The organism is Bacillus sp. GW821-FHT01G09 (genome assembly GCF_059422205.1).
In genome coordinates, this window is sequence record NZ_JBWKWL010000001.1 from 1 (window position 1) to 57,671 (window position 57,671).

Below are 57,671 nucleotides of genomic sequence, written 5' to 3' on the forward strand. Positions count from 1 at the left end.
CATCTGTCCGCTCGACTTGCATGTATTAGGCACGCCGCCAGCGTTCGTCCTGAGCCAGGATCAAACTCTCCGATAAATGGATCACAGGTTAAGTTCACCGCATCCTGCGGCGACACCTGTGTAACCTGCGTCGTGCAGGCCCTAGTTTGACTGACTACGCACATCGCTGTGCGATTTTTTAAAACTGAATTAACAGGTACGTTTTGTCTTGTTTAGTTTTCAAAGATCATTTCGTTACTTCTCAATGAAGCAGCTTTACTAATATAACATTCAGCTTCTTTTTTGTCAATAACTTTTTCAAGTTGTTTTGAAGCATCTAGTTTGTGTCCGCTGTGCATCAGCGACGTTTAATAATATAACACCTGTATTTATTTATTGCAATAGTTTTTTTAAAAAAATCTATAAAACAAATAAACTATAATCCTCGCCATGATTTCTAAAGCGTGTGTATCATATAACTTTCTTAAAAGAACATATACATCAGTCATGTGATCTTGTTGTTTTTTTCGTTTTCTTGTATAGTAGAAACGAACTAAATACTGATGACCACAAGGGGAGCATTAAAGCTGAGAGTGAGCGGTTTCGTTCTGACCCTTTGAACCTGTTAGTTAACGCTGGCGTAGGGATGTGGCAAAGTCAAATGAATTGCAGATCGTAAAGCAGTGCGTGGAACTTTTCTCATCCTTCCGCGTGCTGCTTTTTTGTTGTCCTTTTGGTTGTCTGTCAATGGAAGGAGATAGATATGAATCAATCTAAGCAACTGGTTCGCCTTATTGAAATTGCCATTATGACAGCGGCAGCCGTTATTTTAGACATTGTCTCAGGAATGTTTCTTAGCATGCCTCAAGGAGGCTCGGTCTCCATCATGATGATTCCGATCTTTTTAATTTCGTTTCGCTGGGGTGTCAAAGCAGGTCTTACTACAGGTTTGTTGACAGGTCTAGTACAAATAGCAATCGGAAACTTGTTTGCTCAACATCCTGTACAGCTATTGTTAGATTACATTGTCGCTTTCGCAGCAATCGGCATAAGCGGCTGTTTCGCTTCTTCAGTCCGTAAAGCCGCTGTATCAAAAACAAAAGGGAAATTGATTGTTTCAGTGGTCAGCGCAGTTTTTATCGGCAGTTTGCTGCGCTATGCCGCGCATGTCATTTCAGGAGCTGTGTTTTTCGGCAGCTTTGCTCCAAAAGGAACACCGGTATGGATTTATTCTTTAACTTATAATGCGACTTACATGGTTCCTTCATTCATTATTTGTGCAATTGTCCTATGTTTATTATTTATGACAGCACCCCGTTTGCTTAAAAGTGACAAAGCGTAAAAATAACAATCCCCCAGCGAATTCCGCTGGGGGATTTTTCGTTATCTGTTAAGAAGCGTTTTTAAAGCTGAAAGATCCGGCCAGCCAAGACCTACTTCTTTCAGCCTTACTCCGGCAATTTCAAAGTTGTCCTCCGCTACTCTTTCAGGTGAATAGGCCTGATAAAATATAATCGAGGGATTCTGCTCAATAACCCAAACAAACATACTTGAAAAACCATGTTGAAGCAAAAACTCCGCTCCTTTTGCTAAGAGCGCCCTGCCTGCACCTTGCCGCTGGCGCTCTTCCAGAAGATAAATAGCGTATAACTCGCCGTCATAGCCTTCTTGTTCAGAGCGAATAGGTCCAAATGAAGCAAAGCCGAATACTGAACCCATTTCGTCCTGAGCAACAAATACTCCCTTTAACGAGCGACTTTTCCATTTGTCTTCAAATTCCTTATAGTTCAGGCTGTTTAAATAATCAATCGGGATAGTTTCGTGGTATGTTGTCCTCCAGCTGTCTACATGCACTTTTGCAATGCCCTTTATATCCTCTAACTTCGCTTCACGTACAGTTACCATACGGTTCTGTCCTTTCCTTACTCTGATTTTTGGACCGTTTTGGCTTCTTTGATTTCATTTGTTAATTCATTGATGCTTTGTTTTACGTTTCCTTTTCCTGAAAAGTTCTCAAGCATTTCTTTTACATCGATTCCCGAGGATGCTTTTAAACTTTCTTGCAGACTTGACATTAAGTTCGTCGCATAGCTGGTTACTTTGTTTGCTCCGCTTGATTCACCGCTTCCTCCTGTATCGACAACGGTGATTTTATCAATATTTGAAAGAGGTGCGGCTGCTTGTTTCGCGTATTCCGGAAGCATTTTGACAATCATATCGAAAATCGCCGCCTGCCCGTACTGTTCAAAGGCAGCCGCAATTTTCTCTTTTGCTTCCGCTTCTGCAAGACCTTTCAGGCGGATAACCTCTGCCTCTGTCTCTCCTTTCGCTTTTTCTGCTTCTGCTTTTGCTAGCCCGTCAATTCTTACTTTTTCCGCCTCAGCCTTTGCCATTGCTTCAATACTGTACTTCTTGGCATCGGCTTCCGCGAGCTGTTTGGCTTTCTCAGCTGCTGCGGACTGCTCAACAGAATAACGGTCTGCATCGGCTTTTTTCTTTACCTCTGAGTCGTATTGACGTTCACGGCGAAGAATTTCTTTTTCTTCTAGCTCTATTTGTTTTTGGCGTTCGATAATTTTAACCTGCATTTCCTGCTCTGTGACTTGCTGGCGCGCTCTGGCAGTCTCTAAATCATATGCTTGGTCGGCATTCGCTTTTGCCGTATCTTGTTCTCTGCGGAATTCAGCCATTTTGAGCTGATTGAGTTTTTCAGCTTCAGCGATTTCCGTCGCCCGTTCAAGTTCTGATTTTTTTGCGTCTTTATCGGCTTCTGCCCGCTTAATTCGGGTTTCTTTATCAGCCTCTGCTGTTGCGATATCAGCATCGCGTTTTACTTGGGCAATTCTCGGTTTCCCTAATGATTCAAGATAACCGTTTTTATCACGAACATCTTTAATGGTAAACGAGACGATTACAAGCCCCATTTTCGCGAGATCCTGTGAAGCGACACGCTGCACCTCTTGAGAGAATTTTTCTCTGTTTTTATAGATTTCTTCTACTGTCATTGAGCCGAGAATGGAACGAAGGTGGCCTTCTAAAACCTCCCGCGCTTCCTGCTCACGGTCGTCTTTTGATTTCCCTAAAAATTGTTCGGCCGCTGTAGCGATTTCTCCTATAGAACCGCCGATTTTAATAATCGCAGTTCCATCGGCCATTACTGGCACTCCTTGTTCTGTATAGACTTCAGGTGTCGAAACATCGAGTTTGCTTGATAATAAGCTTAGCGGCTCTGCCTGCTGGAAGACGGGAAGGACAAAGGTTCCTCCGCCGCGGACGATTTTAATACGGTTGCCGCCTTCATCGACATGAACATTTTTATTGCCCAGATAGCTCCCTGTTACAATTAACGCTTCATCAGGCCCTGCTGTACGATACTTCGTAATAAACACAGCTATTAGTGCAATTAATAAAAAGAATACAACTCCGATGATCATTATAATCGGCATTGTCATATCAAATTCCTCCTTGTATGTTAAATGGGTTCATGCGGAGTAACCGAAAGAACTCCGTTGTTAATATCTACGACTAACACCGTTTTCCCGTAACTGATCTGCTGATTATCAAAACTGACTGCTGACTTTGAAATGGTGCCGCCTATCCCTTCTATGACCACTTCACCAAACCCGTCAACCGGAACAGCTGTAATCACTTTACCGAGTCTTCCTCTGAGATCATCTTCTCTATATGCCAATGATTCTTCTGCAGATGATAATGGCACCAGTACAAAAATGTGAAGCAATACCACCAGCATGATTGAAAGGATGCAAGATAAAAGCGCAATCAGCAAGCTTGACAGAGGCAATACGAGTTCACCTATATATCCGCCCGCTGAAAAACATGTGAAAAATGAGAGCACTAATGTCGGATTAAGAAACGGAATGCCTTCTGGCAGCCCTGCAAATACATCTCCGAAAAACAGGAATAACAGCGTAAGGCTGCCCGCAATAATAAGCGTATAAAGATACATTGTTTGTATAGGTACTCCAAATAACTCCAATTTCCTCATCCTTTCTTCATCAATGCATTGATGAACGGCTGCCGTTACCATTTATACGAGACACCACGGGAAAAGTTTCAAAATTTTAAGACAAATAACCCATTTGAAGTGCTTTATAAATGATAATTGCTTATATATATGGTAATGTCATTTTAGGAGGAGATATGATGAGTATCTTTAATGAAGCCAGATTAGAAACGTGGAACGAATTGAAAGGACTTTCTGACGAAAAGCTGAATCAAAAGCCTTCTGCTGAAGAATGGAGCATACGGGAAGTTCTTGACCATTTGAAAAAAATCGATATGACCGCACAAAAAATGTTGAAGGAACGTGTAAAGGACGCTCCGATTAAAGAAATTGAAGAAAAACCGCTTGAAGTAGCACAGGACAGAAATAATAAACGGAAAGCCCCGAGTCATCTTGAGCCTGCGCATGATTTTATTTCAGGCAGCCAAATGAAACGTGAGCTTGATGTGGTAAGAGAGCAGCTGACTGCTGCGATTGCCTCTCTGAAAGAAGAAGATTTTGAAAGAGTGCTTCCGCATCCTGTGTTTCAAGAGCTGACTGTCAGACAGTGGATCGATTTTATCGGCCATCATGAAAAACGGCACCTCAGCCAAATGAAAGAAATTAAAGAAAAGATAGAAAGGGCCTGATTTAATCAGACCCTTTCTGCTTTTCGTTTAACTTTTCGCTGATAGGAATGAACTTCTATTTCATCACCTGTGTAAACAGCACCAGGTCTCTCCACAATACAGACAATCCCTCTAATGCCCAGTGCGTGGCGGACGAAAGCCGGCGCCAGCTTCGGTTGGTCCGGATAATAAGACTGAATGACTTCTCCCGGCTGGATACACGGATCATTTTCGCCCTCACACAGCAGAGCCGCTCCGCTCGGAAAAATAATCCGGCTTCCTTCTTTTAATGAAGTAAGATCTGGCATACCGCTGACTGCCACATTCGCCCCGAGCCATTCCGGCAAAATCCTCGGCACTCCCATTTTTAAAGCGATTTCGTTGCATTCCTCTATTGAAACAATTGAAATTTGTCTGCGGTTGAAAATTTCAGTCCCTCTTGAAAACATTGGTTCTCTGGCTCCCGCTTTTTTGGTCAGGCCAAAATGCAAGTCGCCGGGGATGCCGCCATAATCAATATCAAGCTTGTCCATTTGCTTTGTTACGAAGCTTTCTGTATCTGCGATATATAAGCCTTCCGCTTTTGCAGTCATACGCTTCCACATCAGCTGGCACCTTCCTTCTTATCTAAAATTTCCACCTATGCTTCATTATCCCAAAAAATCCCGCTCTGTAAAGGAGCGGGATTTTGATTATACCGTTTTAGGCGTAAGGTTAAAGCAGCGTTTGTAGATCCAGTTGTATGCTTTTTCATTTAAATCTCTAGGGTTTCCGAAGGTTTGCGGATCTTTCATTGCTTCTTTAGACAAGCGTTCGATCATATCAGGTGATACTCCCTGCTCTTCTAAAGTCGGCACTTCTAAATCTTCGACCAGATCATACATCCAATTGACAGATGCTTTCGCAGCTTCTTCTGTTGTCATCTTGCTTGTATCAATACCGAACGCTTTCGCAATACGCGCAAACTTCTCAGGATAGCCCTTCCAGTTGTATTCCATGACAGGGCCCATCATCGCCGCTACACATTGGCCGTGAGCGACTGGGATAATACCGCCAAGCGTTTGGCTCATCGCATGAGCAGCGCCCGCTGATTCACTTCCGTAAGAAAGACCGGCAAGCATCGCAGCCTGCGCCATTCCGTACCTTGCTTCCAGATCCTCTCCATCAGCAAATGCCCTCTTGATGTAATGAGCGGCATACTCAATCGCCATTAAGGCAACCGCATCCGTGATTGGCTGTGCAAATTTCATTGTATAGCACTCAATGGCATGGGCGAGCGCATCAATTCCCGTCATAGCTGTTACATGCGGAGGCATTGAAACATGAAGCTCAGGATCAATGATTGTCAAGTGCGCTGCAATCAGCGGACCGCCCGTGTTGAATTTGAATTCTCTTTCTTCATCTGTGATAACCGCCCATTGGGTTACTTCTGATCCTGTTCCAGCTGTAGTGGGAATTGTCGTCAGCGGAGGAATGCGGTTTTCCAGCGGTTTTTTCCCATCTGCCGCTTCATAATCAAGCACGCTTCCTTCGTGAGTCGCTTCTACTCCGATTGCTTTTGCTGTATCCATGGAGCTTCCGCCTCCGACTGCCACCAAACCATTACAGTTCTCTTTTTTGTAAAGCTCAGATCCTTCATTCACCAGACGGACAGGCGGGTTTGGCTCAACTTTATTAAAGAGCACCACTTCAATGCCTGCTTCTTTAAGTGATTCGATTACGGGATCAGCAACACCGGCTTTATAAATCCCAGGGTCTGTGACAAGGAGCGCTTTTGAAACGCCCAGTGCAGCTACTTCCTCACCCGTATGCTTGATGGCTCCGATTCCATGCTTAATCACAGTCGGAATTTCAAATGTGTGGAATTTCTGCATGCTTTCTACCTTCATGTTTAATGTCATCATCAATCTCCCCCTCTTATGAATTGAACCAGTTAACCGCTGCCGGTTTTGTATTACGGTATACATGTTTGACTTCTGTGTATTCTTCAAGGCCTATTTTTCCAAGCTCGCGTCCGAACCCGGATTGCTTATATCCGCCCCATGGCGCTTGTGCAAAGTACGGATGAAAATCGTTGATCCAAACGGTTCCCATTCTCAAGCGGGCTGCTACCCGTTCGCACTTTTCAATATCTTTTGACCATACCGCTCCAGCCAAGCCATAGATGGTATCATTCGCAAGCTCGATTACCTCTTCTTCAGAGCTGAAGGTTTCGACTGTCAATACAGGACCGAAAACCTCTTCCTGAATGATTCTCATGTCAGAATTACAGTTTGAGAAAATAGTAGGCTCATAGAAAAAGCCGTTTTGAAGCGCAGGATCTTCCGGGCGTTTGCCTCCTGTCTCCAGCTTCGCGCCTTCCTCTAATCCGATCTCTACATATTTTTCTACCTTTGCCCTGTGCTCCGCCGAAATAAGCGGACCGCTTTCTGTCTCAGCATGAAAACCGTTTCCGAGTTTTATGCGTTTTGCCCGTTTGACCAGCTCCGCCAAAAATTGATCATGAATGGCGTCCTCAACAAGCAAGCGGGAACCTGCAGAGCATACTTGGCCGGCGTGGAAAAATACAGCGTTTAAGGCCTGATCAACCGCAACTTCTAAATCCGCGTCCTTGAAAACAATATTTGGGTTTTTCCCGCCAAGTTCAAGGGCGATTTTTTTGACGTTTCCGCTTGCCGCCCGCATGATTTTTTTGCCTGTTTCAATTCCGCCCGTAAACGAAATCAAATCGACGTCTTTGTTTACGGCAAGCTCGTCGCCCACTGTGGCTCCCGGTCCAAGAACAAGATTTGCGACACCTTTTGGAACACCGGCTTCTTCCATCAGCTTAAAGACTTTGATTGTCGTCAGCGGCGTAATCTCACTCGGCTTCATGACGATTGTGTTTCCTGCAGCCAGTGCAGGGGCGATTTTCCAGCTCGCTTGAAGGAGCGGATAATTCCATGGAGTGATCTGGCCGCAAACCCCGATTGGCTCCCTAATAATTTTGCTTTCTGAATCAGGAATCGGAGATGAAATGATCTCTCCGCCATCTTTGTCTGCCAAGCCGGCGTAATATTGAAAAACATTGGCGATATCGTCCATATCGGCCTTGCTTTCTTCGAGTGTTTTTCCTGTATCAAGAGATTCAAGCTCAGCCAGCTCCTCAAGATCGCGTCTGATTAATTCCGCAATTTTCAGAACAATTTTCCCACGTTCAAGCCCGGATAGCGATGACCATTCTCCTTTGTCAAATGCTCTGCGCGCGGCTGCGATTGCTTTGATGGCATCCTCTCGCCCTCCCTCGCTTACAGTTGCAATTTCTTCTTGATTAAATGGATTGATAATACTGCGGATCTGTTCTTTTTCGGCACTGATCCATTCTCCGTCAATGAATAATGTTTGACTCATATAAGCCTCCTTGACGTAAATAAAGTTTGTTAAATAAAAATTTAATGTTTTTAACAACCTTAATCTAACATATGGTTTTTAAACTGTCAAAGTCCCATTTTGATTTTTCTTTTTGACTTTTTCTCATGTTTCGTTAAGATAAAGAACATAAAGAAATAACTTAACGAATTTAATTTTCTAAAGGAAAAGAGGGTCAGTATGGATGAAAATCCAGAATTTGCAGCTATAGAACAGGCTCGGGATCTTGTTGTTGACTCCATTGCTGAAACGATGGATCTTTACGGAATTACCCGCAGTGTCGGGATTTTATATGGGACGATGTATATGAGGGATGAGATGACGCTTGACGAAATGCGTGAGGAGTTGCAAATGAGCAAACCAAGCATGAGCACAGGCGTCAAAAAGCTTCAAGACTTAAATGTAGTGAAAAAAACATTTCACCGGGGCATCCGTAAGCATACATTTGTGGCTGAGAAGGATTTCTTTAAATTTTTCACAAATTTCTTTCCACCTAAATGGGAGCGGGAGGTTCAAGTGAATGTAGCAGCGATCGAGGAAGCTCAAGCTGATTTACAAAAGGTTTTATGCAAGGAAGATCTCGATGAGGATATCAAAAATGAAGCACTGCAGTTATATGATCAGCTGGAAAGCTCTAAAGCTTACTATGACTGGCTGAAACGGCTTGCTGAATCGGTGCAGACCGGAGAAATTTTTAAATTTATACCGATCGAAACAAAGTAAAGCAGAAAACGCCTGGGAAAGCAGGCGTTTTTTTGATGTAACTACTACAAATTTGAAAAATACGGGAAAAACACCCCATTTACTTCCAAAATATTTGATGGTAATTTTATGTAGGTAAAATTTGTATTTGGCCTTTCAGAGGAGGTGAAAAGCGGGCAGGCCTGTTTAATTTATCATTTTTTAGGGGGAATTTTGTTATGAAACGCAAATTATTATCTTCTTTGGCAATTAGTGCATTAAGTCTCGGGTTACTCGTTTCTGCACCTACAGCTTCTTTCGCGGCTGAATCTACATCAACTAAAGCTCATACTGAATCTACTATGAGAACACAGTCTACAGCTTCATTGTTCGCAACAATCACTGGCGCCAGCAAAACGGAATGGTCTTTCTCAGATATCGAATTGACTTACCGTCCAAACACGCTTCTCAGCCTTGGCGTTATGGAGTTTACATTGCCAAGCGGATTTACTGCAAACACGAAAGACACATTGAACGGAAATGCCTTGCGTACAACACAGATCCTCAATAACGGGAAAACAGTAAGAGTTCCTTTGGCACTTGATTTGTTAGGAGCTGGCGAATTCAAATTAAAACTGAATAACAAAACACTTCCTGCCGCTGGTACATATACTTTCCGTGCAGAGAATAAATCATTAAGCATCGGAAATAAATTTTACGCAGAAGCCAGCATTGACGTGGCTAAGCGCAGCACTCCTCCGACTCAGCCTTGCGGTTGCAACTAATGTAAAAGACCGGTTAACGCCGGTCTTTTTTTGTGTTTTACCCTCCCCTTTTTCTCTAATCCCCGTTATCTTTTTTCTGGTTTAAAATTTAAATTGACAAACACTAGAAACAGGAGTAAATTCTTGAGTGTTCAATTTCATACAGTCTCTTTTACCGCTTAATCAAACACGAACGGGGGAACCAACGATTGGCTGTTTTATTAACAGCCTTGGGGTGAATCTTACTAAGTAAGAGGGGGTACTCTGAATCCCTAATCCGACAGCTAACCTCGTAGGCGTATACAGAGAGGAGGTCTATTATTTGGCCATTCTTTGCAATGGTCTTTTTTGCTTCAGAAACGTTAATTCACTAAGGGAGATATGAACATTGGGAAGAATTAAAAATAAGCAATTTGCCGTGATCGGTCTGGGCCGGTTTGGCGGCAGCATTTGTAAAGAACTTCATAGAATGGGGCATGAGGTCCTTGCGGTTGATATCAACGAAGAAAAGGTCAATGCATATGCTTCTTACGCCACTCATGCGGTAATTGCCAACGCCACCGAAGAAAACGAATTGCTTTCATTAGGAATACGCAATTTTGAATATGTGATTGTTGCCATCGGAGCAAATATTCAAGCGAGTACGCTGACCACCCTATTATTAAAGGAGCTTGATATTCCAAATATTTGGGTAAAGGCTCAAAACTATTATCATCACAAGGTGCTTGAAAAAATCGGCGCTGACCGCATTATTCATCCTGAAAAAGATATGGGGGTTAAAATCGCACAAAGCCTTTCAGACGAAAATGTTTTGAATTACATTGATCTATCTGATGAATACAGTATTGTCGAGCTGCTGGCTACGCGCAAGCTTGATTCAAAATCGATTATTGACCTGAATGTAAGAGCAAAGTACGGCTGCACGATCCTGGCCATTAAACATCATGGAGATATCTGTCTTTCCCCCGCGCCTGAAGACATCATTCACGAGCAAGATTGCCTGGTGATCATGGGCCACAAAAAGGATATTAAACGTTTTGAAAACGAAGGGATGTAGACAAAGGTGACACTTCAAAAGGATAAAGTGATCAAATGGGTTCGGTTTACACCGCCTCAAGTGCTTGCCATTGGTTTTTTCCTTACCATTATCATCGGGGCTGTCCTATTAATGCTTCCGATTTCCACTACGAAGCCATTGTCATGGATAGATGCTCTTTTTACTGCGGCTTCCGCTACAACTGTTACAGGGCTTGCTGTTGTCGATACCGGTACTCAATTTACGGTATTCGGGCAAACAGTTATTATGGGGCTGATTCAGATTGGCGGGCTTGGATTTATGACATTTGCGGTCTTGATCGTCATGATATTAGGAAAAAAAATCGGCTTAAAAGAACGAATGCTCGTCCAGGAAGCCTTAAACCAGCCGACAATCGGCGGTGTCATTGGCCTTGTCAAAGTCCTGTTTCTGTTTTCAATCAGTATTGAATTGATAGCAGCACTCATTTTATCCATCCGGCTTGTACCTCAGTACGGCTGGTCATCCGGCTTGTTTGCAAGTTTGTTTCACGCAATATCTGCTTTTAACAATGCCGGGTTTTCGTTGTGGCCTGATAATTTGATGAGCTACGTTGGCGATCCTACAGTAAACCTCGTGATTACTTTCTTATTTATTACAGGAGGGATCGGATTTACGGTTCTGTTTGATGTGATGAAAAATCGGCGTTTTAAAGCTTTTTCTTTACATACAAAGCTCATGCTTACAGGAACGCTGATGTTGAATGCGATTGCTATGCTTGCGATCTTTATTTTAGAATACAGCAACCCTGGCACGCTCGGCCACCTGCATATAGTGGATAAACTGTGGGCGTCCTATTTTCAGGCAGTGACGCCGAGAACCGCAGGCTTCAATTCTCTAGATTTTGGAAGCATGAGAGAAGGAACAATTGTATTTACTTTATTATTGATGTTTATCGGAGCAGGAAGCGCATCAACGGCGAGCGGCATTAAGCTGACTACGTTCATCGTGATTTTAACATCTGTTATTGCTTACTTGAAAGGTAAAAAAGAAACGGTTATTTTCCGCCGTTCCATCAAATATCCGATTATCATTAAAGCTTTAGCTGTGAGCGTCACCAGTTTGTTCATCGTATTTTTAGGGATTTTTGCCCTGACGATCACAGAACAAGCGCCATTTCTTCAAATTGTGTTTGAAACCTTTTCCGCATTCGGAACTGTCGGCCTTACGATGGGGCTTACTCCTGAACTGACAACAGCTGGCAAGTGTATCATTATTGTCATCATGTTTATCGGAAGAATTGGTCCTTTAACGTTCGTGTTTTCATTCGCAAAAACAGAGCAATCAAATATCCGTTACCCTGATGGCGAAGTGTTTACAGGGTGATATCAAAAAAATCCGGCGTGCAGTCGCCGGATTTTTTTATGATTCGATATGAGATTGATTTTGTCTTTTTTCCTGTTCCGCGATGATTTCGTTATCCTCCGCATTATCACGGGTCACTTTTTGTGTAAGAATCGCACCAACTGCTACAAGTATCATAACAGCGATGTAATAACCTTTTTCATTGAGTTCCAGGTTATCAGCATTATAGAGTCCGATACTAAACAAAAATACTCCCGCAAAAAAAGTAAAATAAGCTAATACTGTAAAGGCAACCGTGTTTCTGCGTCTATATTTCTGCACCTTTGTTCCCTCCCGAAAGCATAGTTAAAAAGTGATAACTTCCGTGGAATATTATACCTCAAATTCCCCGTAATGGAACAAAGAATTAAAAATACCAGTAAAAAGGGCTTAGGTTGCCTCCTTTATTTCAACAGCTGAATCATCAATCCAGCCGATAAGTTTATCATTGATTTGGAATTGGTACCATACAGACTGGCCTTTCTGTTTTCTAGACACAACCTTTATGTCTTTGCCGACATAAGATTGGGCAGAGGTAAGCCTTATGGACCGATCATCAGTAGAGGGCTTGGACCATACGTCTTGAACGGCACTGTCTTTAATAGAGGCGTTTAAATCCACAGACTTGAGGGATGGATTTACCTCATCGTACTCATCTAAATCGTATTTTTCCACAATAGCGCTGATTTTGTCAGCATAGTCAGGATCTGTAGCATATCCTGATGTTTGCAGGGCGGTTGCCGCTTCCTTATAATTCCCTGCCTCAAGCACCGGTTTATACTTCTTTTTATTCCACGATGTGCCACGGACGAACAATTGGGCGTGATCATCCATAGATTCAAAAAATGTGCTGTATTTTCGAAACTTCGCGCGAATGGTTTTTCTTTTCCCTTTTTCAACTTCGTCCGTTTCCATCGTGACATGATGGCCTTTATAATTCCCTTTTACGCCAAAAAGGTTGTTGGCCTTAGCAGCCAGTTCACTGTTCCCCCAGTCCGATTCGAGAATGGCCTGAGCAATTGTGATGCTGGGGAGAACATGGTATTTTTCATACAAAATTTGGGCATGTCCGGACAGACTGTCTATAAATACTTGCTGTTCATCGATTTCTTCAGTTTCTTTGGATGTTTCAATCGGTTTTGATAAAGTTGTCGCTAAAACAAACAGAGCTAGCGGAATCGATACAATGAAAAATAGTGAAATCAAGAGTTTACGTTTTTTAAGTTTTTTACGGGCCATGAAAACCTTCCTTCGAATTAAAAGATTACGAATGTAAAAGAATCTACCTTTTAGAATTTTACTTGCACTTCTAATATTTTTCAATTCTTTAGGGATAAAGTTGGGAAAAGATTGCAAAATAAAAACCTTTTCGCTCAATGAAAAGGTTTTTACCATGTTTCTATTTTTGTAAATTTCTGAGTGCATTACGATATTCCGTATCATTTATTACTTTATATGATTTGACAGTTGCCTTCGACAAACCTTCTGCTGAAACGGCCGGTTTTTCCGGAGCTGTTTTCGCTTTATCATGTGGTTTATGTGCCAGCTTGTGCCCCATTCCAGTGGCATTCATACAAAATGACAGGCAGACGAGCAGCACGCTAAGGATAAAAGAAATGAAGAAGAGATCATGATAAGCAGTCATCATAGAATCCTGTACCGAACCGCTTTGTCTGGCAGCATCTTTTTTCGTGAAAAAGCCGATGAGAATAGGAACTCCCATATAGACAAACAATCTTAAAAACTGAACAGCTGTCATTCTCTTGACCAAATCAGGCAGCGGGCCTCCCATGGCAGCTCCCATCAGCCCTGCGGCGACTGTCAGGCCTGTTCCCGCTGCAAGCATGATAAACAGTGCCGCGAACATATAAAGAGATGATCGATCCTGCATATGCAGCCATTGAAAATTCACAAAGACGAGAATGAGTCCGCCGATAATACCGAGCATCCCTGGTCCGACTTTATCATAAAACAGAGCGCTCAAAATGGCCGCGATCGCCACTCCGATTAAAAGAGTCAAGTTTAAAAGAATGAGATGCTCCTGAGAAATATCATACATTTGACGGAGCAAGCCTTGAAAAGCAGACAGGCTGACAGCTACCGTTATCGTCCCTGCAGCTATGATCAATAAGCCAAGCACCGGTTTTGGCAGCAGCATCAGTTTAATAGATATGAATGGGTTTTTCACTTTATATTCCACAATCAATAGACCAATGAGCAAACATAACGTCACCCCGAAACCAATCCATACATAACCCGATGACAGCCCCCATTTTTGCAGAAAAATGAATGAAACCGCTGAGGCTGCGGCAAGGAAAACAGATAAAAGAATTCCCGCACGATCAAGCGGCTGTTCTTGATCCGCCGCTCCGTGATGTTCGTCATGGAGAAAGAAATAGCTCACCGCGACACCGATCAGGGACAAGGTGCCAAAGATGAAAAACAGCCATCTCCAATGCCCGCAGCTTGTTGCAATGGTTCCGAGGATTGTGCCGATGATAACAGAACCATAGAATCCCCCGATCAGCACAAACAGTGCATAGTTCCTGCGTTCAATCGGGAATGACAGTACAAGCATTGGAATCATAATCATCAGCATGATGCCTGTTGCCGCCCCCTGTAAAAAGCGCCCTGCCGCCATCCATGCAATATCGCCTGAACATGCGATGAGCAGTGAGCCTAGTATAAAAACAGGTAATGAAGCCAGATAGACGGGACGCGCACCGAATTTTTTCCTCAGAAGCGGTCCTGTCGGAACTAATAAGGCAAAGGCCATATTGCCGATCAATATCGGATTTACTGATGTGAAGACACTTGTTCCAACCGCTTTCTGAACAAGGCCTTGAACTGACGACAATGCCGTGTTAGACATCAATCCCGGCCCGACCGCTAAGACGGCGAGCAAAGAAATCACCCAATAGTGTTTTGTCTTCATGTTGTCATTCCTTCCTATATGAATACATGCGAAACACATCATTTTTTGAAAACAAAAGAAGCTAATAGATTTTGCATACCATTAGCTTTCATTCTAATATTATCCCTTTCAGGGGAAATGATATTATTTTATTATAATTATGTGAATGAATGAGCATATAATCAAATATTATTTCAAATCGATTGTGTTTTGTCAATGGAGTAAATTTCAAGCACAACATAGAAAGCTTGAAAGCTTTTCCCCGATATTGTGTTTTGGAGCCAAGGGGCCTAGAACTGCACTTATGGAGCCCTGCTCGTTCCCTCAAGCGAATTAAAGCAGGCCGTTTTAATCCTTTCAATCCACTATTCCAACTAATAAACTCGAATAAGTTGGTGATAAGACAACATTTTGGCCGCACATTTTTTTGTGTTCACTGGGCGTTTGCCGCCTCTAAATTGTATATGGGTAAATACCATGAATTAACCTATGAAATACCAATGTAAGGAAATTCTAAATATTCCGGGAGGCAAAAACGAATGGAACTGTATGAGTGTATCCAAGACATTTTTAGCGGCTTGAAAAATCCATCGGTTAAAGATTTAGCAACGTCTTTAAAACAAATTCCAAACGCAGCAAAATTGAGTCAACCGTATATTAAGGAACCAGACCAGTACGCTTACGGCCGAAATGCCATCTATCGAAATAATGAATTAGAAATTATCGTGATTAACATTCCGCCAAACAAGGAGACAACAGTACACGATCATGGTCAATCCATTGGTTGTGCAATGGTGTTAGAAGGAAAGCTTCTTAATTCTATTTATCGTTCAACCGGCGAACACGCAGAACTCTCCAATTCATACTTTGTCCACGAAGGAGAATGCCTTATTTCAACCAAAGGTTTAATTCACAAAATGTCCAATCCAACATCCGAACGAATGGTGTCTCTTCATGTCTACTCCCCTCCTTTGGAAGACATGACGGTCTTTGAGGAACAAAAGGAGGTATTGGAAAATTCATGATTGACAGATAAACTGCTCACTTTGACTTCGCTCAACTGGAGGATTCAGAGAATGAAACCTTTTCCTCAAAACAAAAAAACCCTTATAGAATAAGGGTTTAAAGGTATGGAGCCAAGGGGGCTCGAACCCCTGACCTCTACGCTGCCAGCGTAGCGCTCTCCCAGCTGAGCTATGGCCCCGTATGTAACGTCATGTTTATTATAGATGATTTTATTTTGAAAAACAAGCTGTTTCCTCTTGAATTGACAGAAAAAATAAGGCTCGTAAAAGAGCCTTATTTTCGACTTACATCATGATCAAAAGTAAAATCACACCGAGAATAATTCGATAGATTGCAAATGGGACAAGTTTGATTTTGTTAATCAGCCTTAAGAAGAAACGGACGACAAACAGTGCGACAACAAAGGCACAGATAAAGCCGACGATGAAAAATGGCATCAGATCCGAGCTTAAGCTGTCCCAATGCTTCACGAGGCTTAGAAAGCTGGCTCCCATCATGATCGGCATCGCCATAATAAACGTAAAGTCGGCTGCAGCTCGGTGGTTTAATCCGAGAATAACACCGCCGGAAATGGTTGAACCCGAACGCGAGAAACCCGGCCAAAGGGCAAGACATTGGAATAAGCCGACGGCTATCGCCTGTTTATAGGAAATGCGGTCAAGTGTGTCTGTCGCTGTTTTCCGCTTATTGACCCAGTCAGCAAAAAGCATGAGGATTGCCCCGGCAATTAAACCGATGGCCACAGTTTTAACGGAAAATAAATATTCATCAATGTAATCTTCAAACAAAAAGCCGAGAACAGCTGCAGGCACGAGTCCGACGGCAATTTGGGCAATGCTTAATTTATGTCCCTGCTCCTGGTCGCTTGTGATATTTTTTTTCAAGCCGAGTAAGTTTAAAATTCGGTCTTTAAACACGATAGCTACTGCTAAAATGGAGCCTAGCTGAATAACCACCTTGAATGAGTTAGCAGCTTCTTCTGACATCAGATTACTTGATTTAAGCCAGATGTCGTCTACTATAATCATATGTCCTGTCGAAGAAACCGGCGCGTACTCTGTTAATCCTTCTACGATTCCTAAAATGGCGGCTACAAACAATTCCCATAGAGTCATGATTTTGATTCTCCCCATTAGACATTTATTTTTTTACATAACGGGAGCTTTCCATAAATGGAAAGCCCGTCTTATATAACTATAAACGAAAATCACACTTTATGACCCGGCGTATTTTCATTTTTTTCTTCGTCGTATAAATGTGACCGCATTTTAAACCAGTCAAATAAATGTGTCGTAATGACTTTAGCAACTGCATAGCCCGGAATGGCAAGAATGATTCCAACAACGCCAAACAGTTTGCCAGCTGTTAACAGCAGAAAAATAATTGTGATAGGGTGGATGTGAAGGTTTTTTCCCATAATTTGCGGAGAGATCAGCTTCCCTTCAATCAGCTGAACAATGGTCCAAACGATCACCAATTTAAGCAGCATAAGCGGCGATGTCACTATGGCAATGATAATCGCAGGCGTAATGGCAATCGTTGGCCCTAAATATGGAACGATGCTAGTACAAGCCGCAATGACGGCTAGCAATGAAGCATAATCCAGCCCGATAATCAAATAACCGATAAACAGCAAAAACCCGATACAGAAGCTGACAATGATCTGGCCTCTGATATAAGAGCTTAACCGATGATTCATTTCGCTTAAGACTGTGTATGTCTGTTCTTTCAATTGCGTCGGAACAAACTTCAGTATGTAGACCGGCAATTTTTTTCCGTCCTTTAACAAATAGAAAAGGATAAACGGAACCGTAACGATTGAAATGATAATCTCAGTCAGGGCGCCGATAAAATTCCCAACGCCGGTAAAGGTACTGTTCACAATTGTCGCTGCCTGATCTGAAACCTTTGTTGCGAGATCAGATATATTGATGTTCGTCGTTTGCTGGGCCTGATTGACGAAGTTGCTGCCGATCAGCTGTTTCGTCTGATTTTCAACGATATCCACATATCTTGGGATGTTGTCGATTAAACTCATAATTTGTTCTTTTAAGAAGGGAATGATCGACACGATTGTGATCGTGATCAGCCCGATAATCAATAGATACAACAGTAAAATAGAATAGATTCTTCTTATTCTTCTTCTCTCAAGGAAATCGACGACCGGGTTTAACAGATAAAAAACAATGCCTGTCAAAATAATCGGAAGTGATATCGTTTTGAGCAAAACAATAATCGGGGTGAAAATAAATGATGTTTTTGTAAATACTAGAATATTTAAACCAATCAGCAGCAGCACAAGCAAAAATAAAACAAACTTATTGTCCAAGAAGAATCGCTTGAATCTGCCGCTCCATGTTTGCAACGTCTCCACTATCGTTCCTCCGTCATACATAGTTTAATTAAATTGTACACTATCGTCCCTATAATGAAAAATAAAAACCGTTAATTGCTGGAAAAGCTTTCACGGTTTTAACATTCTATTTATATCTATCATGTGATTTTGTTCTTTTTAAGCTATAATTTAGCTATATCATACAAAAGGAGCGATACGAGTGATACGTTTTGCAATAATAGGAACCAACTGGATTACAGACCGCTTTCTTGAGTCAGCAGCGGATATCGAAGATTTTCAGCTGACTGCTGTTTATTCAAGATCGGCTGAACGCGCTGGCGAGTTTGCTGCTAAACACAACGCTGCGCATGCCTTCTCAGACCTTCAGGAAATGGCGGCGAGCGATTGCTTTGATGCCGTATACATAGCCAGCCCGAACGCTCTTCACAAGGAACAAGCCGTTCTCTTTATGAACCATGGCAAGCATGTGCTTTGTGAGAAGCCGTTTGCTTCGAATACAAAAGAAACAGAAGAGATGATCTCAGCGGCTAAGGCAAACGGCGTTGTTCTCATGGAAGCAATGAAGACCACTTTCCTGCCGAATTTCAAAGAGCTGAAAAAACACCTGCATAAAATCGGCACTGTCCGCAGATTTACCGCAAGCTACTGCCAGTATTCCTCACGATATGACGCGTTCAGAAGCGGAACTGTTTTGAATGCGTTTCAGCCTGAGCTTTCCAATGGGTCATTAATGGATATTGGCGTCTATTGTATTTATCCGGCTGTTGTGTTGTTTGGCGCGCCGAAGGATGTAAAAGCAAACGGATATGTTTTATCTTCCGGAGTGGATGGAGAGGGAACTGTCATTCTGTCTTACGACGGGTTCGAAGCTGTTCTGATGCATTCCAAAATCTCTACTTCCTATGCCCCGGCGGAAATCCAGGGTGAAGACGGGACGATTGTAATCGATACGATTCACCGGCCTGAACGTGTTGAAATCCGCTACCGGGACGGCCGCCTTGAAAACATTGCGATTCCTGATCCTAAACCGGCGATGTTCTATGAAGCAGAAGAATTTGTCACGCTCATAAAAGAGAATAAGCTGGAATCTGAAGAAAATACATTTGAACGGTCTTTGACCACTGCAAAAATTATGGAAGAAGCAAGAAAGCAAATGGGAATTATATACCCTGCTGATCAAGCTTAAAAAAATCCGCACGCGTGCAAATGCCGCGGCGGATTTTTTATTAGGCAATCGGAGAAGATGCCTTCCTTTTTAAAAGCACCTGTTGCTCATATTCTTTGATGTCATGAAGCCATGCCTCTTTTACCGGAACGCCCATTTGCTCACAGTAGGAATCCCAGATGGCTCCGAAAGGATATGTTTTGAATTCCTCCATCAGGGCCAGCCTTTCTGTATAGCGGCCCTCTTCCTGCAATTGTTTTAAATAGCCGTTCGGGAGAAGCAAGGCATACAATAAAGCTTTGATCATATTTCTCGTTCCGATGGTCCAGGCGGCTACACGGTTAATGCTGGCATCGAAAAAATCCAGACCGATGGCGACCTTCTCAAGAGCCTGATTTCGTACAATTTCAAGAGCGATTTCTCTCAATTCATCATCCAAAACCACTACATGGTCGCTATCCCAACGAACAAGCCGAGATACGTGCAAGGCAAGCTTGTCTGTGTAAAGCAGCATGGACGAGATCTTGTTTGATACTGTCTCAGTCGGATGGAAATGGCCTGTATCAAGTAAACAAAGCTTATGATTCGTCAAAGCATAAGCTAAATAAAATTCATGAGATCCGACAACATATGATTCGGAGCCAAGCCCGAACAGCTTGCTCTCGATTGAATCAAGATTGTGTTGTTCACTGATCTCCTCTGCGAAGATCCGATCCAGTGATTCTTTTAGTCTTTTACGCGGTGTCAGCCTATCACTCGGGATATCCTTATAGCCGTCGGGAATCCAAATATTCGTCAAGCAAGGTGTTCCCAATTCTTTCCCGAAGTATTCCCCGATACGGCGGCAAGCGATGCAATGCCTGATCCAAAATTCTCTGATGTCCGGATCAGGGTGTGAAAGGGTGAGTCCGTCAGCCGCTTTCTCATGCGAAAACAAGGTCGGATTAAAATCTAAACCGAGACCAAGGTTTTTTGCCCATTTCACCCAGTTTTCAAAATGCTGCGGCTTCAATTCGTCACGTTCTACCGCTTCCCTGTTTGTTTCTGCGTATATCGCATGCAGGTTTACGCGGTGCTTTCCAGGAATGAGAGAAAGAGCCTTCTCCAAATCTCTTCTTAATTCTTCAGGAGTTTGCGCTTTTCCGGGATAATTGCCGGTCACGTCAATTCCGCCTGAAAGCTCGCCCTTATTTACTTCAAAGCCTCCAATGTCGTCACCCTGCCAGCAGTGGATCGAAATGGGCACTTGCTCTAATTGCCGAAGCGCCTCTTCAACATCAATTCCCCATTTTTCATATGCCTGTTTTGCACTGTCATAATTGGCTTTTATGGTCATACGGCTCTCTCCCTTTATCAGTTTTTCAATCCAAATAAAAAACTTCCTTTAGATCTATCGAAACAGGACTGAAATCCGAATTTGTTTTCATTAATGGCGCCATCGATTTCCACCATCTTCGGCAAACTTCCGTGTCCGCCATCTTTCTCCATTTCTCTTCATCCTCTATTTCTAAATATGCAAAAAGCCTGCCTGTTTCCTCGTCTAGAAAAATGGAATAATGGTGTGCTCCATGAGCTTTGAGTGCTTCTGCCATCTCAGGCCAAATGTCATCATGCCGCTGTTTGTATTCTTCGTACTTGTCTTGATGGACAAACATGATACTGGCTTTTCTTTTCAAACCTTTTCACCTCTTCATCATTTAGATAGCGCTTTCAAAACAGTTTGCTGAAATGACTGAATGATCGTGCTTCTGTCAATGTCTTTAGGTGTAAACACTTTGATCGGAAAGGAATTTCTGACGACTTGCCGGGCTTCTTTTATGTCTTTGACTTCTTTGGCAGCAATCATTTGCATCAAAAGATTTCCGGTGGCAGTTGCCTCTATCGGCCCTGCATATACCGCTTTTCCACTCATGTCTGCCGTTAATTGATTTAAGAAATCATTCCGGGCTCCGCCGCCGATGATATGAAATTGCTCGATCGGTTTTTCTGTGATTGTTTCGAGCTCTTTGATGGCTATCGCATAGATGATGGCTAAATTGCTGTAGATGCAGCAGGCAAGTTCGCCTGCAGTGCGAGGAGTCTTTTGGCGGGTTTGTCTGCAATAATGTTGTATTTCCTTTATCATGTTTTCTGGATTCAGGAAACGTTTATCATTTAAGTTTATAAATTGCTGGAATGGTTCTGTTTTTTCGGCTTCTTCTGCAAGCTGCTGGAAAGAGTAATCTGCTTGTAACTGTTGTCTGACTTCTTGTATCACCCACATGCCGATAATGTTTTTGAGAAAGCGAATGGTGTTGTTTGCGCCGCGTTCATTTGTATAGTTGTTTTCTAAAGCAAGATCAGTTATTATCGGTGTTTTGTTTTCAACCCCGATTAACGACCATGTTCCGCTGCTGATATACGCCCAGCCATCATTTATTCCTGGCGCTGCAATGACGGCCGAGGCCGTATCATGTGTTGCGACTGTCATCACCTTGCACGCCGGGAGATCATAATCCGGGAACCACTCATTTCTTAGCTTCCCGAGTTCACACCCCGGTTCAGTCAGCGGGGCAAATTGCTGTTCCTGAACGGACACGGCTTCAAGCAATTCAGGATCAAGATTTCCCGTTGAGGCGTTTAAAAGCTGTGTTGTGGACGCATTTGTGATTTCCGTTACAGCTTTTCCGGTTAAACAATAGCCTAAATAATCAGGAATCATCATAATTTTGTCTGTCTTTATTAGCAGCTCACGGTCTTCCTCATACAATTGATAGATCGTGTTGAAAGGCTGAAATTGTATTCCTGTTTTTTGATAAATTGCGGCTTTTGAGAGGGTATGTTCCAGTTTGTCTATTGTGTGATCTGTTCTTCTATCACGGTAGGAGATTGCTTCCCGCAACCGATCGCCTTTTTCGTCCAGTAAGACATAATCAACTGCCCATGTATCAATGCCTACGGTGCAGTGTTCATACCCAAGCGTCTTTACTTTTTGCAGTCCTTGCAGGATTTGTTTTAGCAAATGATCAATATCCCAAAAGCAATGCCCGTCTCTTTGACTGAAACCGTTAGCGAACCTGTGAATCTCTTGTATGTCAAGCTTCCCTTCATTCAGTTCACCTACCATGATTCTCCCGCTTGATGCGCCTATATCAATGGCAGTATAAATCATCCTTTCACCCTCTCTTCGAAAGAGGAACAGCTGTCACCTTCACCTTTTTGTCCTCAAGAGCTTTTACCGATGCCGGATCAAGTCCAGAATCCGTAATAAGGCGGCTGACATCTTGCAGCGAGGCAATATGTGAAAACTCGCGGTTCCCCCATTTGCTTGAATCGGCCATCAAAATGGTCTGGTCCGACCTTTCGATCATCCGTTTTTTGAGCAGCGCCTGCCACTCATTTGAATCACTCATCCCGTTGTGTACGTCAAATCCCTTACATGACAGAAAGGTTTTATTGACATGATAGGTCTCAAGTGAACGCTCTGCTAACGGGCCGGCAAACGATAATGATTTTTCCAGCAAAATGCCGCCTGTTGAAATGACTGATATGTTTTCTTTATTGCTGAGTTCAATAGCTGCTTTCATTGAGTTTGTAATCACGGTGAGCTCAATGTCAGGGAGTATTTTCGCCATGTACCAGGCAGTTGTGCTTGCATCGAGAATAATTCGGTCTCCGCTTTTTACATATTTGGCCGCTTCGTGAGCGATGGCTTTTTTTTCGATGACATTCGTGATTTCCCGTTCAGAAAAATGAATTTCTGATTCCTTCTGCTGAATACTGACCGCTCCTCCGTGGCTCCGGCTCAGTTTATGTTCTTTTTCAAGCTTTTCAAGATCACGCCGAATGGTTTCCTCTGTGACTGAAAATATGTCACTTAATTCGGAAACGCGGATGCTTGAACGCTTATTTACTATTTCCACTATTTTTTGCTGCCGTTCTGCTACTAGCATCGGTAACGCCCTTCCTCATATCGTAGTCCGTCTTATATTTTTTATCATAGCATATTTCTAACGCGTAAAAGCAGCAGGGACGCCGCCGTCTACCGTGATCATGCAGCCCGTTGTTTTTTCGGCTTTGGAAGAAGTTAAGAATGCAATGGCTTCGGCAATATCCTCCGGATAAATATTGACGAGCAATGCTGTCCGTTTCCGGTAATGTTCCTCCAGCTGATCTGGTTCAATCCCGTACGCCGCGGCTCGTTCCTCCCGCCAGCTTGAACCCCAGATTGCCGATCCTTGAAGAACTGCATCAGGCAAAACGGAGTTGACCCTAATGCCGAATTCTCCACCTTCTGCTGCGATGCATCTTGCTAAATGGGTTTCAAGCGCCTTAACAGAGCTGTAGGCAGAGGCGTTTTTGCCCGCATAAACCGAATTTTTCGATCCGACAAATACCATGCTTCCGCCTCTATTTTGGTGTTTCATCTGTTTAAACGCTTCACGGGCTACAAGGAAATAGCCTGTTCCTAAAACATTCATATTAAGATTCCATTCTTTTAGACTTGTTTCGTCAAATGGGCTTGATGTGGCCAGCCCGGCATTATTGACGACGATATCAATGCCGCCATAAGCAAGCGCCGCTCGTTCAAAAGCTGACTGTACGTCTTCCTCCTTTGTCACATCCATTTTGACAGCCATTGCCCGTCCTTCTCCGTATGCATCGTTTATTTCCCCGGCAATTTTCTGTGCGCCTTCTATATTCAGATCAGCTACGATCACGTGCCCTCCCTCAGCTGCAAATCGGCGGCATGCTGCACTGCCGATTCCGCCGGCTCCTCCAGTTATCAACGCTACTTTTCGGGAAAATTCTGCTTCCGGCGGGGCCAGCGTGAGTTTATATAGTTCGAGCGGCCAATATTCGACATGGTAGGATTCATTTTCATGTAAAGAAACAAATTGCCCCAGAGCGGTTGCTCCTTTCATCACGGCGATGGCCCTCCGATATAAAGCCCCGCTTACTTTAGACATGGCATAACTTTTTCCTGTATTCACCATTCCGATTCCAGGAATCAATATCACCCGCGGGGCGGATTCAAAGATTTGATCCCCATCCTGCTGATTGCGTGTAAAGTAAGCCTGATACTCTGATGTAAAGGTCTCGACTCCTGACTTGATCAGATCTGCAAGCTTGTGCACATCTTGAGTTTCCGGATTCCAATCAATGTACAGCGGAACCCGTTTTGTGTGAACAAGGTGATCCGGGCATGCCGCACCGATTTGCGAAAGTGCTGGCGCTTGGACACTGTTTACAAATTCCAAGACATCGTCATGATCATCATAGGAAAGGATCATTTTCTTTTCTTCACTTACTGCTCCTCTGATCACAGGCATGATGCCTGCCAAGATTTGTTTTCTTTTATCCTCCGGCAGCGGCTGATACCTTTTGCCTCCGAATACCTCATGCTGATTGATACGATCGTTAACATACTGCTCGGCTTCTTGAATGATGGATATCGTTTTTTGATAACATGTTTCAGACGTCTCTCCCCAAGTGACTAAGCCGTGTTTCTCCATTAATACAAGCTCGGCGTGGGGATTGTTTGCTACGCCTTCAGCGATCATTTTAGACAAAGTAAATCCAGGACGGACGTATGGCACCCATACAAATCGGTTTCCGTAAATGTCTTCAGCGATTTGTTTTCCATTATCTGCACAGCATATGCTGATAATCGCATCTGGATGGGTATGGTCAACATGTTTGTATGGCAGAAAAGCGTGTAATAGCGTTTCAATTGAAGGGCGGGGATGTTTGCTGTCTATCATACAATGAGACAGGTAGTCTACCATTTCTTCATCTGGCATTTGGTCCCTTTTAATCAGCGGGCGGATATCATCTAATTTCAAACCGGTAAAGTTATGCGTTTTCATTGTTGCCAAATCCGAACCGCTTCCTTTTACCCACATGACTTCTATTTCACGGCCTTTAAAATCCTTTTCCGCTGTTTTCATAGATGTATTCCCCCCGCCCCAGTTGCAGACAGTGCGGTCTGACCCGATCAGATTGGACCTGTACAACAATTCCTCTACACCTTTAGGCAGCTGTGCAGCTCGCTCTGAATCCCATATATGTTTCACCATATTTGATATTCCTCCATCCCCTTTTATTTGTATCCGTTTTCATTATATATGATTTCCGTTTGTTTTTGAATTGTTTTTGTTTATTTTTGTTTTTAATAAAAAAGAAAGCAGCAGATATGCCGCTTTCTCGTTTCATTATGATTCAATTTTAAATTTCTTCGTAATGTCCTGAAGTTCTTCCGCCATGTTTGCCAACGTTTCCGCTGAAGAGCTGATTTCTTCCATAGACGCAAGCTGTTCTTCAGCCGAAGCTGCGATATCCTGAATGCCTGCTGAGCTTTCTTTCGCCACTGCAGAAATATCTTCAACAGCACTTGACACTTCCTGTGATCCGGCTGACAGTTGTTCAACCGTCGCGTTCAAGTTTTGCAATTCGCCGGAAATTTGGGTTGTCATCTCATAGATTTGTTTAAAGCTTTCCGCTGTTTGATCCGTAATCTGCAAGCCTTCTTTCACTTCATGATTCACGGATTGGAACATCGAAAGTGAGGTGCTGATTTCTCTGACAATCTCTTGAATTAATCCTTCAATTTCCTTGGCGGAGTCTGCTGACTGTACAGCAAGTTTTCTAACCTCTTCCGCAACTACTGAGAAACCTCTTCCGTACTCTCCCGCTCTTGCCGCCTCAATCGCAGCATTTAATGCAAGCAGGTTGGTTTGATCAGCAATGCCATTAATCACATTCAAGATGCTTGTGATGTCTTGCGATTTTGTTTCAAGACCCTTCACAACCGCTTCCGCTTTTTGAACGGATTGGTCTATTGTTTTCATCTGGCCGACTGTATGCTCCACCAGCTTTTCTCCGCTGCCCGCTGCCTCAGAGGACTGAATCGATGATTTCGTAATGGTTGAAGAGGCCTGAGCCACTTTTGAAATCCCCTCGTTCATTTGAGAAAGATGATTTGAGCTTGTTTCCAGTTTCTCGCTTTGTGCCTCGTTGCCATCTGAGAACTGTTCGATGGCAAGTGTAATATGCTCAGTTGCCTTGCTCGTTTGGGCTGCGCTTGCCGTCAGCTCCTCAGAAGATGAAGCAACGTTTTCTACAGACGTTTGAATAACGCCGATTACAGAACGCAATGATGCAGACATTTCATTAAAGCTTTCGCCAAGCTGGCCAAACTCGTTTTTCGAGTGAATGTCAATGACTTCTGTGAGATCTCCGCTGCTGATTTTTGCAGACGTTGAGACAAGTTTTCTTAACGGCTTGGTGATGGCACGAATAATATAGAGAATGAGTATGCCGCCGATTACAATTGACACGCATAGAATGATAACCGCAGTGTTCAGCACCGGGCTTGAAGCATCTTGCAATTCACTGACAAAATATGTGCCTGCGATTTTCCAGCCAGTCAATTTATTTGTCGTAAAGGCCATTTTCTTTTCTTTGCCTTCGAATGTATATTCAAATGAGCCTTCTTTTTTGGAATATACTTGGTTTGTCCAATCGCCGGAACCGGTTGTCCCCGGCTTAATGGTCGGATGGGCGATATATTTTTTGTTGCCAGTTGTAATAAATGCAAAGCCTTCTTTACCGATTTTGATTCTTTGTGATGCAGTAAGCACTTCATCCAGGTTTAAATCAAGCGCTATAACCCCTGAACCGTCTTTTAATTGTTTTGAAATTGTGACAACGATATCTCCTGTCGCTTCATCAGTATACGGTTCTGAGAAAACAGCTTGTCCTTTTTCCGCAACCGCCTGTTTGTACCAGTCACGTCCTGTCGGATCGAAACCTTTCGGAACACCGCTATCCGGATATTTATAAAGCTTCTTATCTTCTGAAGCAGCATAGATTGCGCCTACATCGTCGTTAAGTGTCGTGTACTGCTTAAATTTCTCTTTCAGTAATGTTTTGTTTTTGCCTAGCAATATGTCTTTATCGACTGTCTCACTATAATAATCTATTGCTTTTACTTTATCTTCTAATTTATTTTGCAGCGTACTGTTTAGTTCTTCAACATTTCCCTTCGCACTGTTTATGAGCTCTCTGTCTAACGCGTTCCAAGCTGATTGATAACTGAAATATGCTAAAACCCCAACCGGCAAAATAAGCACTGCCAGAAACGCAGCGATTAGCGGTTTGCTGATCGATGGCTGTTTGATCCAATGTATGAATTTTCCCATTCTTGTTGACTCCTCCTTTAAGATAAATCTAATATCGTCAAACTAGGATAAAAGGTTTAATAAAAAAACTAAAAAAAACACCCAAGCGCAACAAGCTTGGGTGTTAAGGCTTATTATTCGATTTTGAATCGTTTGGTCATATCGCGAAGCTCTTCCGCCATAGACGAAAGGGTCTCTGCAGACGAGCTGATTTCTTCCATGGAAGCAAGCTGCTCTTCGGCTGACGCCGCGATATCTTGTATATGCGCTGAGCTTTCTTTTGAAATCGATGCAATGTGCTCAGACGCTCCCGAAACTTCTTCGGAGCTGGCAGAAAGCTGCTGAACCGTCGCACTCATATTTTGCAGTTCGCCGGCGATTTGGTTTGTCATTTCAGAAATGCGTTTGAAGCTCATTTCTGTTTTATCTGTGATGTCAAGGCCTGTCTGCACCTCTTGATTGACAGATTGGAACATGCCGAGAGATGTATTGATTTCCTTCACAATTTCGATGATTAATCCTTCAATCTCTTTTGCTGAATCTGCTGACTGTACTGCCAGTTTTCTTACTTCTTCCGCTACAACGGAGAAGCCGCGGCCGTACTCGCCTGCGCGCGCTGCTTCAATTGCTGCGTTTAAGGCAAGCAGGTTCGTCTGGTCTGCGATGCCGTTGATCACACGCAAAATGTTTGTAATATCTTTCGATTTCGTTTCCAATCCGCGTACGACTTGCTCCGCTTCTTTAACGGACTTGTCAATGACATTCATTTGGCCGACGGTTTGATGAACAAGCTTGCCGCCTTCACTTGCAATTTCTGTCGATTGAACAGATGAATCAGTGATCACTTCAGAAGCTTGAGCCATATTCGTCAACCCGTCATTCATTTGATAAATGTGCTCTGCTGCCGTTTCAATGTTTTCGTTTTGTTTTTCATTGCCGTTAGAAAATTGTTCAATCGCCAATGTAATGTGCTCTGTTGCCTTGCTCGTTTGCGCAGCTGATGCGGTCAGCTCCTCAGAGGAAGCGGCAACATTATCTACCGAATCCTGGATGGCGTGTATGAGAGAACGAAGTGACGACGCCATATTGTTAAAGCTTTTGCCGAGCTCGCCCAATTCATCTTTTGAACGGATATCAATGGTTTCCGTCAAATCTCCCTCGCTGATCCGCTTAGAGGAACCGACAAGCTGTTTCAGCGGTGTTGTAATCGACCGAATGATCAAAGTCATGACGATAATCCCTATGATAATAGCTGCGGCCAAGACAATTAAAGCAAGGTGAAGGACAGGCTGGGCTGCCTCATGGATTTCATCCAAATACATGGTGCCGCCGATCTTCCATCCCGTCAACTTGTTTGTGTCAAAGGCCATTTTTTTCTTATCGCCGTCCATGGTGTATTGAAAATCGCCTTTATCAGCGTTCAGCATCTTATCGAGCCAGTCGCCTTTTAATTCAGTTCCTGATTTTTCATTAGGATGAGCGACAACTTTTTTGTCCTTCGTCATGATAAATGCGTAGCCTTGTGTGCCGATGTTGACTTTTTTGGTTGTTTTCAACAGATTTTCAATCGTCATGTTGATTGCGATAACGCCTGAACCATCTTTTGTCTGCTGGGCGATTGTCACAACCATCGTATTTGTAGAAGCAGTTTTATAAGGATCTGTCACAACGACTTTTCCTTTATTTGCAACCGCTTTTTTGTACCAGTCGCGTTCAACCGGATTATAGCCGCTTGGCATCGGAAGATCCGGATAGCGGGTAAAGTGTCCTTTTGTGTCGCTTGTATAAATGGATTCTACATCCTTGTTAATGCTGATATATTGTGAGAATTTCTCTGCAATGCTTGCATTGCTTTTTGCATTGTATTTCTCTTTTGTCAGCCATTCGCTGAAATAATCAGCACTGTTTTCTTTTTCGCCGATGCTGGTGTTAATGATTTCGTTTAATTGCTGTACATTTTCCAATGCGCTCCCCATCATCTGTCTGTCGAGTGAGCTGCTAGCCGATTGATACGCAAAGATCGCCAATATGACAACCGGTATGATGAGGATCGACAGAAAGGAAACGAGAAGCTTCCGTGTAATTGATCTTTGTTTTATGAGTTGGAGTATTTTTTTCATCATTCATTTCTCCTTTTTTATGCTACCCTTCATATCGGCTGGAAATGGGTAAATATATACAGCAAAAAAGAAGAAATTTAACAAAAGTAACTAATTTCCCATAAATAAATAGTATTTTAGACCTATTATTTATCTACTTTAAATTGTTTTGTCAGATCACGGAGTTCTTCAGACATTCTTTCAAGCGTCAGTGCAGATGAACTAATCTCCTCCATGGATGCCAGTTGTTCCTCAGCTGAAGCGGCGATATCTTGGATGCCATCCGAGCTTTCCTTAGAAATGGCTGTGATATCATTTGAAGCTGCGGAAATTTCTTGAGCTCCCGCTGACAGCTCCTCAACCGTCGCATTCATGTTTTGCAGCTCGGAAGCAATTTGATTGGTCATTTGAGATATATGTTTGAAGCTCTGTTTAGTTTCATCCGTCATGACAAGCCCTGTTTCAACTTCTTTGTTTACGGACTGAAGCACGTTCAGTGATGTGTGAATTTCCTTTACGATTTCACTGATCAGCGATTCAATTTCTTTTGCCGAGTCAGCCGACTGTACCGCGAGCTTTCTCACTTCCTCAGCGACGACTGAAAAGCCCCGGCCGTATTCACCCGCTCTGGCCGCTTCAATGGCGGCATTTAAAGCCAAAAGATTGGTTTGATCCGCAATACCGTTGATGACACGCAAAATATTTGTGATATCCTTTGATTTGATCTCCAGCCCTTTCACCACTTGTTCCGCTGCTTTTACGGAATGGTCAATTGTGTTCATTTGGCCGGCTGTTTTCTGGACGAGTGTCTCCCCTTTACTTGACACTTCTGTTGAATCTGCGGATGTTTCTGTAATCACTGCTGCTGCCCGCGCCAGCTCTGCCAATCCGTCATTCATTTCATTAATTTGTTCGGTTGTCGTTTCTATTTTCTCGCTTTGGCTTTCGCTGCCGTTTGAAAATTGCTCGATAGCCATCGTAATGTGCTCAGTGGCTCTGCTTGTCTGGTCTGCCGATGCAGTCAGCTCTTCAGACGATGAGGCAACGTGTTCTACTGAGTCTTTGATCCCGTGAATGAGCGAGCGAAGCGAGTGTGCCATATGATTGAAGCTCTCGCTCAGAACGCCGAGTTCATCTTTTGAATTGATTTCAATCGTTTCGGTTAGATCGCCTTCACTAATTTTTTCAGCTGATGCGACAATGCGTCTCAATGGCTTTGTGATGGATCGAATCACAAAATAAATCGCCGTCATTCCAGCTCCGATGGCAATCGCCAGAACGATTGAAGCCATGATCAGAACCCTGCTTGCAGCATCGTGAATCTCGTTTGCATACATCGTGCCGCTGATTTTCCAGCCTGTTGTTTCGCTTGTTGCAAATGCCATTTTTTTCTTTTTGCCTTTGTACGTATATTCAAAGTCCCCGCTTTTATCCTTGTAGAGCTTATCAACCCAGTCCCCTTTTAGCTCTGTTCCCGCTTTTTCTCCGGAGTAGGCGATGACTTTCTTGTTTTGGCTCAAGATAAAAGCATAGCCTTCTTTTCCGATATTGATTCCTTTCGCGGTAGTGACTAAGTCATCAATTTTCATATCAATGGCGACAACGCCTGATCCATCCACCGTTTGACGGGCGATGGTGACGACCATTTTTCCTGATGAAATCGATTCATAAGGCTCAGTGAAAATTGTTTTGCCTTTATTGGCCATTGCTTCTTTGTACCAATCTCGTTCCAAAGCATTAAAGTCACTTGGCATGTCAGCGTACGGATAACGGGTGAATTCCCCGTCTTTGCCGCTTGAAAATATCGCAGCGACATTATCATTCATTTGGATAAATTGTTTAAATTCCTGTTTCAGCTCTGTTTTCTTTTTATCCTGAAATTTTTCTGCTGTAGCCCAATCGCTGAAATACGCGAGGCTTTTTTCAGTCGTACTGATTTTATCATCAATGATGTGATCTAATATCTGAACATTTTCCTTTGCGCTTTGCGTCATCTGTACATCAAGTGAGGCAACTGCTGATTGATAAGCGCTAACCGAAAGGGCGGTTATCGGAACAATTAAGATCAGCAGGAAAGAAATAATAAGTCTCCTTGCAATTGATGATCTGCGAATAGTGGTGAGTGTTTTTTTCATTTCCTTTTGAACCTTCTTTCAATAATTTACAAATTATATCGGCGGATCTTCCTTTAAATTACATTGAAAATGAAGGAAAAAATGAAAAATAGTTCTAAAATCACCGGTTAAACTAGGACTTTATTATTGTTTACCATATAAAAAAACAGCGCTTTGATAGCGCTGTTTTTCGGTTTTTACTCGATTTTAAATTGTTTCGTCAGATCACGAAGCTCTTCTGCCATCTGCGCAAGAGTGGTCGCTGAGGAACTGATTTCTTCCATGGAAGCAAGCTGTTCTTCAGCTGATGCGGCAATGTCCTGGATGCTAGCCGAGCTTTCTTTCGACACGTCTGCAATGCCGCTGACTGCTGCTGAAACATGCTGTGAACGGTCTGACAGCTGCTCGACGGTGGAATTCATCGTCTGCAGCTTGCCCTCGATTTCGTTTGTCATGCTGAAAATGCTCTGGAAGCTTTCTTTTGTATTGTCTGTGACAACAAGTCCGGACTGTACTTCCTGATTGACCTCTTTAAACATGTGAAGAGAGGTTTCGATTTCTGCGACGATTTCTTGGATCAGCTTTTCGATTTCTTTTGCTGAATCGGCTGATTGGACAGCCAGCTTGCGCACTTCCTCCGCTACGACAGAGAAGCCGCGTCCTGACTCTCCGGCACGCGCCGCTTCAATGGCTGCGTTTAGTGCAAGCAGGTTTGTTTGGTCAGCGATTCCGTTGATGACTCTCAAAATGCTTGTGATGTCTTTTGATTTTCCTTCTAAGCCTTTGACAACAGCTTCAGCCTGCTGAACAGATTGATTAATCGAGTTCATTTGTCCGACTGTCTGCTGCACAAACTTCTCACCCGTTCCGGCGATTTCCGTTGATTGAATAGATGCCTTTGTAATATCTGACGATGTTTGTGAGACTTGCTGGAGTCCTTCATTCATTAAGTTCAGCTGATGAGAGCTGGATTCAACCTTTTCGCTTTGCTCCTCGTTTCCGTTTGAGAACTGCTCAATCGCCATCGTAATATGCTCGGTGGCTTTACTCGTCTGCCCGGCAGATGCCGTAAGCTGTTCGGAAGATGCGGCCACATTGTTCACCGAGTCCTGAATAGCGCTGATCAGAGAGCGGAGAGATTGTCCCATTTCATTGAAGCTTTCCCCAAGCTCCCCAAGCTCATCCTTTGAATGGATTTCGATCGTTTCGGTCAGATCCCCCCTGCTGATCGTTTTCGATGATTGAACAAGACGTTTTAACGGTTTTGTAATCGAACGAACGATAAACAGAATTAAAATTCCGCCTGCCACAATGGAAGCAATCAGCACGATCATTCCTGTTGTCAGCACAGACTTTGAGGCATCCTTAATTTCATCCATATACATTGTGCCGGCTATTTTCCAACCAGTCAGTTCGTTTGTAGTATAGGTCATCTTTTTATCTTCGTTATTAAGAGTATACTGGAGTTCACCGCTGTCATTCGCATACATTTTGGCTACCCAGTCGCCTGAAAGCTTTTCTCCAGCCTTATGGTTCTTGTGGGCGACATAGGTTTTGTTTTTTGTTGCAATGAAAGCATAACCTTCTTTTCCGACCTTGATTTGTTTCATTTGTTCTAACAATTTATCAATGGTAATATCCATGGCGACAACGCCAGATCCGTCCTTCAGCTCCTGTGCAATGGTAATGACCATGCTTCCGTCACTCGCAGCCACGTAAGGATCTGTCACGACAATTTGACCGCCGGCCTTCATCGCATCCTGGTACCAAGGGCGTTGTCTCGGGTCGTATCCTTCCGGCAATTTCTCTTTTGGCGCTTGTACGTAAGTGCCGTTATCTGCGCCCCCATAAATTCTGGCTACTCCTTGATTAATAGATACATATTGTGAAAATTTAGCTTTGATCTCTTCTTGATTAGATTTCCCTTTGAATGCGGATCTTTTAAGAGATTCACTGAAAAAGGTGACTGCTTTCGCTTTTTCTCCCAGATTATTTGTAACAGTTGTATTAAATGTATCGACACTGTTTTTCGCATTTCCCATAATTTCCTGATCCAGCTTTCCGCTGGCGCTTCGGTAAGAACTAAATTCTAATATAAGAATAGGGATAATGAGAATCGCGATAAATGAGACGATTAATTTCTTTGAAATAGACGGTTTCTTCAGCCAATTGATAAAAGTCTTCATGTCACTTGCTCCTTCAGGTTTGATACAGTATATATCGGCTGCTTAAAAAAGTTTTAAAATAAAAAATGGAAGAAGTTCTTTTTGGCTGTCTTCTGTCTTTTTAACTTTCATTGCCCAAGCCCTTTGCATATCTTATAAAAAACAAGGGGGGCTAAACATGATTATTGTATCAGGACAATTGCTCCGTCCCCAGGATATTGAAAATTGGCAGATTGATCAAAATCTGAATCCGCTGTTAAAAGAGATGATTGAGACACCTGTTCAGTTTGATTATCATTCAATTGCTGAACTGATGTTTGAGCTTAAACTGCGGATGAATATTGTAGCAGCGGCAAAGACGCTGCACAAAAGCGGGGCGAAGTTTGCCACTTTTTTAAAAACATACGGGAATACAACGTATTGGAGAGTTTCACCGGAGGGCGCCTTGGAGCTGAAATACAGAATGCCGCCTTCAAAAGCGATTCGGGACATTGCTGAGAACGGCCCGTTTTATGCGTTTGAATGCGCAACCGCAATCGTTATCATTTATTACTTGGCCTTAATCGATACAATCGGAGAAGATAAATTCAATGCCAGCTTTGACAGAATTATTTTATATGACTGGCATTATGAGAAATTGCCGATATATACGGAAACAGGACACCACTTTTTCCTTGGAGATTGTTTGTATTTTAAGAATCCTGAATTTGATCCGCAAAAGGCGCAATGGAGAGGCGAAAATGTGATACTACTGGGGGAAGATAAATATTTTGCCCATGGTCTTGGAATCTTAAACGGAAAGCAAATTATTGATAAGCTGAATTCTTTTAGGAAAAAAGGAGCCTTACAGTCAGCCTACCTTCTGTCTCAGGCGACCAGACTGGATGTTCCGTCTCTTTTCCGCATCGTCCGCTAAAAAGCCCCATCGCCTATTTTCCGGACGATGGGGTTTCAAATGCCTTTCGTTTTCGATAGAAGGGGGCTGTGCCGAAATATTGGTTCGCAGCCCACTCCATTTTTTCAAGGTCATTTCTTGTCACGATTGGATCCTGGCTGCTCCATTTGATAAAGCGGACAAAATAGTAGCCTTTGATAGGAACCATTGTAACTTTTGAGTGAGGCCAGCCTTCAAATACAAACTCAATTTTCCCTCTTTTTTTATAAGAATATTGAAGAATGTTCATATCTGTCACCTCAGTTTATCAAGTTACGTTCGGCAAAGCTCGGTACGTTTACATCCATTGATTGACTATCCCTCATGCAGGCTTTCCTGAAAACAAAGGGTGAGGCGCGTGTCTCTTTCCCTCGCTTTTTATTTCGCATATGGACGAATGCCAAGCGCGCCTTCATTCGATAAAGCGGCAGCCGGGGCGGGTGTGACAAGCCCTCCGGCTATCGGCGTTTGTTCAGCGATCATGCTTTTGTCAAAAAAACAGCCTATTATCCCATCATTTTGATATAGCATGTCCGGGCGCGAGGGCCGTCAAATTCACAGAAATAAATGCCCTGCCACGTTCCAAGAATGAGCCGGCCGTTTTCCACAATGACATGCTGTGAAGCTCCGACCGTACTCGACTTCATGTGTGCAGCTGTATTGCCCTCCATATGGCGGTCCAGCTCATGTTCCCACGGATATACCTCATCAAACCTTCTGAGCATATCTTTTTTGACGTCCGGATCGGCATTTTCATTAATTGTAATACCCGCAGTCGTATGCGGACAGTAAATTAGCGCTGCGCCGCTCGTTATACCTGTTTCTTGAAGAAACGTTTCCACCTCACGGGTGATATCAATCATTTCATCTCGTTTGGTCGTTTTGATTTGCAGTGTTTTCAGCATTTGTTTCTCCTTTCGTTTGTCCGCTCTCATTGCTTAATTCTTTCTGTGTTCTTTTTTTCCTGTTAAACCGCTCTCATAAACCTGATACAACAAAAAAACTCCAGTCTAAGGCTGGAGATTAGCGCCATAGATATATTCTTGCTTCATACGGCTTTAAGAGTGCTGATGTCATATGCTTGTGCGGCTCTGCTTCAATATTTGACAAGACGAGTGCATCTGATGACAATGGCAAGCCAGAGTGCTTGAACAACGCTGGTGTTCCTGTCAGATTGGCCACAATCAGTGCAGTATGGCTCTCGTTTTTCCGAAGATATGCAAAGATTTGCTGATCTTCCGGTAAAATGAGCTCGTATGTCCCGTTAATAAAAACATCATATGTTTGGCGCAGCTTGATCAAGCTTTTGTAAAAATGGTAAACGGATGTTTTATCATTTTTTTGCGCCTCGGCATTCAGCCATTTGTAATTCTCATTGATTCCGATCCACGGTTTGGCCTCAGAAAATCCGGCGTATGGACCTGCATTCCATTGCATCGGCGTTCTTGAATTGTCTCTTCCCTTTTTCCAGACAATCTTCATCACATCCTCGTGTGATGTGCCTTTCGCTGTTTTTGTTTCATACAGGCGTTTCATTGCGACATCATCATAGTCCTCAATAGAGGGAAAAGCCACGTTCGTCATCCCGAGTTCCTGTCCCTGATAAATAAACGGTGTGCCTTTCATGAGAAAATAAACAGCGGAAAGCGCTTTTGCACTTTCTTTCAGGTACACTCCGTCGTCTCCCCACACAGAAACTGAACGGGGCTGGTCGTGATTCTCCATAAACAAAGCATTCCAGCCGATCCCTTCCAGACTGTCCTGCCAGTCAGTTAAAATTCGTTTAAATGCAACGATATCAATACTTTCATTGATCTCTACATCCCACAGGCCGAGATGCTCAAATTGAAAAATCATGCTGAATATGCCGTTTTTTTCTCCAGCCCAATCAGCTGCTTCTTTTGCAGCGACGCCGTTTGCTTCACCAACTGTCATAATCGGATAGCGGGAAAACGTGTTTTCCTTCAGTTCTGTTAACAAATCCATAATGCCGTCAGCATTCATATGATAAGGAAAGGAAGGGACATAGTCCAGTCCCTTTGGATTCGGCATGTCAGGAAACCCTTCTTTTTTCTTAATATGCGTAATGGCATCCACCCGAAATCCGTCAATTCCTTTATCAAGCCACCAATTGATCATGTCATAAACGGCATTCCTCACCTTTTCATTTTCCCAATTCAAATCAGGCTGTTTTTTATCAAAAAGGTGCAGATAATACTGGCTTGTCTTTTGATCATACTCCCAAGCCGGCCCGCCGAAAATGCTTTCCCAATTGTTGGGCGTTTTTCCGTTTATGCCGTCTTTCCAAATATACCAGTCGCGCTTTTCCGAGTGTATGGATGAACGGGATTCTATGAACCATGGATGTTCGTCGCTTGTGTGGTTCACAACGAGATCCATAATCAGCTTCATATCCAGATCATGAATGTCACCAAGCAGCTCATCAAAATCTTCCATCGTGCCAAACTCGCTTAATATGTTTTGATAATCCCTGATATCATAGCCATTATCGGCATTCGGTGAATCATACAGCGGGCAAATCCATATGACGTCAGCGCCCAGCTCTTTTATGTAAGAAAGCTTGGTTCTGATTCCTTGAATATCCCCGATTCCGTCGCCATTTGAATCTTTAAAACTGCGGGGGTAAATTTGGTAAACTACGGCTTCCTTCCACCAAGCCTTTTTCATACAGCCACTCCTTCCCAGTGTACCGTTCTTATATATCCTATGTAGAAAAAGGTCTTTACAGCATTGCTTTTTAAGAAATGACTTGATGACACAAAAAACAGCCGTTTGTTCCCCGGCTGTTTTTTATCAAAAATCAGTTTTTTTTATTTCTACAAAACGGATGTGGTGATCTTCGGCGTCGAGGATTTTAAATTCACAGCCCTCCGCGTGTATCACATCCCCTGCTTTCAGCTCCATTTTTTGCGTTAGAAGCCAGCCTGCAATCGTATCAATTTCTTCATTTTCAATCGCAATGTCGAGAAGGTCATTCACTTCGTCTATTAGCGCTTTTCCATCCATCACATAATGGTGCTCGCCCTTTTTCAGGATGTGCGGTGTTTCATCCTGATCATACTCATCGCGGATTTCCCCGACGATTTCCTCGATAATATCCTCTACAGTGACAAGCCCCGCCGTTCCCCCGTATTCATCGACAAGAATCGCCATGTGAATCCGCTCCTTCTGCATGCGGATTAAAAGCTGCTGAACAGGAATGCTTTCAATGACCCTGATAACGGGCCTCATGATTTGCTCCAGCTTTATCGGCTGGCCGAGAAAATAAGCTTTAAACATATCTTTGCTGTTGATGATCCCTAAAATATGATCCTTGTCATCTTTGATGACAGGGTAGCGTGTATACCGTTCATTAATGATGTGATGAATTGCCTCTTCAAGCGACTGCTCCAGAGAGATAACCGCAATTTCTGTCCGCGGAATCATAATCTCTCTCGCTACCCGGTTGTCAAATTCAAAAATCTTATTTACATAACGGAATTCAGACTGATTGATTTCTCCCTTTTCATAGCTTTCTGAAAGGATCAGTCTTAGTTCCTCCTCGCTGATGACAACCTGATGCTCCTTTACCGAATGAAAGCCAAACAATTTCACAAGAAAACTTGCAGAGCCGTTTAATGCTTTAATAAACGGGTACGTGATTTTATAAAACCAGATCAGCGGCTTTGCAATCCATAAGCTTACAGCTTCAGCTTTTTGAATAGAAACCGTTTTTGGGGCAAGCTCCCCCATCACCACATGCAAAAAAGTGACGATAATAAATGCAACTACAAATGTGACAATGTGATTAAACGGTTCCGGCATGCCTGTCATTGTAAATAAGGGATGAAGAAAACGTTCAAATGTAGGTTCACCAAGCCATCCAAGGCCGAGGGCAGTAATCGTAATCCCGAGCTGGCAGGCTGATAAATACTCGTCAAGATTGGAGATGATTTTATGTGCGGCTAGCGCTCGGCTGTCACCGCTTTCGATGAGCTGATTGATTTTTGAACCTCTGATTTTGACGATCGCAAATTCCGCTGCAACGAAAACAGCCGTAATGCCAATCAAAACAAAAATGGCGATCAATTGTAAAATAAGCAAAAAAAGCCCTTACCATAAATGGTAAGGGGCCACCTCCTTAACGTTAATTCTCATCACGACCGTTTAAGAAAATCATCACAAAACGAAGTAGTTCAAACAGGGAAACCAGGGCGGCGGCCACATACGTTAAGGCAGCAGCGCTCAGCACTTTATTTACCCCATTTTCTTCATTGTTTCGGATGAATCCTTCTGACACAATAATCTGCTTGGCGCGTGAACTTGCATTGAATTCGACAGGCAATGTAATCAGCTGGAAAAAGACTGCCGCTGAAAACAGTATGATGCCAAGCCCGATCAAATTCAGGCTGCCGAGAAGCATGCCTCCTAAGAAAAGCAAAGGAGCTACACCGGATGCAAAATTCACGACTGGGAAGATTTTATGTCTCAGCACAAGCGCACCATATGACTCCTGATGCTGCAAGGCATGTCCGACTTCATGGGAAGCTACGGATATGGCGGAAATTGAGCGGCCGTAATAGACCGGCTCAGATAAACGCACCACCCGTCTTGTCGGGTCGTAATGGTCTGTTAAAGTGCCTCTTACCGGTTCGACCGGCACGTCGTAAAGACCGTTTATATCTAAAATCCGTCTTGCCGTTTCTGCCCCTGTACGTCCGCTTGAGGCTTCCACTTTTGAATATTTTTCAAAGTTGCTCTTTACTTTAAATTGTGCCCAAAACGACAATCCCAATGCGGCTATTGTTAAAAATATAAACAGCATTTTTTCATCATCCTTTTTCCATGATCATTTCTCTATTACGATTATTTTAATGAGTTTTCTTTCCCGTGTACAGAAATGCGCTTTTTCTTCCGGCTTGGAGCACACAATCCAATCAGCAAAAAGAACAGGCCTGCTGAAAACAAATAAAAGGCGAAACTGCCGGCCAGTTCTTTCAGAAAATGAAGCCAGGAGAAGCTGCCGGAAAAGTGATTATATGAATTCAAATCGAAAATAAACAAAATCACCGCGGATGCCGCCAGCTGCGTACCGATTAAAACCACGATCGTTCTTTGAAAGATCGTCATCTTTTTCATCCTTTTTGTTTTAGTTTATGGAGAAATCCGGTTTTATATGTTTTGTACATTTTTTGAAAAACATCACCGGAAGTGGGACATACTGTTAGAAAAAAGCACGGGTGTGATGGAAGCTATGAAAGTGACGAGTGAGGAAAAGGAACAGCTGAGCACAGCAATCGACCGAATGAATGAAGGACTGGACGCGTTTATCCAGCTTTATAATGAATCGGAAATTGATGAACCGCTTATTCAGCTTGATGATGATACAGCCGAGTTAATGAAGCAGGCCCGAAATATGTACGGCCAGGAAAAGCTAAATGAAAAATTAAATACAATTATTAAACAGATTTTATCCATCTCAGTATCTGAAGAAGGAGAAAAAGAATGAAATCAAATCGGATATTTATTTCATGGCTCAGGTGGCCGTTATTTATCCGAATCGGGGTTATTATTTTATGTCTGATTCTTTTGTTCGGCCAAATCATTTATATACTTGAGCCTAAGCAGTTCACTTCGGTATTCGAAGGCATTTGGTGGGCTGTCGTTACGGTTTCGACAGTCGGTTATGGAGACTATGTGCCGCACACGCCGCTGGGACAGGCAGCCGGAATACTGCTGATTTTGAGCGGAGCAAGCTTTGTCACAGCATATTTCGCTACGTTATCAGCGGCCGCATTCAGCAGACAGCATCGCTACATCGAAGGAAAAGTTGCTTACAAAGGCCGGGACCACATCATTCTGATCGGGTGGAATGAAAAAACAAACCGGCTTCTGAAGGACCTTCAGCTTGCCGCCCCTTCCAAAACGGTCGTACTAATCGATGAATCCTTAACAGAAGGCCCGCTTATTGAAAACGTTCATTTCATACGCGGGCACGCTGCCGATGATGGGACACTGAAACGGGCCAATATTACTGAAGCGGAATCAGTGATGATTACTGCCGATCAGTATAAAAGTGAAACTGATGCTGATATGCTGTCAGTGCTTACTCTTTTATCTGTTAAAGGGCTTAATCCCCTTGCTTACTGCATCGTCGAGATTTTGACTGACCGTTTTGTCACCAATGCGGAGCGGGCAGGTGCAAACCAAATCATCGGAACTTCAGAATTTATCAGCCGGGCGATGCTGCAGCATTACCAAGTCAAGTTACGGCCGTCTAAACAGCAGAACGGAATCAAGCTGACACTTGATCAGCATGTGGAGCTTCTTGCTGTTCCTGACGAACTAAAGGGAGCGGCTTACAAAACCTGTGTTCTCTATTTCCTTGATCACAACACAACAATTATAGGCGTACAAAAAAAGGAGGGACCGATGCTTTCCCCTCCTCTTACATACAAGGTGCTCGAAACAGATCAATTCCTTGCCATCTAGTGTAACAGAACATCCTCCAATTCTTTCACGAGAGAGGCGCCGATATCCAAAAATGCCGGATCAATTTCCGCGTCCCGCCTTTCCGGTTCGGAAAATTGATTAAACAGTGATTGGAAAGGCCCTCCCTCGGCGTGATCGTCAACATCCGCCTGAAACACCTGTCTCAGCATGAATGGCGTTCCGATCCGGACGGCCGCCCCTCGTTCATCGAGACTGCCCTGTACCGCATTGACGGGAATTCTTAAAAATAAATAGCCGTCTCTATCATCAATTTTATAATCAAAGTAGCCATGATCGTATTCCCAGCCGCCGTTTACCACATAACCGAGCGGCTTCATCACTTGTTCCAGTTCTTGAAGCAGAAAAGACTGCCCATCTATCGCGGAAGGTATTGGTATCATCAGAATGCCCCTTTTTTCACTTATCCTGTCCCGCCGAACAAGACTTCATTCAGAGGCGCCTACATGGAAATCGTTGTTTCTTTCGCGCGGCCAACAGAAAAGAAAGCGCATTCAATTAAGAAGTAAACAGTCATTGCCGCTGCAAGCCATACAGCTGAATCCCAAGACACATAAACAACCGTTGCATAGAGTCCTAATTTAGTGAAAAGAGTATGGGTTCGTTTTAAATGCAAAATCCGATGTACCGCATCGGTAAAAAGGGCAAGCGGCAAACCAATGAGAAGAAAGGCGTGGATGAAAAAATGTGACAGCGTGCCGCCAAAGCTTGAAGAAAACTCTGTATACACGGCATCAAAGGAGATAAGGAAACTTAAAATAGCTGCAGAAAAACCGGCAATGATGAGATGTTTAACCAATTGTTTCATGAACATCAGCACCTTTCTGATTTTATAAAAAGCCGACCGGCAAATGCCAGTCAGCTTTCTCACATTAATCTTCCAGACGTTTTTCAAGCTCTGCTTTTTTCTCTTCAAAGCCAGGTTTGCCGAGTAACGCAAACATATTGACTTTATACGCTTCTACACCAGGCTGGTCAAACGGATTGACGCCAAGGAGGTAACCGCTCATCGCGCAGGCTTTTTCGAAGAAATATACAAGGTATCCAAAAGTATATGCATTCAGCTCAGGAATGTTAACGATTAAGTTCGGAACATTTCCGTCTGTATGGGCAAGCATCGTGCCTTGGAATGCTTTTTTGTTAACGAAATCAACAGTTTTACCGGCTAAATAGTTCAAGCCGTCAAGATCGTTATCCGCTTCCTCAATTGTCAGTTCATGTTTAGGTTTCTCTACGTTCAGGACCGTTTCGAATAAATCTCTGCGGCCTTCTTGTACATACTGGCCTAAAGAATGAAGGTCTGTTGAATAGTTCGCTGAAGAAGGATAAATGCCCTTCTCATCTTTCCCTTCGCTTTCTCCGAACAGCTGCTTCCACCATTCCGCAAAGTATTGAAGCGCCGGTTCGTAGTTGATGAGCATTTCAATTGTTTTGCCCTTATTATAAAGGACATTGCGAACAACCGCATATTGGTATGCTGGGTTATCTTCCAGTTCAGATGTTGCAAAATCTTTGCTCGCATCCAGGGCGCCTTTCATCATGTCATCAATGTTGACGCCGCTGACAGCAATCGGCAAGAGACCTACAGCTGTTAAAACTGAATAACGGCCGCCGACATCGTCAGGAATAACAAATGATTCGAAGCCTTCTTCGTTAGAAAGCGTTTTTAATGCGCCGCGCTCTTTATCAGTTGTTGCATAAATCCGCGCTTTCGCTTCTTCTTTACCGTATTTCTCTTCAAGAAGCTTGCGGAAAATACGGAAAGCGATTGCAGGTTCAGTTGTCGTACCTGATTTAGAAATCACATTAATAGAGAAGTCAACATCTTCAAGAAGATCCATGACGTCTCTCATATAAGATGAACTGATGTTGTTCCCGATAAAAATGACTTGCGGATTGCCGCGTTTTGCTTTTGGCAAAGTGTTATAAAACGCGTGATTCAGCGCTTCAATCGCTGCCCGCGCTCCAAGATAAGAACCGCCAATGCCGACAACAAGCAAGACATCAGAGTCAGATTTGATTTTTTCCGCGCTTTTTTTGATGCGCGCGAATTCTTCTTTATCATAATGTTCAGGGAGGTCCACCCAGCCTAGAAAATCGCTGCCCGCGCCTGTTTTTTCATGGATATTATGGTGTGCTGTTTTTACAAAGTCCCGCAGATATGTAAGTTCATGTTCGTTGAAGAAAGTCAACGCTTTTGAGTAGTCAAAGCGTACATGCGTCATTGCTTGTCCCTCCATAACGGTATAATGTTTTCATCTTTCACTTTATATGAACTTATCTGTGAAATCAAGTCAAGAAGAAAGGGCGGAATGACTGGATTCCGCCCTTTGAGTTTATAGAGACGCGCGAAGGATGGCAAGCACGTCATCTTTGTTCAATTTTTGGAAGTTGCCGAAGCCGCCGTGTTCCATTTCCTTGGCTGCGATATCAGCAATCATCTCAAGCTTTTCTTCTCCAATATTGTAATCAGCAAGACGAGAAGGCGCGCCAAGGCTTGTCCAGAACGCAGACAGTTTATCGATTCCTTCAAGCGCAATTTCTTTATCTGTTTTGCCTTCAGTATCAATGTCAAACATGTTGAGCATGAGGTTTTTGAAGCGGCCTACATTTGTATCAAGCGTGTATCTCATCCAGTTTGGGAACAGTATCGCCAAACCGCCCGCGTGCGGAATATCATACACAGCTGAAACGGCGTGTTCCATTGTATGAGAAGCCCAGTCACCAAAGTAGCCCATTTGGAGCGTGCCGTTTAAAGCGATTGTACCAGCATACAAAATCGTTTCACGAAGCTCGTAGTTTTCCAGATCTTCAAGAAGCTTAGGAGCTGTTTCGATGACCGTCTGCAAAACAGCAAAGCACATTCTATCCTGAAGCGGCGTGTTTTCAACATTGTGGAAGTATTGTTCGAATACGTGGCTCATCATGTCAACCATGCCGTATACTGTTTGATTTTCCGGAACCGTGAACGTATTTTCAGGGTCTAAAATAGAGAAACGCGGATGAGTGACATTGCTGCCCCATACAAATTTCTCGTTTGTTTCCCAGTTTGTAATCACGGAATCAGGGTTCATTTCAGACCCTGTCGCAGCAAGCGTTAAAACAGTTCCAAACGGCAGCGCATCCTCCGCTGTTACTTTTTTGCTGAAAATATCCCAAGCGTCGCCATCGTATTTGACGCCAGCTGCGATTGCCTTTGTACAGTCAATCACACTGCCTCCGCCGACAGCAAGCAGAAAATCAATGTTATGCTCTCTGCAAAGGTCTATGCCTTTTTCCACTGTCGCAAGACGCGGGTTCGGCTCTACACCTGACAGCTCATGAACAACAGCGCCCTCTTCTTTTAAAATGCCTGTGACTTGATCATAAAGGCCGTTGCGTTTAATGCTGCCGCCCCCGTAAACAAGCAGTACATTCTTGCCGTATCGTTTGAATTCTTTTCTTAATTGTTCAAGCTGACCTTTTCCAAAAATCAGCTTTGTCGGATTATAATAAGTGAAATTTTCCATAGTAAAACCTCCAAATGATGCTGGTAAAAAACAGATTTTCCATTGTAACATAAGTTGACAAAAAGAAAAAGGGAAGCAGCCAAACGGCTATTTCCCCTTTTTTTATAGAGATGCTTTCAAAATTGACAGCACATCTTCTTTGTTGAGTGATTTAAATTGGCCGAATGTACCGTTAGCCATTGCCTTGTCAGCAATTGTGTCAAGCTGCTCATCATTAATATCATAATCAGCAAGACGGTTCGGAGCGCCAAGGCTTGTCCAGAATGCGGACAGCTTATCGATACCTTCAAGGGCAATTTCTTCATCCGTTTTACCTGCTTCTTCAACATCAAACACGCGAACTGCAAGCTGTTTCATGCGGGCAGGGTTTTCAGACAATGTGTGTCTCATCCAGTTCGGGAACAAAATTGCCAGTCCGCCGGCATGCGGAATATCATAAACGGCTGATACTGCATGTTCAATATTATGAGTAGCCCAATCCCCTCTTGCACCCATAGAAAGCATGCCGTTTAATGCGATTGTTCCTGTGTACAGGATCGTCTCACGCAATTCGTAATTTTCGAGATCATTAATCAGCTTAGGCGCTGTTTCAATGACTGTACGCAGAAGTGATTCACACATGCGGTCCTGATACGGCGTGTTTGATACATGATGGAAGTATTGTTCGAATACGTGGCTCATCATGTCAACCATCCCGTAGATCGTGTGGTTTTTAGGTACGGTAAATGTATTCACCGGATCAAGAATCGAGAATTTAGGGAATACGAGCGGGCTGCCCCAGCCGTATTTTTCCTTTGTTTCCCAGTTTGTAATAACAGATCCCGAGTTCATTTCTGAACCAGTCGCAGCGAGAGTCAATACCGTTCCGAATGGCAAAGCATCTTTTGGCTGATGCTTTTTCGTAACGATATCCCACGCATCACCATCATACTTCGCTCCTGCGGCAATCGCTTTTGTACAGTCGATTACGCTTCCGCCTCCGACAGCCAGCAAGAAATCAATGTTGTGTTCTTTACTGATGGCAACACCTTTATTAACAGTCGACACACGCGGATTCGGTTCCACACCTGCTAATTCATGCACGGTCGCTCCGGCTTTATTCAGCTGTTCAATCACTTGATCATACAGGCCGCTGCGTTTAATGCTGCCGCCTCCGTACACAAGCAATACGTTTTTTCCGTAAGGTTTGAGTTCCTCCGGAAGTCTTTCCACTTCGCCGCGCCCGAAAATTAATTTGGTCGGATTCCAGTATGTAAAGTTTTGCATGACATCTCCTCCTTAGATTTTTTATTATGCAGAATGTCCTCACCACATGTAAAGCAATCAGCTCTCACCGGTCAGCATACCAGATGGTTTTATTTTGCAAGATGCTGGGAAAGAAGCTGATATAAGCGAGGGCAGGCCAGCTTCCCTCATATGGAGAATGCATGTATAGATTCTCCAATATGTCACAATCTATAACTGTTTTAATAATTCATGGAGGAGGTTGCAAAACATGAGTACCATTCAAAGAATTTGTCTTGTATTAACCATCATTGGCGCCATTAACTGGGGACTGATCGGATTTTTCCAATTTGACTTAGTAGCGGCTATCTTCGGCGGCCAAGGGTCAGCTCTTTCCCGAATCATTTACGGACTTGTCGGAATCGCCGGCTTAATCAACCTCGGTCTGCTATTTAAGCCAAACGAGGAAAGATCACGTGAAGAAGCACCAAATCCTGAAATGCGATAGGATATCAATCACGCTGAAATAGGATTTTGTATTAAATCAAAAGCACCGAACATTCCTGTCCGGTGCTTTTTTTCATGCTTATTTTTTGATAAGGTCTTTGCGGTTGGACATTTCGATCCACTCTTCAAGCTTATCTTTTAATGTGTTGAAACCTTGTGGTGTAGAAGCTTCTTCGCTTACTTGAGCAGCTTTAGGTTTTCTTGGTTTGCTTTCTTTTTTCTCAGGCGCAGCTTGTGTCGCACGAATTGAAAGGCTGATTTTGCCTTTTTCTTCATCAACAGCAAGTACTTTTACTTGTACTTCGTCGCCAACTGAAAGGTGCTCGTTGATATCTTTTACGAAACCGTGAGTCACTTCAGAAATGTGTACTAAACCTTGAGTTTCTTCATCTAATGCAACAAACGCACCATACGCTTGTAATCCTGTAACTTTACCAGTGTAAACACTGCCCACTTCAAATTTTGCTGCCATTCATAACAACTCCTAAGTTAAATTAAATATCTGTTTATACGCAATTTAAAATTATATCACACTTGTCTTATTTCCGCAAAGAAAACTTTTTATAAAAAATCAGGTTTATGCACAGCAAAAAGGGGGTAAACTGAAAATACCAAAGGCTTTCTAGTATTCCCCCCTTTTATTGGATGCGAACAAAAGGTTCGTATCTTTTTTTATGTTGTTTTGTGCAGGAAGCGTTTCATTCTGACTAACGCTTCTTGAAGCTGTTCAATCGAGGTTGCGTATGAACAACGGATATATCCCTCACCGCTCGGACCAAACACACTTCCAGGAACAACTGCCACTTTTTCCTGCGTCAGAAGCTCCTCGGCAAACTGTTCTGAACTCATTCCCGTGCTTTTAATAGATGGAAAAGCATAGAAAGCGCCGCCCGGATGATGACAGCTGAGGCCGATTTCATTGAGCGATTCTACAAACAGATTCCGTCTTCTTCGATAGCTTTTTTTCATTTTTTCTACGTCTTCCATGCCGTTCTTCAGTCCTTCAAGGGCGGCAAACTGCGCCATTGCGGGCGCGCACATCATCGCATACTGATGAATTTTAAGCATGGCATCCCGAAGCAAGGATGGTGCCGCGGCAAAACCGAGCCTCCAGCCCGTCATTGCAAATGCTTTTGAAAAGCCTGAGATGACTACCGTCCGTTCCTTCATTCCCGGTAATGCCGCTATACTTGTAAATTCCTCATCATATGTCAGCTCCGCGTAGATCTCGTCGGCTAAAACGATGACATCATGTTTTTTGGCAAACTCAGCAATCTCATTCAGCTCTTCCTTCGAATAAACCGAACCTGTCGGATTCGATGGTGAGCAGATGAGAATGGCCTTTGTTTTTTCAGTGACTGCCGCTTCAAAATCAGCAGCCGTTGCTTTAAATCCTTTGTCTGCCGTTGTATGAACGTGAACCGGGATACCGCCTGCCAAAGAAACAAGCGCATCGTAAGCCACAAAACACGGCTCAGGGATGATGACTTCCTCACCTGGATTCACAATGGCGCGGATCGCAATATCCAAAGCCTGACTTGCCCCCACTGTCACAATCAGCTCATTATCTGGCGAGTAGCTAAGGTCAAACCTGTTGCTCAAATAACGGCTGATTTCCTCCCGCAATGAGTATAGACCCGCATTGGCCGTGTATGACGTATATCCTTGTTCAAGAGAGAGAATGCTTGCTTCGCGGACATTCCACGCGGTAACAAAATCAGGCTCGCCGACGCCTAAAGAAATGACGCCTTCCATCGTTGCCGCCAAATCAAAGAATTTGCGGATGCCGGATGGTTTTATTTGTTGTACATAGTCTGATAAATACGAAGTCATTTACGGTGACACCACGATTCTTTTGTCGTCGTCTCCTGTTTCAAACACTTTGCCGTCATGCTTGTATTTTTTCAGGATAAAATGGGTTGTCGTAGATACAACTGAATCAAGCGTTGAGAGTTTATCCGAAACAAAACGCGCTACGTCAGACATCGAATTGCCGCGAATCACGACAGACAAATCGTATACGCCTGACATCAGGTAAACTGATTCAACCTCTTGGAATCGGTAAATCCGTTCCGCCACTTCATCGAAACCGACGCCCCGCTTCGGCGTTACTTTGACGTCGATCATGGCCGTAACGCCCTCATGTCCGTCTACTTTTCGCCAATCAATCATAGCGGAATAATCGATAATAACCTTTTCTTTCTCCAGTTTGTCAATAATTGTTTTTACTTCATTTACAGGGATGCCTGCCATCTTTGCAATTGTTTCTAAATCGGCGCGGCTGTTTTCGTCTAAAATTTCTAATATTTCTGTTTCTTTTTCTGTCAATTTCATTTGATTCACACCTTTGCAATGTCAAGAAATCTCATGACATTATATCACGTTTTTTGACGAATGCTAAGAAAAAAACGAGGAGAAACTTCCGCTAGAATTGACAATTTCAGGGCATAATACAACCATCAAAAAAAGGGAGTGACACAGAATGGAGGCGATTTTACCAATAAGGCGGTTTACGGTCGATGGAGTCAATGTATACTACGAACATTATCAAAATCCCGGCAGGCAAACGCTGGTTTGCGTACACGGTTTTTTATCATCTGCATTCAGCTTCAGAAAAGTAATCCCTCTCCTTCGGGACAAGTACGACATCATCGCGCTTGATTTGCCTCCTTTCGGCCAATCTGAAAAATCAAGAACGTTTATCTATACCTATCAAAACCTTGCTAAGCTTGTCATTGGGATTTTGGAGCACTTGCAAGTGAAACAGGCTGTGCTTGTCGGGCATTCTATGGGCGGGCAGATATCGCTGTCTGCTGCTCTCCAAAAACCTGAGCTTTTTTCAAAGGTTGTGCTGCTTTGCAGTTCAGGGTATTTAAAACGTTCACACCCGACGATCATTTTCGGGACCCATATCCCGTATTTTCATCTTTACATCAAACGCTGGCTCTCGAAAGAAGGCGTGATGAAAAATTTATTAAATGTGGTGCATGACAAATCGCTGATTGATGAGGAGATGATCGACGGCTATGGCAGACCGTTTCAGGACGAGCAGATTTTCAAAGCCATGACAAGGTTTATCCGCCACAGAGAAGGAGATTTAGAACCCGAGCAATTGAAGAAAATGAACAAGCCTGCTCTATTGATTTGGGGCGAGGAGGATCGAATTGTCCCAATGGAGATCGGTAAACGGCTGCACGCAGATTTGCCTAATTCCGTGCTGTACTCACTTGGCCAGACCGGACATCTGGTGCCTGAAGAACGGCCTGAACTTGTTTCTGAACACATTGCTGATTTTATCAATTAAAAAAACCGGTGCTGAACCGGTTTTTTTAAGGCGTGCAGGAGCTGCTGTTTTTAATGAATAAAAGCTGGCCAGCCACTTCCCGGCAGCTGTCGATCGGCAGCGTTTGTTCAAAAGAAGTTTCAAATATTTGCTGAATGCTTTTCGCCAGCACGTCGGGATCGTCTTCATCATAGACTGCCTGCACGACATCAACAGCCTCCGTTTCGTAAAACTCTTCTCCATATTTAAACGGGTCCCATTTGGCAATGATCTTAATCATTTCCCTGACCGCTTGACTTTCTTCCATATTCATCACCGCTTATAATAAAATTTGCAGTTCTATCTTATCATAGTGAAGCTTAGAAGAATAAACATACATGAGGGGGTAACAGAATGAACTTTGATAAACGAGAAGAACGCCTTGGCACCCAATCTGTCAAATGGGACAAAACAGGCGAATTATTTGGCGTGACAGACGCACTCCCGATGTGGGTGGCGGATATGGATTTTCGCGCGCCAGAAGCGATAACTGAAGCGTTAAAAGAGCGTCTTGACCACGGTATTTTTGGTTATACAACTCCAGATCAAAAAACGAGGGATGCTGTGTGCGGATGGATGCAAAACAGGCACGGCTGGAAGGTGAATCCGGAAAGCATCACATTCAGCCCCGGCGTTGTAACGGCTTTGAGCATGGCGGTACAAGCTTTTACGGAGCCTGGCGATCAAGTAGTTGTTCAGCCTCCAGTTTATACGCCTTTTTACCATATGGTGGAGAAAAACGGCCGGCACATTTTACATAATCCGCTGCTAGAAAAAGACGGCGCATATGCAATGGATTTTGAAGATTTGGAGACGAAGCTTAGTGACCCAAGCGTTACATTGTTTATTTTATGCAATCCTCATAACCCTTCTGGGCGTTCATGGGGCCGGGAAGATTTACTGAAGCTAGGCGAATTGTGCCTTGAGCATGGCGTCACAGTTGTATCGGATGAAATCCATTCCGATTTAATGCTGTACGGACACAAACACACGCCGTTCGCTTCGCTCTCTGACGATTTCGCTGATATTTCCGTGACATGTGCTGCTCCAAGCAAAACATTTAATATCGCCGGATTGCAGGCTTCAGCAATCATTATTCCGGATCGCCTGAAGCGCGCCAAGTTTTCCGCAAGCCTTCAGCGCAATGGTTTAGGCGGACTGAACGCGTTTGCCGTCACTGCAATCGAAGCCGCGTATTCAAAAGGGGGACCGTGGCTTGATGAATTGATCTCTTACATTGAGAAAAACATGAACGAAGCGGAAGCCTTTTTGAGCACCGAGCTGCCAAAGGTCAAAATGATGAAGCCGGATGCATCATACCTGATTTGGCTCGACTTCAGCGCTTACGGCTTGTCCGATACAGAGCTTCAGCAAAGAATGTTAAAAAAAGGAAAAGTTATTTTAGAGCCCGGGACGAAATACGGGCCTGGTGGAGAAGGATTTATGCGCCTGAACGCAGGATGCTCTCTTGCAACCCTGCAGGACGGCCTGCGCCGCATCAAAGCCGCATTATCGTAAATATAGCTGTTAAACGCCTTTACGTCTTCATTTGTAAAGGCGTTCTTAATAAAGGAATTTTATATTTTACTTCTAATATTTAGTGTTATAATAGATTCATATTTTATACGAAAGGATTTCACACGAATGGAAATTCTAAAAGACTATCTTCTGCACATCTGCTTTATTTTGTTTCCTATTCTTCTTTACCAAGTGTTTTGGCTTGGAAAACCTGCGATTCTTGTGCCAAAAATAAACAGCGGTTTGGTCACGCTCTTCGCCTGCGGCGCCTCCGTTTTATGCATTATTTTCCCGATTCATGAAATGGACTACATACAATACGGCCTTCAGATGATTCCCGTTATCATTTGTTTATTTTACATTAGTACCGCTTCCGGACTTACAGTCGCCGCATCTGTCCTATGTTTTGAACTGCTTTTTTACGAACCTTCCGCAATGTTTGTTTTCACTTTGCTGCCTTTTCTTATCATTATCCCAATCTTATTTCAGAAAAAATGGCCATTCATGTCCAAAGCGAAAAAACTGCTGCTGTCTTTATTGATCAGCTGCGTGGAGATTTTCCTATTTTTCGCCTCAAGCTGGATTCTTTCCGCCTTGAATATTTTAAATTTTCAAAAATCAGGAATTTTCGTTTACGAGGCGGCAGTCTCAGGGCTTTTCCGCTCCAGTGTTCTTCTATTAAGCATCTATATTATCGAAAGCATCGCCGAAAATATCGCCCTGCGCTCACAGCTTATCCATTCTGAAAAAATGACGATTGTGAGTGAACTGGCAGCGAGCGTCGCTCATGAGGTCAGGAATCCGCTGACAGTTGTCCGCGGGTTTGTCCAGCTGCTTTTTAATGACGAAACCTTACAAAACAAGTCGAGTGCAGATTACAAAAAGCTTGTACTGTCAGAGCTTGACCGGGCGCAAGGCATTATTACAAACTATCTCGATATGGCCAAACAGCAATTATACGAAAAAGAGGTTTTTGACCTATCTGCCCTTATCAAAGAGACAAGCTCCCTTATGGTGTCGTACGCCAATTACAAGTCAGTAACCGTCGAGGCTGAAACAGAACCGGACCTTTTGATATACGGAGACGCAACAAAGCTGAAGCAGGCTGTCATCAACCTGATGAAAAACAGTATTGAAGCGGTTCCTCACGGTAAGGGGATGATCCACATATCAGCCAAAAGAAACGGCCATACGATCATGATCAACATCACAGACAATGGGGTCGGGATGACAGACCATCAAATGCAAAAACTCGGCGAACCTTATTATTCCCTAAAAACGAACGGAACGGGACTCGGCCTCACCGTAACCTTTTCCATTATTGAACATCATCACGGGACCATTTCATTTAACAGCAGCTTCCAAAAAGGCACTACGGTGACCATTAAGCTTCCCGCTGATCTTCCTCACTAGCAAATCGATTGCAACTTTAATAGAATAAATGCGAGGTGATGACAGATGAGCACGTTTGAGACAGGCTCTATCGTTAAAGGATTTTACAAAACAGGTGTATACATAGGAGAAATCACGGCTTGCAGGCCGCAGCATTATTTAGTGAAAGTGAAAGCGGTTCTTACCCATCCCGCTCAGGGAGACCTTCATCATCCAAAACAGGCGGATGTGCTATTTTTTCATGAGAGAAAAGCGCTTGCATATGGTGAACAGACCAATATCCCCCACCATATGGTGAAGCCTTATGATGGTGAAGTGCCGGATTATACAAAATCTCTGCGGGAGGCGACAGCACAGCTGAGAGCCAAATTGAATGAGGATGGTTCGGAGTGGGCGAAACGCTCCCTTCATAATCTGGACATTTTAGAAAAAGAATATTTTAACCGGCCATAACCCAGTCTGACAAAAGATTGGGTTTTTTACGTCGCGCGCTTCAACAGTTCGGTTAAATCGATTCTCTCGCCGATTGTGGGCGGTTTTGGCTTTTCGAGATACTGCTTATCCTGCTCAACAAGCTTAAAAAGTTTATATGCTGTAAGAGCATCATCAAGCGCTTTATGATGGGTGCCGGTTCCGGAATCTCCATACTCTTCGGCAGCTTTCCATAAACCCGTCAATGTCCGGTCTCCAAAAAAGTTTTTGTATTCAAGCGATAAATCTCTCATTTCTCCCTTAAACGGGAAAGGGATATGGTTAAACATACAGTTTTGCTTCAGCACTTTCATATCCATGTTTCCCCACGTAATAATTGTGCTGTTTTTCTCAGGATCCAGCTCGTTTAGTTTACGGATGAAATCCTCGAATCTCATTCCTTCGTCTACCTGTTTTTGGGTTATTTTCAAAAATGATTTGCAGCGTTTCGTAAGCTTCGGGAACTTTTTCGGTCTAACATAGCTAGAAAACGTCTCAACCACTTCATCATCAATCGACTTTACAATTCCGGCTTCAATGATTTCCGGGAAGAAGTTTTGAGGACTGTACTTTCCATCAGGCATTGTAAATTCGAAATCAATAATGAGTAAGCTGTTTGTCGTCACCTTTTTACACCTGCCTTTCCTCCGATCAGAAAATGCTATCTTTATAGTATATCAATTCCCCTTCTCGACATTTCTTCATTTTCTAAAAATAATGAATTTTCCCAGCCGCTTCGTTTCTTTTAAATTGTGAATCGTTTCTTTATAATTAGTAAGGAACCCGAAATAATAAGAAGGTGATGTTATTTCTATCCGTAAGAAAAACTTTGTCATTGTGTGGCTGGCGAACTTTTTTGTCTCCGCTAGCACAACGATGATCGTTCCTTTTCTCTCCTTATACATTGAGACGCTCAGCTCTTTTTCAAACGGCTTTGTGCAAAGGTGGAGCGGCTATGTGTTCGGCATTACATTTCTCATGGCGTTTTTGGTATCCCCGTTTTGGGGACGGTTCGGAGACAAACGCGGATATAAGAAAATCCTTATGGCAACCGGAACAGGCATTGCCCTCAGCATTTTCTTCATGGGCTTTGTTACATCGGTGTACCAATTGTTTTTTCTGCGTATGGCAATGGGTCTTGTAACCGGATTCATCCCGACATCTCTTGCGATGATTTCGGCACAGACTCCGAAGAGCTCAGCCGGCAAAACACTTGGCACGCTGCAAATGGGGCAAGTGTCCGGAAGCTTGTTCGGCCCGCTTTTGGGAGGCATGCTTGCTGATCATTTCGGCTTTACGTATACCTTTTTTATCACATCCTTTGTGATTTTCTCGTCTGTTCTTCTCGTGTTATTTGGTGTCAAAGAAAAGCCTCTTGCAGAGAAAACAGCCAAACGTACGTCTTACTCGAGAAAAGAAGTGCTCTCCTATATTTTTCACCAGCCGGCGCTGTGGGTCATGATGCTGTTAACCATGCTGATTCAAACAGGCAATTTCAGTATCCAGCCCCTGCTCGCTTTATATGTAAATGAGCTGCACGGACCTGTCAATCTTGCCTTTTTCTCCGGCATGGCATTTTCAGCAACGGGGCTCGGAAGTTTGCTGCTGGCTAGAAAATGGGGTGATCTGGGCGACCGCTACGGCCACCGCCGCATTTTAATCGGACTTTTGCTCGCCGCCTCTTTCTTTTTTATTCCGCAGGCGCTCGCGTCCTCACTCAGCGTGCTCCTTGTTTTCAGATTTTTATTCGGAATGGCAATGGGCGGTTTGCTGCCATGCATTACGGCAGCGATCCGCGTTCAGGCTCCCGGCAGCATTCAAGGTGAAGTTCTCGGCTACAATGTCAGCTTTCGCTTTTTAGGAAACGTGCTCGGGCCTCTGCTCGGCGGAATCATATCGAGCCATTTTACCATTTCGGCCACCTTTTACGTCACGGCGTTTCTCTTTTTCGCCGGCGCCTGCATGCTTTGGATCATGCAGAAACTTCGGAAAGATTCTTATGCCAAAGCAAGTTGATTCCGAGAAAAAACTGAGGAATCTTCTAAATTTAACCTTCTCGTAATCTCAAAAGAATGGTACGATATGGCTAGAATTTAGGAGAAAAGAGAGTGACCATGTTACGAAAAATTATCGGATGGATTTTGCTCCTTTGCATAATCCCATTGTTTGCATTTACAGTTATCGCTTCCGGAAAAGAAGTAAAACAAATGAAGTCCCTGGATCAGGTGCTTGATAAAAATATTAATCTGAAAGATATCAGCCTTGTTCAGAACAGCTACATGTATGACAGGGACGGCTCCCTTGTCTCGGAAATCGTCAGCGACCACGAAAACCGTGTGCTCGTTCCATTTAACAAGATTCCCGAGGAAGTCAAACAGATTTTCTTAACATCTGAGGACCGCCATTTTTACGAGCATAAAGGCTTTGACTTTATGGGAATGGTGCGGGCTACTGCTTCTAACGTAAAAGACAAGAAAATTGACCAGGGTGCCAGCACCATCACACAGCAGCTTTCTAGAAACTTGTATTTGAGCCACGAACGCTCCTTCAGCCGCAAGCTGACAGAGCTCGCGTATTCCTATCAGCTGGAGAAAAAATATACGAAAAATGAAATTCTTGAAGCTTACTTAAATACCATTTATTTTAACAATGGTGTTTATGGCGTCGGTTCAGCGGCTGAATTCTATTTCAGCAAACCGCTGAAATCTCTCACAGTGGGAGAAATGGCTTTTATCTGTGCTATACCTAATAACCCTACATTATATGATCCTCTCAAGCATTTTGACTACACGAAAAGCCGTCAAGAACGTTTGCTTAAAGGGCTAAAAGATGCCGGGGTCATTACGGACAAAGAGCTGAAAAAAGCCGTAAAACAAAAAATCAAACTGGATGTTGAAAAAAGAGAAGACAAATATCCTGACTACGTTTCCTACGTCAATGATGAATTCACTCAGCTGGTGTCTGAATCAGAAGGCTTTGATAAACGCCTTCAAAAAGCATCAGGAAAACAAAAAGAAAAGATCGAGAACGAGCTGTCCGCAAGAGTCAGCACGCTGATGAAAGACGGCGTGAAAATTTATACTGCACTTGATCCATACATGCAAAATCAAGTTGTGGCACAAATGAATTCCAAGCTCCCGTATGCGGACGTACAGGGCGGAGCGGCTGTGATTAATCACCAGACGCATCAAATCATCGCTCTATCCGGCGGGAAAAACTATCAAAAATATGACTTTAACCGCGCCTACCAGGCGTACAGGCAGCCGGGGTCATCCATTAAGCCGCTTCTTGATTACGGCCCTTATATTGAACAGACCGGCGCGACAGGAAGCAGCACCATTGATGCCAGCAAGTTTTGCAGCAAAGACTACTGTCCGCAAAACTACAATAACCGCACTTACGGCACAGTGACGCTTGATACGGCGTTTAAAAATTCATATAATACACCGGCTATTAGAATGCTCGACCGCGTCGGCATCCAAAAGGCATTCAGTTATATTGAGCCGTATCATTTTGCCAAACTTGTCGACAGTGACTATCTTCTTCCGGCGGCGCTTGGCGGATTTACAAACGGCATGACGCCTCTTGAGATGACAAAGGCTTATACGACATTCGGCAACAGCGGAAGCTATACGCCGAGCCATGCGATTACAAAGGTGACAGACCTTAAAGGAAAAACGCTTTATAAATGGAATGATAAAACGACTCAAATATTCAGCGTCCGCACGAACATGCAGCTGAAAAAACTGATGTCTTCCGTTGTGAAAAGCGGAACAGGGAAAAAAGCATATTTCAATGCGCCTTACATCGGCGGTAAAACCGGAACATCAAATGATTATCACGATATGTGGTTTGTCGGCCTGACTGATACGTATACAATGGGTGTCTGGGTCGGAAAGGACACACCGACCAGCGTTGAATATCTTCACAGCATCAGCCCTCAGCTTTCCATCTGGAAAGGAACGCTGCAAGCGGCTTATTAAAGGATCGGAGGGGATATGGGGTGACTTCAGAACAAATTCCAAATCGCGTTTTGCTGTTTGACGGTGTCTGCAATTTATGCAATGGCGCCGTGCAATTTATCATTAAACGTGATCCGGACGGATTGATTTCTTTCACATCGCTGCAGTCGGAAACAGGACAGAGCCTGCTGAAAAAAAGCGGGCTTCCGACTGATCGATTTGACAGCTTTGTCTTTATTGAAGACGGCCAAGTGTACACAAAGTCAACTGCAGCCATTAAGGTTTTCAGGCATCTGCGAGGCCCATGGCGGCTCTTCGTCCTGTTTTTCGCAGTACCGAAGCCTGTCAGAGATATGGTTTATTCTTTCATTGCCAAAAACCGCTATAAGTGGTTTGGCAAAAAAAATGAATGTATGCTCCCCTCCCCTTCTATTAAAA

56 protein-coding genes, 1 tRNA gene, 1 rRNA gene, 2 pseudogenes and 2 riboswitches (1 of these 62 running past the window's edge) are annotated in these 57,671 nt (G+C 43.5%); of the genes and pseudogenes, 19 read left to right on the plus strand and 41 right to left on the minus strand.

Annotated elements, in window-relative coordinates:
* A 16S ribosomal RNA gene (locus AC07VD_RS00005) occupies window positions 1-76 on the minus strand; the annotation flags it as partial.
* Between the two features lie 465 nt (window positions 77-541).
* Window positions 542-643: riboswitch (TPP riboswitch) on the plus strand.
* 99 nt (window positions 644-742) lie between these two features.
* Here AC07VD_RS00005 and thiT point away from each other — a divergent pair.
* Window positions 743-1,321 carry an energy-coupled thiamine transporter ThiT gene (thiT, locus tag AC07VD_RS00010; protein WP_003228966.1) on the plus strand — a complete coding sequence of 193 codons (579 nt, stop codon included), beginning with the start codon at window positions 743-745 and terminating at the stop codon, window positions 1,319-1,321.
* Between the two features lie 41 nt (window positions 1,322-1,362).
* Here thiT and AC07VD_RS00015 read toward each other — a convergent pair whose 3' ends face one another.
* Genes AC07VD_RS00015 through AC07VD_RS00025 form a run of 3 tightly spaced genes read right to left on the minus strand, consistent with a single transcriptional unit; the run spans window position 1,363 to window position 3,976 of the window.
* Window positions 1,363-1,884 carry a GNAT family N-acetyltransferase gene (locus AC07VD_RS00015; RefSeq protein ID WP_015714591.1) on the minus strand — a complete coding sequence of 174 codons (522 nt, stop codon included), beginning with the start codon at window positions 1,882-1,884 and terminating at the stop codon, window positions 1,363-1,365.
* Between the two features lie 17 nt (window positions 1,885-1,901).
* Complete coding sequence (floT, locus tag AC07VD_RS00020; RefSeq protein ID WP_014480656.1) at window positions 1,902-3,431, minus strand: flotillin lipid rafts scaffold protein FloT; 1,530 nt, start codon at window positions 3,429-3,431, stop codon at window positions 1,902-1,904.
* 20 nt (window positions 3,432-3,451) lie between these two features.
* Window positions 3,452-3,976, minus strand: a complete 525-nt coding sequence (locus AC07VD_RS00025) for an NfeD family membrane protein (RefSeq protein WP_326248677.1) — start codon at window positions 3,974-3,976, stop codon at window positions 3,452-3,454.
* 167 nt (window positions 3,977-4,143) lie between these two features.
* Between AC07VD_RS00025 and AC07VD_RS00030 the strand changes: the two genes are divergently transcribed.
* The gene (locus AC07VD_RS00030; RefSeq protein ID WP_003242867.1) at window positions 4,144-4,632 is read left to right on the plus strand and encodes a DinB family protein; all 489 of its coding nucleotides are present in this window, start codon (window positions 4,144-4,146) and stop codon (window positions 4,630-4,632) included.
* A 5-nt stretch (window positions 4,633-4,637) separates the two neighbouring features.
* Here the strand turns inward: AC07VD_RS00030 and AC07VD_RS00035 are convergent, their stop codons facing one another.
* From AC07VD_RS00035 to betB, 3 genes are all read right to left on the minus strand, one after another.
* Entirely contained in the window at window positions 4,638-5,216 is a 579-nt protein-coding gene (locus AC07VD_RS00035) for an MOSC domain-containing protein (protein ID WP_326248676.1), read from the minus strand.
* An 87-nt stretch (window positions 5,217-5,303) separates the two neighbouring features.
* Complete coding sequence (gbsB, locus tag AC07VD_RS00040) at window positions 5,304-6,512, minus strand: choline dehydrogenase (protein WP_003243227.1); 1,209 nt, start codon at window positions 6,510-6,512, stop codon at window positions 5,304-5,306.
* A gap of 16 nt (window positions 6,513-6,528) precedes the next feature.
* Window positions 6,529-8,001: a betaine-aldehyde dehydrogenase gene (gene betB / locus AC07VD_RS00045; RefSeq protein ID WP_494721626.1), complete on the minus strand. Its 1,473-nt coding sequence runs from the start codon at window positions 7,999-8,001 to the stop codon at window positions 6,529-6,531.
* A gap of 198 nt (window positions 8,002-8,199) precedes the next feature.
* On the opposite strand from betB, the gene gbsR reads away from it, so the two are divergent.
* From gbsR to ktrB, 4 genes are all read left to right on the plus strand, one after another.
* Window positions 8,200-8,742: a transcriptional regulator GbsR gene (gene gbsR / locus AC07VD_RS00050; RefSeq protein ID WP_494721625.1), complete on the plus strand. Its 543-nt coding sequence runs from the start codon at window positions 8,200-8,202 to the stop codon at window positions 8,740-8,742.
* Between the two features lie 197 nt (window positions 8,743-8,939).
* Window positions 8,940-9,485, plus strand: a complete 546-nt coding sequence (bslA, locus tag AC07VD_RS00055) for a biofilm surface layer hydrophobin BslA (protein ID WP_003243556.1) — start codon at window positions 8,940-8,942, stop codon at window positions 9,483-9,485.
* Between the two features lie 145 nt (window positions 9,486-9,630).
* Window positions 9,631-9,779: riboswitch (cyclic di-AMP (ydaO/yuaA leader) on the plus strand.
* A gap of 73 nt (window positions 9,780-9,852) precedes the next feature.
* Window positions 9,853-10,521: a potassium uptake protein KtrA gene (gene ktrA / locus AC07VD_RS00060; protein ID WP_003228942.1), complete on the plus strand. Its 669-nt coding sequence runs from the start codon at window positions 9,853-9,855 to the stop codon at window positions 10,519-10,521.
* 6 nt (window positions 10,522-10,527) lie between these two features.
* Window positions 10,528-11,865 (plus strand): Ktr system potassium transporter KtrB, encoded by a 1,338-nt coding sequence (gene ktrB, locus AC07VD_RS00065; RefSeq protein ID WP_494721624.1) that lies wholly within the window; start codon window positions 10,528-10,530, stop codon window positions 11,863-11,865.
* 36 nt (window positions 11,866-11,901) lie between these two features.
* On the opposite strand, the gene AC07VD_RS00070 is transcribed toward ktrB, so the two are convergent.
* The 3 genes from AC07VD_RS00070 to AC07VD_RS00080 all read right to left on the minus strand — a co-directional run bounded on the left by AC07VD_RS00070 (window position 11,902) and on the right by AC07VD_RS00080 (window position 14,818).
* Window positions 11,902-12,165: a YiaA/YiaB family inner membrane protein gene (locus AC07VD_RS00070; protein WP_003222348.1), complete on the minus strand. Its 264-nt coding sequence runs from the start codon at window positions 12,163-12,165 to the stop codon at window positions 11,902-11,904.
* A gap of 108 nt (window positions 12,166-12,273) precedes the next feature.
* Window positions 12,274-13,122 carry an exo-glucosaminidase LytG gene (gene lytG / locus AC07VD_RS00075; RefSeq protein WP_031315317.1) on the minus strand — a complete coding sequence of 283 codons (849 nt, stop codon included), beginning with the start codon at window positions 13,120-13,122 and terminating at the stop codon, window positions 12,274-12,276.
* A gap of 160 nt (window positions 13,123-13,282) precedes the next feature.
* Window positions 13,283-14,818 carry an MFS transporter gene (locus AC07VD_RS00080; protein WP_124058959.1) on the minus strand — a complete coding sequence of 512 codons (1,536 nt, stop codon included), beginning with the start codon at window positions 14,816-14,818 and terminating at the stop codon, window positions 13,283-13,285.
* A gap of 518 nt (window positions 14,819-15,336) precedes the next feature.
* On the opposite strand from AC07VD_RS00080, the gene cdoA reads away from it, so the two are divergent.
* On the plus strand, window positions 15,337-15,822 hold the full coding sequence (cdoA, locus tag AC07VD_RS00085) for a cysteine dioxygenase (protein ID WP_024571879.1): 486 nt from the start codon (window positions 15,337-15,339) through the stop codon (window positions 15,820-15,822).
* A 106-nt stretch (window positions 15,823-15,928) separates the two neighbouring features.
* On the opposite strand, the gene AC07VD_RS00090 is transcribed toward cdoA, so the two are convergent.
* The 3 genes from AC07VD_RS00090 to AC07VD_RS00100 all read right to left on the minus strand — a co-directional run bounded on the left by AC07VD_RS00090 (window position 15,929) and on the right by AC07VD_RS00100 (window position 18,197).
* Window positions 15,929-16,001, minus strand: a tRNA-Ala gene (locus AC07VD_RS00090).
* 106 nt (window positions 16,002-16,107) lie between these two features.
* The gene (locus AC07VD_RS00095; RefSeq protein ID WP_014477785.1) at window positions 16,108-16,938 is read right to left on the minus strand and encodes an undecaprenyl-diphosphate phosphatase; all 831 of its coding nucleotides are present in this window, start codon (window positions 16,936-16,938) and stop codon (window positions 16,108-16,110) included.
* Between the two features lie 92 nt (window positions 16,939-17,030).
* On the minus strand, window positions 17,031-18,197 hold the full coding sequence (locus AC07VD_RS00100) for an AI-2E family transporter (RefSeq protein ID WP_024571881.1): 1,167 nt from the start codon (window positions 18,195-18,197) through the stop codon (window positions 17,031-17,033).
* A 181-nt stretch (window positions 18,198-18,378) separates the two neighbouring features.
* Between AC07VD_RS00100 and iolU the strand changes: the two genes are divergently transcribed.
* Window positions 18,379-19,365, plus strand: coding sequence for a scyllo-inositol 2-dehydrogenase (gene iolU / locus AC07VD_RS00105; RefSeq protein WP_134154305.1), 987 nt, complete (start codon window positions 18,379-18,381; stop codon window positions 19,363-19,365).
* A gap of 40 nt (window positions 19,366-19,405) precedes the next feature.
* Here iolU and rhaA read toward each other — a convergent pair whose 3' ends face one another.
* The 10 genes and pseudogenes from rhaA to mcpB form a co-directional block, all read right to left on the minus strand.
* On the minus strand, window positions 19,406-20,680 hold the full coding sequence (gene rhaA, locus AC07VD_RS00110; protein WP_494721623.1) for an L-rhamnose isomerase: 1,275 nt from the start codon (window positions 20,678-20,680) through the stop codon (window positions 19,406-19,408).
* 25 nt (window positions 20,681-20,705) lie between these two features.
* Window positions 20,706-21,020, minus strand: coding sequence for an L-rhamnose mutarotase (rhaM, locus tag AC07VD_RS00115; protein ID WP_014480666.1), 315 nt, complete (start codon window positions 21,018-21,020; stop codon window positions 20,706-20,708).
* A 17-nt stretch (window positions 21,021-21,037) separates the two neighbouring features.
* Entirely contained in the window at window positions 21,038-22,495 is a 1,458-nt protein-coding gene (rhaB, locus tag AC07VD_RS00120; RefSeq protein WP_129092672.1) for a rhamnulokinase, read from the minus strand.
* Between the two features lie 4 nt (window positions 22,496-22,499).
* A complete protein-coding gene (gene rhaR, locus AC07VD_RS00125; RefSeq protein ID WP_029318508.1) occupies window positions 22,500-23,276 on the minus strand; it encodes a rhamnose catabolism operon transcriptional regulator RhaR in 777 nt (258 codons plus the stop codon).
* A gap of 57 nt (window positions 23,277-23,333) precedes the next feature.
* The gene (locus AC07VD_RS00130) at window positions 23,334-25,403 is read right to left on the minus strand and encodes a bifunctional aldolase/short-chain dehydrogenase (RefSeq protein WP_494721622.1); all 2,070 of its coding nucleotides are present in this window, start codon (window positions 25,401-25,403) and stop codon (window positions 23,334-23,336) included.
* A 135-nt stretch (window positions 25,404-25,538) separates the two neighbouring features.
* Entirely contained in the window at window positions 25,539-27,527 is a 1,989-nt protein-coding gene (locus AC07VD_RS00135; protein WP_015251357.1) for a methyl-accepting chemotaxis protein, read from the minus strand.
* A gap of 113 nt (window positions 27,528-27,640) precedes the next feature.
* A complete protein-coding gene (locus AC07VD_RS00140; RefSeq protein WP_369877620.1) occupies window positions 27,641-28,591 on the minus strand; it encodes a methyl-accepting chemotaxis protein in 951 nt (316 codons plus the stop codon).
* Window positions 28,586-29,629: pseudogene (gene mcpA, locus AC07VD_RS00145) on the minus strand (methyl-accepting chemotaxis protein); the annotation flags it as partial. The pseudogene mcpA and the gene AC07VD_RS00140, both read right to left, overlap by 6 nt.
* A 122-nt stretch (window positions 29,630-29,751) precedes the next feature.
* Window positions 29,752-31,740, minus strand: coding sequence for a methyl-accepting chemotaxis protein TlpA (gene tlpA / locus AC07VD_RS00150; protein ID WP_124058969.1), 1,989 nt, complete (start codon window positions 31,738-31,740; stop codon window positions 29,752-29,754).
* 176 nt (window positions 31,741-31,916) lie between these two features.
* Window positions 31,917-33,905 carry a methyl-accepting chemotaxis protein McpB gene (gene mcpB, locus AC07VD_RS00155; RefSeq protein WP_494721621.1) on the minus strand — a complete coding sequence of 663 codons (1,989 nt, stop codon included), beginning with the start codon at window positions 33,903-33,905 and terminating at the stop codon, window positions 31,917-31,919.
* Window positions 33,906-34,062: 157 nt separating this feature from the next.
* Here mcpB and AC07VD_RS00160 point away from each other — a divergent pair, with 157 nt between their 5' ends.
* Window positions 34,063-34,800 (plus strand): protein-glutamine gamma-glutamyltransferase, encoded by a 738-nt coding sequence (locus AC07VD_RS00160; protein ID WP_003228904.1) that lies wholly within the window; start codon window positions 34,063-34,065, stop codon window positions 34,798-34,800.
* Window positions 34,801-34,813: 13 nt separating this feature from the next.
* On the opposite strand, the gene AC07VD_RS00165 is transcribed toward AC07VD_RS00160, so the two are convergent.
* From AC07VD_RS00165 to AC07VD_RS00195, 7 genes and pseudogenes are all read right to left on the minus strand, one after another.
* Window positions 34,814-35,068: a protein YuzH gene (locus AC07VD_RS00165; RefSeq protein WP_003244393.1), complete on the minus strand. Its 255-nt coding sequence runs from the start codon at window positions 35,066-35,068 to the stop codon at window positions 34,814-34,816.
* Window positions 35,069-35,324: 256 nt separating this feature from the next.
* Window positions 35,325-35,723 carry a secondary thiamine-phosphate synthase enzyme YjbQ gene (locus AC07VD_RS00170; RefSeq protein WP_124058973.1) on the minus strand — a complete coding sequence of 133 codons (399 nt, stop codon included), beginning with the start codon at window positions 35,721-35,723 and terminating at the stop codon, window positions 35,325-35,327.
* Window positions 35,683-35,816: pseudogene (locus AC07VD_RS00175) on the minus strand (hypothetical protein). The gene AC07VD_RS00170 and the pseudogene AC07VD_RS00175 overlap by 41 nt, the downstream one beginning before the upstream one ends.
* Window positions 35,817-35,841: 25 nt before the next feature.
* A complete protein-coding gene (locus tag AC07VD_RS00180; protein ID WP_494721620.1) occupies window positions 35,842-37,506 on the minus strand; it encodes a glycoside hydrolase family 13 protein in 1,665 nt (554 codons plus the stop codon).
* Between the two features lie 126 nt (window positions 37,507-37,632).
* The gene (locus tag AC07VD_RS00185) at window positions 37,633-38,922 is read right to left on the minus strand and encodes a hemolysin family protein (RefSeq protein WP_024571512.1); all 1,290 of its coding nucleotides are present in this window, start codon (window positions 38,920-38,922) and stop codon (window positions 37,633-37,635) included.
* A 43-nt stretch (window positions 38,923-38,965) separates the two neighbouring features.
* Window positions 38,966-39,643, minus strand: coding sequence for a zinc metallopeptidase (locus tag AC07VD_RS00190; protein ID WP_003228889.1), 678 nt, complete (start codon window positions 39,641-39,643; stop codon window positions 38,966-38,968).
* 41 nt (window positions 39,644-39,684) lie between these two features.
* Complete coding sequence (locus tag AC07VD_RS00195; protein ID WP_015483620.1) at window positions 39,685-39,948, minus strand: YuzI family membrane protein; 264 nt, start codon at window positions 39,946-39,948, stop codon at window positions 39,685-39,687.
* A gap of 46 nt (window positions 39,949-39,994) precedes the next feature.
* Here AC07VD_RS00195 and mstX point away from each other — a divergent pair, with 46 nt between their 5' ends.
* Both mstX and kbfO read left to right on the plus strand, forming a co-directional pair.
* Complete coding sequence (gene mstX / locus AC07VD_RS00200) at window positions 39,995-40,327, plus strand: biofilm formation protein MstX (RefSeq protein ID WP_124058977.1); 333 nt, start codon at window positions 39,995-39,997, stop codon at window positions 40,325-40,327.
* Window positions 40,324-41,310 (plus strand): potassium channel protein KbfO, encoded by a 987-nt coding sequence (gene kbfO / locus AC07VD_RS00205; protein ID WP_003228881.1) that lies wholly within the window; start codon window positions 40,324-40,326, stop codon window positions 41,308-41,310. Before mstX ends, kbfO begins: the two co-directional genes overlap by 4 nt.
* On the opposite strand, the gene AC07VD_RS00210 is transcribed toward kbfO, so the two are convergent.
* From AC07VD_RS00210 to AC07VD_RS00230, 5 genes are all read right to left on the minus strand, one after another.
* Window positions 41,307-41,711, minus strand: coding sequence for a YugN-like family protein (locus tag AC07VD_RS00210; protein WP_124058979.1), 405 nt, complete (start codon window positions 41,709-41,711; stop codon window positions 41,307-41,309). The genes kbfO and AC07VD_RS00210 overlap by 4 nt on opposite strands.
* Before the next feature lie 59 nt (window positions 41,712-41,770).
* Window positions 41,771-42,142, minus strand: a complete 372-nt coding sequence (locus AC07VD_RS00215) for a hypothetical protein (protein ID WP_074794719.1) — start codon at window positions 42,140-42,142, stop codon at window positions 41,771-41,773.
* A gap of 58 nt (window positions 42,143-42,200) precedes the next feature.
* Window positions 42,201-43,553, minus strand: a complete 1,353-nt coding sequence (locus tag AC07VD_RS00220; protein WP_003243401.1) for a glucose-6-phosphate isomerase — start codon at window positions 43,551-43,553, stop codon at window positions 42,201-42,203.
* Between the two features lie 111 nt (window positions 43,554-43,664).
* The gene (locus AC07VD_RS00225; protein ID WP_077671131.1) at window positions 43,665-44,837 is read right to left on the minus strand and encodes an iron-containing alcohol dehydrogenase; all 1,173 of its coding nucleotides are present in this window, start codon (window positions 44,835-44,837) and stop codon (window positions 43,665-43,667) included.
* 102 nt (window positions 44,838-44,939) lie between these two features.
* The gene (locus tag AC07VD_RS00230) at window positions 44,940-46,103 is read right to left on the minus strand and encodes an iron-containing alcohol dehydrogenase (protein WP_124058981.1); all 1,164 of its coding nucleotides are present in this window, start codon (window positions 46,101-46,103) and stop codon (window positions 44,940-44,942) included.
* Window positions 46,104-46,332: 229 nt separating this feature from the next.
* Here AC07VD_RS00230 and AC07VD_RS00235 point away from each other — a divergent pair, with 229 nt between their 5' ends.
* Window positions 46,333-46,569 (plus strand): DUF378 domain-containing protein, encoded by a 237-nt coding sequence (locus AC07VD_RS00235; RefSeq protein ID WP_024571517.1) that lies wholly within the window; start codon window positions 46,333-46,335, stop codon window positions 46,567-46,569.
* 78 nt (window positions 46,570-46,647) lie between these two features.
* Here AC07VD_RS00235 and yugI read toward each other — a convergent pair whose 3' ends face one another.
* From yugI to AC07VD_RS00250, 3 genes are all read right to left on the minus strand, one after another.
* On the minus strand, window positions 46,648-47,040 hold the full coding sequence (gene yugI / locus AC07VD_RS00240) for a S1 domain-containing post-transcriptional regulator GSP13 (RefSeq protein ID WP_003228864.1): 393 nt from the start codon (window positions 47,038-47,040) through the stop codon (window positions 46,648-46,650).
* A gap of 200 nt (window positions 47,041-47,240) precedes the next feature.
* Complete coding sequence (locus tag AC07VD_RS00245; RefSeq protein WP_003228862.1) at window positions 47,241-48,401, minus strand: aminotransferase; 1,161 nt, start codon at window positions 48,399-48,401, stop codon at window positions 47,241-47,243.
* Window positions 48,402-48,902 (minus strand): Lrp/AsnC family transcriptional regulator, encoded by a 501-nt coding sequence (locus AC07VD_RS00250; RefSeq protein ID WP_009968070.1) that lies wholly within the window; start codon window positions 48,900-48,902, stop codon window positions 48,402-48,404.
* Between the two features lie 148 nt (window positions 48,903-49,050).
* Between AC07VD_RS00250 and AC07VD_RS00255 the strand changes: the two genes are divergently transcribed.
* Window positions 49,051-49,872: an alpha/beta fold hydrolase gene (locus AC07VD_RS00255; protein WP_124058983.1), complete on the plus strand. Its 822-nt coding sequence runs from the start codon at window positions 49,051-49,053 to the stop codon at window positions 49,870-49,872.
* Window positions 49,873-49,897: 25 nt separating this feature from the next.
* Here AC07VD_RS00255 and AC07VD_RS00260 read toward each other — a convergent pair whose 3' ends face one another.
* Window positions 49,898-50,158: a YugE family protein gene (locus AC07VD_RS00260; protein WP_014480684.1), complete on the minus strand. Its 261-nt coding sequence runs from the start codon at window positions 50,156-50,158 to the stop codon at window positions 49,898-49,900.
* A gap of 86 nt (window positions 50,159-50,244) precedes the next feature.
* On the opposite strand from AC07VD_RS00260, the gene patB reads away from it, so the two are divergent.
* From patB to kapB, 3 genes are all read left to right on the plus strand, one after another.
* Window positions 50,245-51,408, plus strand: a complete 1,164-nt coding sequence (patB, locus tag AC07VD_RS00265) for a cystathionine beta-lyase PatB (RefSeq protein ID WP_017695514.1) — start codon at window positions 50,245-50,247, stop codon at window positions 51,406-51,408.
* Window positions 51,409-51,534: 126 nt separating this feature from the next.
* Complete coding sequence (gene kinB, locus AC07VD_RS00270) at window positions 51,535-52,821, plus strand: sporulation sensor histidine kinase KinB (RefSeq protein WP_003228853.1); 1,287 nt, start codon at window positions 51,535-51,537, stop codon at window positions 52,819-52,821.
* A gap of 45 nt (window positions 52,822-52,866) precedes the next feature.
* Complete coding sequence (kapB, locus tag AC07VD_RS00275) at window positions 52,867-53,253, plus strand: kinase-associated lipoprotein KapB (RefSeq protein ID WP_217020279.1); 387 nt, start codon at window positions 52,867-52,869, stop codon at window positions 53,251-53,253.
* A 26-nt stretch (window positions 53,254-53,279) separates the two neighbouring features.
* Here the strand turns inward: kapB and kapD are convergent, their stop codons facing one another.
* A complete protein-coding gene (gene kapD / locus AC07VD_RS00280) occupies window positions 53,280-53,897 on the minus strand; it encodes a 3'-5' exonuclease KapD (RefSeq protein WP_003228846.1) in 618 nt (205 codons plus the stop codon).
* A gap of 75 nt (window positions 53,898-53,972) precedes the next feature.
* Complete coding sequence (locus AC07VD_RS00285) at window positions 53,973-54,176, minus strand: hypothetical protein (protein ID WP_003243502.1); 204 nt, start codon at window positions 54,174-54,176, stop codon at window positions 53,973-53,975.
* On the opposite strand from AC07VD_RS00285, the gene AC07VD_RS00290 reads away from it, so the two are divergent.
* The 3 genes from AC07VD_RS00290 to AC07VD_RS00300 all read left to right on the plus strand — a co-directional run.
* A complete protein-coding gene (locus tag AC07VD_RS00290; RefSeq protein ID WP_224913148.1) occupies window positions 54,079-55,287 on the plus strand; it encodes a multidrug efflux MFS transporter in 1,209 nt (402 codons plus the stop codon). The genes AC07VD_RS00285 and AC07VD_RS00290 overlap by 98 nt on opposite strands.
* A 92-nt stretch (window positions 55,288-55,379) precedes the next feature.
* Window positions 55,380-57,254, plus strand: coding sequence for a transglycosylase domain-containing protein (locus AC07VD_RS00295; RefSeq protein ID WP_124058992.1), 1,875 nt, complete (start codon window positions 55,380-55,382; stop codon window positions 57,252-57,254).
* 20 nt (window positions 57,255-57,274) lie between these two features.
* Window positions 57,275-57,671 carry the 5' portion of a thiol-disulfide oxidoreductase DCC family protein gene (locus AC07VD_RS00300; protein ID WP_003228839.1) on the plus strand. 17 nt of this gene lie beyond the right edge of the window, so only the first 397 of its 414 coding nucleotides appear in the window; the start codon lies at window positions 57,275-57,277; its stop codon lies off the right edge, out of view.

Coding starts and splice junctions, on each gene's coding strand:
- thiT (WP_003228966.1), top strand. CDS start 743: ATGAATCAATCTAAGCAACTGGTTCGCCTTATTGAAATTGCCATTATG.
- AC07VD_RS00015 (WP_015714591.1), bottom strand. CDS start 1,884: ATGGTAACTGTACGTGAAGCGAAGTTAGAGGATATAAAGGGCATTGCA.
- floT (WP_014480656.1), bottom strand. CDS start 3,431: ATGACAATGCCGATTATAATGATCATCGGAGTTGTATTCTTTTTATTA.
- AC07VD_RS00030 (WP_003242867.1), top strand. CDS start 4,144: ATGAGTATCTTTAATGAAGCCAGATTAGAAACGTGGAACGAATTGAAA.
- AC07VD_RS00035 (WP_326248676.1), bottom strand. CDS start 5,216: ATGTGGAAGCGTATGACTGCAAAAGCGGAAGGCTTATATATCGCAGAT.
- gbsB (WP_003243227.1), bottom strand. CDS start 6,512: ATGACATTAAACATGAAGGTAGAAAGCATGCAGAAATTCCACACATTT.
- betB (WP_494721626.1), bottom strand. CDS start 8,001: ATGAGTCAAACATTATTCATTGACGGAGAATGGATCAGTGCCGAAAAA.
- gbsR (WP_494721625.1), top strand. CDS start 8,200: ATGGATGAAAATCCAGAATTTGCAGCTATAGAACAGGCTCGGGATCTT.
- bslA (WP_003243556.1), top strand. CDS start 8,940: ATGAAACGCAAATTATTATCTTCTTTGGCAATTAGTGCATTAAGTCTC.
- lytG (WP_031315317.1), bottom strand. CDS start 13,122: ATGGCCCGTAAAAAACTTAAAAAACGTAAACTCTTGATTTCACTATTT.
- AC07VD_RS00080 (WP_124058959.1), bottom strand. CDS start 14,818: ATGAAGACAAAACACTATTGGGTGATTTCTTTGCTCGCCGTCTTAGCG.
- cdoA (WP_024571879.1), top strand. CDS start 15,337: ATGGAACTGTATGAGTGTATCCAAGACATTTTTAGCGGCTTGAAAAAT.
- AC07VD_RS00095 (WP_014477785.1), bottom strand. CDS start 16,938: ATGACTCTATGGGAATTGTTTGTAGCCGCCATTTTAGGAATCGTAGAA.
- rhaA (WP_494721623.1), bottom strand. CDS start 20,680: ATGACCATAAAAGCCAATTATGACAGTGCAAAACAGGCATATGAAAAA.
- rhaB (WP_129092672.1), bottom strand. CDS start 22,495: ATGATTTATACTGCCATTGATATAGGCGCATCAAGCGGGAGAATCATG.
- rhaR (WP_029318508.1), bottom strand. CDS start 23,276: ATGCTAGTAGCAGAACGGCAGCAAAAAATAGTGGAAATAGTAAATAAG.
- AC07VD_RS00130 (WP_494721622.1), bottom strand. CDS start 25,403: ATGGTGAAACATATATGGGATTCAGAGCGAGCTGCACAGCTGCCTAAA.
- AC07VD_RS00135 (WP_015251357.1), bottom strand. CDS start 27,527: ATGGGAAAATTCATACATTGGATCAAACAGCCATCGATCAGCAAACCG.
- AC07VD_RS00140 (WP_369877620.1), bottom strand. CDS start 28,591: ATGGCGTCGTCACTTCGTTCTCTCATACACGCCATCCAGGATTCGGTA.
- tlpA (WP_124058969.1), bottom strand. CDS start 31,740: ATGAAAAAAACACTCACCACTATTCGCAGATCATCAATTGCAAGGAGA.
- mcpB (WP_494721621.1), bottom strand. CDS start 33,905: ATGAAGACTTTTATCAATTGGCTGAAGAAACCGTCTATTTCAAAGAAA.
- AC07VD_RS00160 (WP_003228904.1), top strand. CDS start 34,063: ATGATTATTGTATCAGGACAATTGCTCCGTCCCCAGGATATTGAAAAT.
- AC07VD_RS00165 (WP_003244393.1), bottom strand. CDS start 35,068: ATGAACATTCTTCAATATTCTTATAAAAAAAGAGGGAAAATTGAGTTT.
- AC07VD_RS00170 (WP_124058973.1), bottom strand. CDS start 35,723: ATGCTGAAAACACTGCAAATCAAAACGACCAAACGAGATGAAATGATT.
- AC07VD_RS00180 (WP_494721620.1), bottom strand. CDS start 37,506: ATGAAAAAGGCTTGGTGGAAGGAAGCCGTAGTTTACCAAATTTACCCC.
- AC07VD_RS00190 (WP_003228889.1), bottom strand. CDS start 39,643: ATGCTGTTTATATTTTTAACAATAGCCGCATTGGGATTGTCGTTTTGG.
- AC07VD_RS00195 (WP_015483620.1), bottom strand. CDS start 39,948: ATGACGATCTTTCAAAGAACGATCGTGGTTTTAATCGGTACGCAGCTG.
- mstX (WP_124058977.1), top strand. CDS start 39,995: ATGTTTTGTACATTTTTTGAAAAACATCACCGGAAGTGGGACATACTG.
- kbfO (WP_003228881.1), top strand. CDS start 40,324: ATGAAATCAAATCGGATATTTATTTCATGGCTCAGGTGGCCGTTATTT.
- AC07VD_RS00210 (WP_124058979.1), bottom strand. CDS start 41,711: ATGATACCAATACCTTCCGCGATAGATGGGCAGTCTTTTCTGCTTCAA.
- AC07VD_RS00215 (WP_074794719.1), bottom strand. CDS start 42,142: ATGTTCATGAAACAATTGGTTAAACATCTCATCATTGCCGGTTTTTCT.
- AC07VD_RS00220 (WP_003243401.1), bottom strand. CDS start 43,553: ATGACGCATGTACGCTTTGACTACTCAAAAGCGTTGACTTTCTTCAAC.
- AC07VD_RS00225 (WP_077671131.1), bottom strand. CDS start 44,837: ATGGAAAATTTCACTTATTATAATCCGACAAAGCTGATTTTTGGAAAA.
- AC07VD_RS00230 (WP_124058981.1), bottom strand. CDS start 46,103: ATGCAAAACTTTACATACTGGAATCCGACCAAATTAATTTTCGGGCGC.
- AC07VD_RS00235 (WP_024571517.1), top strand. CDS start 46,333: ATGAGTACCATTCAAAGAATTTGTCTTGTATTAACCATCATTGGCGCC.
- yugI (WP_003228864.1), bottom strand. CDS start 47,040: ATGGCAGCAAAATTTGAAGTGGGCAGTGTTTACACTGGTAAAGTTACA.
- AC07VD_RS00245 (WP_003228862.1), bottom strand. CDS start 48,401: ATGACTTCGTATTTATCAGACTATGTACAACAAATAAAACCATCCGGC.
- AC07VD_RS00250 (WP_009968070.1), bottom strand. CDS start 48,902: ATGAAATTGACAGAAAAAGAAACAGAAATATTAGAAATTTTAGACGAA.
- AC07VD_RS00255 (WP_124058983.1), top strand. CDS start 49,051: ATGGAGGCGATTTTACCAATAAGGCGGTTTACGGTCGATGGAGTCAAT.
- AC07VD_RS00260 (WP_014480684.1), bottom strand. CDS start 50,158: ATGGAAGAAAGTCAAGCGGTCAGGGAAATGATTAAGATCATTGCCAAA.
- patB (WP_017695514.1), top strand. CDS start 50,245: ATGAACTTTGATAAACGAGAAGAACGCCTTGGCACCCAATCTGTCAAA.
- kinB (WP_003228853.1), top strand. CDS start 51,535: ATGGAAATTCTAAAAGACTATCTTCTGCACATCTGCTTTATTTTGTTT.
- kapB (WP_217020279.1), top strand. CDS start 52,867: ATGAGCACGTTTGAGACAGGCTCTATCGTTAAAGGATTTTACAAAACA.
- AC07VD_RS00285 (WP_003243502.1), bottom strand. CDS start 54,176: ATGTATAAGGAGAGAAAAGGAACGATCATCGTTGTGCTAGCGGAGACA.